Below are 55,557 nucleotides of genomic sequence, written 5' to 3'. Positions count from 1 at the left end.
CGGGCTGGCCCTGGGCGTCGCGCAGCTCGCCGCCGTCCAGCCCGCGCAGGTCAAGCAGGTCCTGGGACGCCAGCCCCTCCGGCGTGATGGCGTGGTTTGCGTCCGCGGTGGCGGCGATGGCCTCGAAGCGCAGCTGCACGCCGCGGTGGGTGCCCAGCCGGTCGTAGAACATGTGCTCGGCGTGGATGGTGACCTCCGCCTCCGCCACGGAGCTCTCCGGCACGACGATGCCCTGGGTGCCGTCCACGCCGTTGATGCAGTCCACCATCCGCGCGTCCACGGGGAAGCCCATGCGGAAGGTGTAGACGCCCAGGGTGGGGTCGCGGTTCTGCGCGCGGCCCTCCACGAAGTAGCTGAAGCCCCGCTCGCGCATCATCGCCAGGTCGTCCGCGGACACGGACGTGCCCGCCACGGTGCGGGCCTCCGGAGGGCTCACGCGGAAGGCCACGCCGTAGCGCCCCGCCTCCAGGCCCGTCAGGCCGGTGAGGGGCACGTCCCCCTTCTGCACGTCCACCAGCAGGTGCTCCGTCGTGGCATGCACGTCGCCGGCCGCGGAGGTGAGGGTGAAGTCGCCCAGGGACACCAGGTATTTGGTGAACTGCACGGACCAGCCGTCCTGGAAGAGGTGATCCGCGTAGCCGCGCTGCGTGCCGTCCCCGCCGCTCAGCGACACGCGCACGTCGCCCCTCGCCACGGCGTCGCCGCAGCCGGAGGCCATGAGCGCCAACGCGCCTGGCAGCAGGCCCCGGGTCCACTTGCTTTGTTGGTTCATGCATCAGGTTGGTATTTGTAACTATGTTGCAAGTCAAGTCTGGGTTGCGATATCCACGGACGGCCGTTGGAGAGGCCGCCCGCGCCGGGTGGGCCCCGGAGGCCGAGGTCGTTGCCCGTGTTCATCCCGACGCTGGTGCTCTGGTTGTTGAGCGCGTCGCCCGAAGCGCCCGTGACGCCGCCCGTTCCCGTGGAGGCACCGCCGCCCGTGATGCCGGCGGACGTCCCGCCGTTGACGGAGGCCGTGCGGGTGCTGCTGCGCCTGACCATCGACAGTGGGGGAGAGGTGTCCCGGGTGGAGGTCCAGGAGTCCGGGGGCGCCGCGTTCGACCGGGCCGCGATGGCGGCGGCCCTGCGCTGGCGCTTCCATCCCGCGCGCCAGGGAGAGGAGCCGCTGGAGGTGCGCGTGGACGTGCCGGTGACGTTCGAGCCGGTGGCGGAGGCCATGCCGCTCGCGGAGGAGCGCCCTCCGTCCGTGCCTCCGGCGCCCACGGGCTCGGAGCCGCCAGGGCTCGCGGAGACGGAGCTGCCCACGGCACCCGCGAAGCCGGAGCCGCCCGCGTTCTCCACCACGGTGCGTGGGCGGTCCGCCGCTCCGCCTCCGGTCGCCGTGGGGGACTTCCACATCACGGTGGGGCAGCTGGCGGACGTGCCTCGCAACTCGGCCACGGACCTGATGCTGCTGGCGCCGGGAGTGATGCTCGCCAACCACGGCGGGGAAGGGCACGCGGAGACCGTCTATCTGCGTGGCTTCGACGCGGGCGAGGGCAAGGACGTGGAGATGCGCCTGGACGGGGTGCCCCTCAACGAGGTCTCCAACGCCCACGGTCACGGCTACGCGGACACGTACTTCATCATCCCGGAGCTGGTGCAGTCCCTGCGCGTGACGGAGGGGCCGTATGATCCATCCCAGGGCGACTTCGGCGTGGCGGGCACCGTGGAGTACCAGCTGGGGCTGGAGCGGCGGGGCGTCACCGCGTCCGCCAGCTACGGCGGCTTCGCGTCTCGCCGGCTGTCCCTGGTGTGGGGCCCGCCCGAGTCCACCGCCGCCACCTTCGTCGGCGTGCTGCTGCGCCAGGGGCACGGCTTCGGCCCCAACCGCGCATACGCGAACGCGGGCCTGATGGCCCAGACGGAGCTGCACCTGGGCCCGGAGACGAAGCTGCGCTTGTTCGGCGCGAGCTACGGCGCGCGTTACTCGTCCGCGGGCGTGGTGCGGGAGACGGACGTCGTGGACGCCCGGCTGCCGTGCGGGCCGGACGCGGACTCGCAGTTCTTCTGTCTCTACGACCCGAACCAGGGCGGCGCGAGCCAACGCCACATGGCCTCCGTGGAGCTGACGTCCCGGCTGGAGCGCGGAGGCCGCTTCGTGCAGCAGGCCTTCGCCATCGCCCGGCAGATGCGCAGCCGCGAGAACTTCACCGGCTTCCTCCAGGACACGCCGCCCATCGGCGAAGCCCAGCGCGGCGACAACACGGAGCAGTCCTATCAGGGCACCACCGTGGGCCTGCGCGGCCGCTACACGCCGGGCCTCACCGGGTGGGGCCAGCCGCAGCCGGTGGAGCTGGGCTACGTGGCCCGCTACGACAACGTGCACACCCGCGCGCGGCGACTGCGCGACAAGGGCGGCGCGCCCTACGCCACCGTGTTCGACAACCAGGTGCGCGTGACGAACCTGGGCGCGTACCTGTCCCTGCGCGGCGCGCCGCTGGAGTGGCTCACGCTGCGGGGCGGCGTGCGCGTGGACACGTTCCTGTTCGGCGTGGAGGACCTGAACCGGCCGGCCGAGGACCGGCAGGGGGCTCGCATCCCGGAGGAGTCCGTGGAGGCCTATGGCTTCTTCGCCAGCCCTCGCGCCAGCGCGGAGGTGCGCCTGACGCCGCGCCTCACCTGGCTGACCAGCGCGGGCCTGGGGGCGCGCTCCAGCGACGCGGCCGGCCTGTCCGACGCGGAGTTCGCGCCCTACGCGCGGGTGACGTCCGGGGAGACGGGCCTGGGCTGGCGGTGGGGTGACGGTCCGTCCTCGCTGGAGCTGCGGAGCGCCGTGTTCGCCACGCGCGTGTCGCAGGACCTGGTGTTCAGCGAGACGACGGGGCGCAACCAGCCCATGGGCCCGTCGCAGCGGCTGGGCGCGTTCGGCAGCGCGCGCTTCCAGTGGGAGCAGCACCTGGACGTGCAGGCGAGCCTCGCGTGGGCCCGCGCGACGCAGCCGTTGCCCGGGGCCTCGCCGTGGAAGCTGTGGGACGGCGCGGTGCTGCCGTACATCCCGCAGGTGCTGGGGCGCGTGGACGCGTCGTGGCGGGGCTCGGCCACTGTGGCCCGGCAGCCGGTGGGGTGGAGCGTGGCGCTGGGGCACAGCGCCATCGGGCCCAAGCCCCTGCCGTTGGATCGCTACAGCGAGTCCATCTTCCTCTTCGACGTGGCGGCCCGCGCGCGCTGGCGCGCCGTGGAGCTCGGCCTGTCCGTGGAGAACCTGCTGGACGCGCGCTGGCGCGAGTCCGAGTTCAACTACGTGTCCAACTTCCGCGGCCCCGACGCGCCCGCGTCCCTGCTGGCCACGCGCCACTTCTCCGCCGGTGCCCCCCGCACCGTGCGCGGCACCCTCACCGTGTACCTGGACCTCCAGGAGGACCCGCCATGAAGCGCTGCTCCCGTCGTGCCTTCACGTGGATGTTGGGCGGAGCGCTCGCGGCGGGCTGTGGCCTGTCCGGCACCGGTGGCCGGAGCATCACCTTCCGCATGGGGCTGCGCACGGCGCTGGCGTCCGGTGAGACCACCGTCGGTGAGTTCACCACCGACACCGGCTGGCGCGTGACGCTCACCACCGCGCGCCTGGTGCTCGGGCCCATCTATCTGTTCGAGAAGGCCTCGCCCCTCCAGCCCCAGGCCCTGCTGCGCCGCCTGGGAGACGTGCTGCTGCCCACCGCGCACGCGCACGAAGGGGACTTCTTCTCCGGAGGCCGCGTGCTGGGCGAGTGGGACCGCGAGGTGGTCTTCGACCTGCTCGCGGACGCGGGACAGGCGCGCGTGTTGGGGCGCTCCCCTGGCGTCGCGGGCATGGCGCGGTCGCTGTCGCTGCTGCTCCAGCCGCCGTCGAGCGCCCTGGGCGCGGAGGCGGACGTGATGCAGGGGCGCTCCCTGTTCCTGGAGGGCGTCGCGACCCAGGCCGCGGTGCGCGTGCCCTTCCGCGTCGCGATGGACTTCCCGCCGCCCGTGGAGCTCCAGCGCGTGGACTTCGTGCCCATCGAGGTGGACCTGGACGACGAGGGCCTCTTCGTCCTGGAACCCCAGCCGCACCGTTGGTTCACCGGCGCGCGCTTCGACCGGCTGACGGTGCCCGCGGATGGGACGCCGGTGGACGTGGGGACGGACGCTCAGGTGTATCGGGCGCTGAGCGTCAACGTGCGCCGCTTCGACGCGTTCACGGGCGCGTGGGAGCCCGCGGCGTGATTCACACCTGCGTCCAGAACGGCGCCAGCACCAGGTCCGCCTTGCCGAAGGGGTCGGCGCGCACGCGGTCCTCGCTCACGAAGGTGTTCAGCAGCACCCAGCGCCCGTGGTCCTGGCGGAGCACCTCCACCACGCGGTGCACGGGGTTGATGATCCAGGCGTTGCGGATGCCCGCGCGGGCGTAGCGTGGCAGCTTGAGGGTCAGGTCCAGCTTCGCGGTGGCGGGCGTCAGCACCTCGCAGATCCAATCCGGCACGCGGTCGATGAACGAGCCATCGGGCAGGGTCGGCGGCCGTCCGCTCATCCACCCCGCCAGGTCCGGGACGAGCACGTCCTCGCCCAACAGCAGCCGGGGCTCGGAGGTCCACCACCAGCCCTCCGGCGCGCGTCCCATGAGCGGGGTCATGCCCTGCTTGCGCGCGATGGGCGGCGACGAGACGTAGAGGACGCCATCCAGTGCTTCGCCCACCAGGTAGTGGGGCAACGTCTGCACTTCCTCGTAGGGGGCGAGCGTCCTTCGGGTAGCGGCGTGGCGCATGCGGGAGGCCTCCGGATCCGAGAGATACCGTCACCGTAGCGGTCAGCCCTTCACGCGGCATTGGACCGGCGGGGCGGCCCACCTTGTCCTGGTGGACGCACGCCCTCCCCGCGGGCCGTGTGGGATTGCTATTCGCGCTCCAGCACGAACTGGATGTGCTCCGAGCCCACGGGGCCGAACTGGAGCAGATGAATCTGATCCCCCGGCTCCGACGTGAACGTCAGCGTGTGCGTGATGCCGGCGCAGATGAACCGCACGGGCGCGAGCACCGACGCCACGTCCGTCCCCGCCGTGTCGTTGGTGACCTTCGTGGGGACCTCCTGGTTCAGGTAGAGCGTGACGTGCTCGGCGTTCTCCGGGTCGGAGATGAAGCCCGTGTAGCCGCCGAAGCCCGTCTCACCCGGGCGCAGGGTGACGTCGTAGCGCGCGTGGCCGGTGTGCGTGTCGGGCGGGAAGTCGAAGGGCGTGCGGCCCGCGGTGACCGCCTCCGGCGTGTTGACGAGCGTGTGCGTGCACGCGTGCTCCAGCTCCGGGTCGCGCTCGCCGGTGGTGAAGTCCAGCGCGGTGTCTCCGTCCAGCCCCACGGTGGCCGCTGACAGCGCGAGTCCGGCCGCGTCCCTCAGCGCGTCCAGCGCCAGGGCGTGGTGCGTGGAGACCTCCAGCGGCCGGGTGCTCTCCTCGGTGCGCGGCACGGTGACGGTGAGCGTGCGCGCGTCCGCGGACCAGGTGCCGGTGAGGACGCGGGCGGGTGCGGTGGTGTCCGTGCGGTCGTGCAGCGTGACCTGGGCAATGGATGGATCCATGGGCTCGCTGAAGGTGAGCGTCAGCACCTTGCGGAAGGCGATGCCCGGCGTCTGTCCGGACGCGTCCAGGTACATCTCCAGCGGGTAGACGTCCGTCTCGCCCTCGGCGGGGCGGGAGGTGGTGACGGTGGCGGTGGACGCGGTCGTGCCCGCGTCGGTGCCCGCATCCGTCGACGTGCCCGCGTCGGTGCCCGCGTCCGTCGAGGTGCCCGCGTCCGGCGTGACGATGGAGTCGTCGTCATCGCAGCCGGTCAGTGTGAGGGCGGCGCAGGTGGCGAACAGGAAGGTGGCGGAGGAGAGACGCATCGGGGGAGTCCTTCGTGCGGTGGTGCGGGCCCGCGGCGGAGGCGGTGAGCCGCGTTGGGAGAAGCCGTGAAGCGGGCGCGTCATCGAGCGCCCTCCGGGAAGGGCCCGCGCCGGAGCGCCGTTCCGAGGTGAGGTGCTCCGGCGCGGGAGCGGACCTTGTCAGGCCCGCGTCAGGGGACGGCGGTCAGCACTGCGACCCGTCGCAGTTGTCGTCGATGCCGTTGCCACAGATTTCAGCGGCGCCCGGGTTGATGCTCGCCGCCGTGTCGTTGCAGTCGAAGCGCTGCGTCGTGTAGCCGGAGGGCTGCGTGCACGCGGTGAGGACGGACACGGAGTTGTTGCCGTACCCGTCACCGTCCGCGTCCTGGTAGTAGCGCGTGCGCGTGTCGTTGAGGAACTCCGGCACCACGGTGAGCGCGTTGCCGGACGCCGGCCCCGCCGCGAGGATGTACGTCGTTCCCGCCGTCAGGTCGTAGACGGACACGTGCGTGAGCGAGCACCCCGAGGACGACACGCTGTGCGTCAGCGCGGCGGGCACCGTGGCGCTGGTGGCGCCGTTGACGACGGTGAAGGCCACGTTCTGCGTCCGGTAGAACGCGTACGAGCCGGTGGTGGCCGGCACGTACGTCACGGAGCCCTCGGCGCCGGCCGGCAGCGCCAGGTCATAGGCCCTGTGCTTCGTGCTGATGGCGGGCGCGCTGGTGACGCGCGTGGCGCTCGCCGTGACGGACACGTGGTCCGTGGGGTTGCCGGCGTGGGCGCACGCGTGCGTGGTGATGCCCGCGCCCAGCGACGTGCAACCGGCCTCCAACTCCTGCGAGTCCTGCGCCTCGAAGGAGGCCTCCGGCGCCTCCTCCATCGGTCCGCAGGCCGTCAGGCCGAGCGACAACAACGCGCCCAGCGCGATGCGCTTCATCTTCAACATGGGTGTTTCCTTTCGGGATGCCGGACGCGGCGGGGTGCCAGGCGGCCAGGAAGCCGCCGGTGCGTCCGGTGACTCACTCATGCCGTAAACGCAACTTGGTTGCAATAATGGCCGGTGCGATTCAGGCCGTCACTGGAGGTGCTCGATGACGAGCCCGAGACTCGTGAGCGGGGTGGGGCCGAAGGTGACGGTGTACTGGACCTTGTCCGTCAGCTCGTAGCCGACCATGTGCTTGAGGCCGTCGCAGAAGCCGCCCGTGGCCTGGGTGCCCAGGGGCTCCACGACGCGCTCGCCCTCCTTCACGGTGACGGCGACGCCGGGCGTGCTCAGGTAGAGGATGAAGTCCCCGCTCGCCCAGGCCTTGAAGCTGAAGGTGCCCACGGACTGGCCGTTCTCCGGGCGTAGCTGGACGGTGTAGTGCGTGTGGAAGTCATCCACGCGCGGCTGCCGCTCGGGCGACGCGGTGACGGTGGCGAAGGGGCCGTTCGTGACGTGCCAGCAGGCGTGCTCGCCGCCGTCCCCGAAGTCGAAGTCCGTGCGCGGCACGTAGTCCGGGTCCGCCACGCACGACAGGCCCTCTTCGCTGGCCACGTAGCCCCGGTGGCAGTGGCACCAGTCGCCCTCAGGCTCGCGGTGGATGTGGCCGTTGGGGGCGCATGGGTCGCCCTGCTCGTGGGGCGTGCCGGGCGGTGCGTCGTCGCCGCCGCAGGCGGTCAGGACCGCGAGGCCGCCGGCCAGGAGGAGGGCTGGAAACGGGGTACGCATGGGGCTGCCTCATCTGGATTCTTGATGTAGATGCAACTGGGATACAGAAGTTTTTGGATGTTGGGAAGGCCCGTGGACCTTGGAGGCGTCCACGGGCCTTCACTCACGCGGGCCTACTCCTCGTGGTGGTCGTGGCCCGTCTCCTCGATGAGGAGCATGAACGTGGCGGGCTGGGGCACGATGGCCGCGAAGTCCACGCGGTAGTCCACGCCGCCCTCCAGGTCGGCCGTGACGGCGGTGCGCAGGTTGCCGCAGACCTCCTGCGGGACGTGGTAGCGGCACTCGAGGCCGACCTCTTCATTCGTGGCCGCGTTGAAGACGCGGACGGCGCGGTAGCCGGAGGTGAGGAAGGCGTACTCGGTGGACTCTTCCGGGGTGAAGATGACGGAGCCCGCGTAGGCCAGCGTCCACTGCTGGTAGCTGATGGCCGGCAGGGTGACGTTGTACGCGGTGTGCCCCAGGCTCACGTCCACGAAGGACGGGCCACCATAGGGCGCGGCGGTGACGGACTCGAAGGGACCGTATTCGGCGTGGATGCAGGCGTGCTCGGCCACCTCCGCCAGCTCCTCCGTGTCCTCACAGACGGCGAGCAGCTCCGACTCCTGGGTGACGGGGGACTGGGTCTCCGGGGTGGGGGCTTCTTCGGTACCGCAGCCGGCGAGCAGGACGACGGCGCCAGCGGCGAGCAGGGCATTCTTCAACATGGGGGACTCCTTGGGTGGGTGCGGCGGGTGAAGGCGGGGGCCCGCAATAGATGCCACCTGGAGTCATATGCAATCAAGTTACATTTATTGGGCGGTGGCCGGGGAGTGTCGTGCCGGGCGGGCTGTCACCTCGATTCCACGCAGGAGGGCTGTTCCTGGGGCGCGGTCATGCCGAAGATGGGGCGCTTTTTGTCCCGCAGGGCTGGAGGTGCCGTGAAATGAGAGGGTCGTCCTTCTTGTCGCGCGTCCTGGTGTTGACCGTGCTGGTGCTCCCCGCGTTGGCGCAGGCGGGCTCGTATCTCCGGGTGGTGAGCTGGAACCTCCGCCATGAGGGCTGGGCGGCCGAGCAGACCTACCTGGATGACGCGAAGCAGCTGTGGAGCCAGTTCGGTGCGAACAGCAACTCGAACAATGGCTGTGACCTGGTGTTCCTCCAGGAGGTGATGGACGCGTCCGCTGCGACGGCCATCGCGACGAACCTGACGCAGGTGTCCGGGGTGACGTGGAAGGCGGTGGTGACGCCGCTCATCGGCCGGTCGTCCTACAAGGAGCACTACGCGGTGCTGTACCGGACGGACACGGTGTCGCTCCTGTCCTCCACGGTGTGGACGGACACGGGGGACCTGTTCGAGCGCGAACCGCAGGTGGTGAAGGTGCGCCACGTGCCCACGGGCGCGGACTACACGTTCCTCAACTGGCACGCGGTGTGGGGCACGGCGACGGACCGCACGCTGGAGGCGCAGGCCATCGACGGCGTGTTCGCGTCCGTGCAGTCCGCCAGCACCACGGACCAGGACGTCATCCTCGTGGGCGACCACAACATGGCCTGCACCCACGCGTCCTGGAGCCAGCTGAAGGGCCTGTCGCCCGCGGTGACGTGCAAGCTGGACGTGGCCACCACGATGAACACGTCCGGGGGCTACGCCAACCCGTACGACCACTTCTGGATGCAGGACAGCTACGTGACGGAGTTCTCCAGCACCGGCCGCGACTACATCGCGAACCCGCTGGACTACGTCACCCGGCTGTCGGACCACGCGCCGGTGTGGCTGTCCCTGTACTCCAACAGCGACACGGACTGATGCGCTTGAAGCGGGTCCTGGGCGGGATGCTGGTGGCGGTGCTCGTGGGCGTGGGCTTGTGGATGCTGCTGCGTCCCGAGCCCGCGCCACCTCTGGCGCCGTCATCACCTCCCATGTCCGTGCGGGTCGAGGACGCCGGTGTGCCGGAGGTGGCTCCGCCGATGGAGGCCGCGGCGGACGCGGGCCTGTGGTTGACGGCGACGCTGGAGGGCTCGCGTCCGTTCGAGGGCGCGGCGCGCGTGGGCGCGGCGTTCATCACCGAAGGGGACGAGGGGTGGTGGGAGGAGGAGAAGCGGCGGAAGACGCTCAGCATCGTGGGGCCTTCGAGCCTGGAGGACCTGGCCAACGTGCGCGAGTGGATGAAGGCGCCGGCCACCGCTTCGTCGCAGGGCGGTGTGGTGGGGCCTGTCGCCGTGCCGCCCGCGCCGCGCTACCAGGTGGTCGCGTTCGAACCGGACGGGACCTTCTGGTGGGCGGACTTCGCGCCGGGCGCGTTGCCGGAGACGGGCACGTTGGACGCGGGCGTGCTGCGAGCGAACCGGCCCACGGGCGTGAGCATCCGGCTGGACGGTGCGCGGAACCTGGAGGGGACGTTCTCCGTGCGCATCGAACGCGACGTGGATCCGCGAGATGCCGAGCGGGCCAGCGCCCTTCAGCCCGTGCTGGCGCTGGTGAATCCGGACCTGGGATGGGCGCTCGTGAATGGCTCGCCGGTGCCGCTGCGCCCGGACGCGGACACGCGCCTGGCGCCGCTGCCTCCGGACCGCGCGGTGAGGCTGTGGTTGCGCGCGCCCTCGGGACGGGAGGGGGGCCCGGTCGAGGTGCGCCTGCGTGAAGGCACCGTGACCCCGGTGACGCTGGACGTGGCGCGGCTGTTCCCCGAAGGCGTGGGCCGCTCCGTCACCCTGCGTGGACGGGTCCTGCTGGGGAACACGTCCCGGCCCGGTGGGCGGATGGTGAGCTGGCAAGGTGGAGAGGAGCCGGTGGACAGGGAGGGACACTTCACGCTTCCCGACGTGCCGGGCTGGAGGCCGACGCGCTTCAACGTCTATCGGGGAAGGAAGGAGGGAGGCCGTCCGGAGGCGCCTTCAATGTGGGACTTCGACTTCACGCCGACGGAGGAGATGCAGGGCGTGGTGGACGTCGAGTGGCGCGTGCCGTTGTACCGGTGGTTGGTCGTTCGGATGGATGGCTTCACGCGGGCGCAGCTGAACGAGCGCGCGGTGCCGCCCTATCCGGTGTACCTGCTGGAGCGCCGCGACGCGCAGGGCCTGTGGAGCGCGGTGCCTTCGCGGGAGTTCGTTCCGGAGGAGGACGGCATGGCGGTGTCCCTGTTGGAGCCCGGGACCTACCGCGTCCAGGTCGCGTCAGCGCCCTATGCCTCACGGCCCAGCAGCGTGGCGCAGCTGGGCGCGGACGACACGAGCGTGGACGTGCGGCTGTCTCCAGCGCCTCCCGGCGGCCCCACCTGTGAGGTTCACGTCACCCATCAAGGACGTCCCGTGGCGGGCGCCCTGGTGATGGTGGGCGGGCAGTACCGCTCGATGCCGCCCATGCGCGGAGAGACGGACAGCGCGGGGCACTGGCGGTTGGGTGCCGTGACCTCGGATGCGCTGCCGATGTTCGTGCAGGGCGCTGGGAACGAATGGGAGGGCGACGGCGCGGAGGCGTGCCGCCGCTCGGGCGTCGTGGAGGTGCGGCTGTAGTTCAGGCGGCCGACGCCCTTAGAAGCTCGTCGGGGACGCTGGCCAGCTCGGCGTTCTCCTCGGCGACTTCCTCCGCGGTGCGGGCCTGGACGGTCAGGGCCTGCACCCACAGCTCCAGGACATCCATCAGCGCGCTGCGCGTCTCTCCCTGGAGCGGGGCCAGCCGCCGCGCCATGCGCTCCTGCACCTGCGCATCCAGCTGATCCGCGAGCGCGCGGCCCGCGTCGGTGAGGCGCACGCGCACGCGCCGGCGATCATTCCGCACCGAGCGCTCCCGCCTCACGAGGCCGCCATCCTCCAGCCGGTCCACCAGGCGGCTCAGGCGCGGCATGGCGAGTCCCCCCAGGCGCGCGGCGAGCACGCCCACGGGCAGCAGGCTCTCCGAGCGCAGCCACCAGAGCGCCTGGAGCTCCCGAGGCTCCCAGTGGGGATGGCTCAGGGCGTCCAGGGGACTCTCCAGCGCGCCGCAGCGGGCCGCGTCCACGAGGAGATTCCGCCACCGCGCGACCTGCACGCGCACCTCCGCCGAGAGCTCCGTCATGCACCCCTCCCTGCCGTGAGCAAGCGCCGCGTCCGGCCTCGCGTGCGACGCCTCCGGCATCCCGCGGCCTCAGGGGCCGCGAAGACATCAACGGAAATACGTGACGGACATATCGAACTGGTTACTGACCGGATTTTCTCGGGGCGCTCTACTCCGCGCCCGCCGCCTTGCGCCGCGCGGTCCGCGCCTTCGCGTGCGCCTTGTCGAAGCCTTCGTAGAAGCGCACGGCCTGCTCACCCACCATCTGGATGTGCTGGTTGTTGAGGTACGCGGTGATGGGCGCGGCGACCAGCGGCATCGCGCGGCCCAGCGTCGTCATGCCGCCCTTCGCGAGCAGCAGCGCCGCCAGCTTCCCCAGCACCTTCGGCCCGGAGCGGTGCAGCGGCCCCAGCCCGTTGGCGTAGCCGAACAGGTCCAGCAGCTCTCCGCGCGCCCGGTCCGTCTTGAGGTTCGCCTTGTAGAGCGTGGCCACGTCCGTGAGCAGCACGAGCTGCAGGTACGCCATGAACGTCAGGTCCGCCGGCAGCGAGATGAGCCCGAACACGCCGCTCACGCCGCCCACCATGCCCGCGAGGCTCTTCTTCTCATCCACCAGCCGCTGCGCCAGCTCCTTGGTGGTCGCGGTCGGGTAGCGCTTCTCCAGCGCCGCCACGCGCACGCGCGCCCGGCCAATCTCCCCCTGGATGAGGTCCGACAGGCGCAGCGACCCCAGCTTCTTCAGCTCCGCGGGGGTCAGCTTCTTCATGAAGCCCAGCCGCTCCGTCACGCTGTCGTAGAAGGCCATGTCCTCCTCCTTGGCCGCGATGCGCGCGGCCGGTCGTCTCTAGTAACCCCGCTCCGCCAGGTACAGGTCCACCAACGCGCCCTCTTCGTACCAGCCGTGTCGCATCTCGGACTTGAACCACCGTGAATCCGGACGCGCCGAGCGCACCTCCAGCTTCACCCGGTTGGGCCCCGTGTCGATGACCGCCGCGCGCGCCTTGCACGCCGCGCCCGGCTCCTCGCCGAAGCCGCCCTCCAGGCACACCTCGTCCCCCACCGACAGGCGCCGGGCGTACTCCTGGGCCAGGTAGAGGGCGTCGTCACAGCCGCCGCGCACGGAGGACTTCCCCAGCGCCGCGCAGCGGTCCTGGGCGGGCGCGCGGATGACGGGCACGTTGGAGATGAACGCGTCCTCCTCGTTGGGGTCGCGCTGATACGGGCCCACCTGCTTGCACCCCGCCACCGCCACCAGGACCGTCAGGCCCGCCCACGTCCACTTCATCGCGTCATCGCCTCCGGGACGCGCGTCGCCGCGCCCCCCGCGCCTGCTGTTGAAGGGCGGGAAGCATGGCAGACAGGGCCAGGTGCGGCAAAAGGTGCCGGACGGACCTGCGCGGGCGTCTCTACGCGATACGGCGCGCGGGCCCGGGGATTTCCTCGGTGACGCCGGGCACCGCCCGGTTCTTTCCGTCCACGAAGACGACCGTGGGCTTCCAGTTGGCGGCCTCCGCCTCCTCCACTTCCGCGAAGGTGGCCAGGATGACCAGGTCGCCGGGCTGGTTCAGGTGCGCGGCGGCGCCGTTGATGCAGATGACCCCGCTGCCGGACTCGCCCTCCAGGGCGTACGTCTCCAGCCGGGTGCCGCGCGTGACGTTCCACACCGCGACCTTCTCGAAGGGGAGGATGTCCGCCGCCTTGAGCAGGTCCTTGTCGATGGTCACCGAACCCTCGTAGTCGAGGTCGGCCTGGGTCACCGTCGCGCGGTGGATCTTGGACTTGAAGAGGATGCGGCGCATGGGGGGCCCTCGGGAAGCGGCGCAACCGTAACGGCTCCCCTGCCCGGGGACAACATCCCCGGTGTCCCATGCACCGCCTGCTTCCCTGCACGCCCTGCTGTTTACTTCGTGAAATTCACCATCTGGCTGAGGTTCAGGGGCACGGACTGCGCGTCCGACGTCAGGTTGCCCGTCAGGCTCACCTGCGCGTTGCCGCCCGAGCGCAGCGCCATGGCCGCGGAGGCGGCGCTCGCGAAGTTGATGGTGAGCGGCAGCGTCACCTGCTTCGTCCCGCTGCCATCCAGCATGCCCAGGTTGCCCGTGGACAGGTTGCCCACGTTGGCGCCCGCCACCTTGAGCGCGCCGGTGATGCCCGCCACCGGCAGGGGGAAGGCGTTGCGGTTGGTGATGGCCAGGGGGAACTCCACAGTGGCCCCGCTCAAGGTGACGTTGGTGATGCGCGGGGCCTGGAACTGCACCTGGGGAATCTTGGGGACGGGGAACGTGCCCTCCTTCTCCAGGGGGAACTTCAGCACGCCCAGCGGCGTCTGGATGCCCAGCGTCCCCTGTGCCCTGAAGGCCGCCGCGTCCTTGTTCAGGAACGTGGTCACCACCGGCGCGACGTCCGCGAACTTCACGTTGGCGGGGAAGACAATCTGGCTCTTGCCGTTCGACTTGAGGTTCAAGCCCTCCTTCGGCTTGCCGGCCACCAGCTGCTTGCCCTCCACGAAGAAGGCGTAGTCCACCGACGCCAGCTTCAGGCCCAGGCTGTTGGGGTTGTCCAGCTCGTACACCAGGTCCACCGTGGCGTCGGACAGGGAGGCGTTCGCCAGCCGGGCCGTCTTGAACTTCAGCGTGGGCTTCTTGAAGGCCCCGTTGAGCAGGCTCTGCAGCGCTGCGCAGCCGGAGAGGGTGGTGAGCGACAGGGCGAAGAGGACCAGGAACGCGCGTTTCTTCATGGGCATGGGCGTAGCAGAGGACGCCCCGCGTTCGCGCGGATTCAATCGCCGCGCGTGTCGGGGCTTCGACGGGTGCACCTTCGGCACTCCAATGGTATGCGCCAGGGGGACTCCCCCGTGCTGGAGGTTGGCCCGCCGTGACAGGTGGCATCTTGTCTCACCCCCTCGCCGCGCTGGCGGTGCTGGCGGCGCTGTCACTCACCGGCTGCTCCCGGTCCTCCAACGCGGAGACGGCCTCCGCGCGGCGGATGGACCTGAAGCCGTGCCGGCTGGACGGGGTGGCCGCGCAGACCCTCTGCGGCACGCTGGAGGTCTTCGAGGACCGGGCGGCGGCGAAGGGGCGCAAGCTTCCCCTGCGCGTGGTGGTGGTGCCCGCGCTCGCGTCGCAGCCGAAGGAGGACCCGCTGTTCTTCCTCGCGGGGGGCCCCGGCCAGGCGGCGTCCCGCACGCGCATCCTGCCCGCGCTGGATCGCATCCGGCGTCAGCGCGACATCGTGTTCGTGGACCAGCGCGGCACGGGGGACTCGCACCCGCTGGACTGCGACGCGTTGAACCCCTCGCGCACGTCGCTGGCGGAGCGCTTCGAGGACCGCGAGGACGCGGACGTGATTCCCCAGTGCCGCAAGGGCTGGGACGCGGACGAGCGGCTCTACACCACGTCCATCGCCATGGACGACCTGGACGACGTGCGCGCGGCGCTGGGCTACCGGCAGGTGAACCTGTGGGGCATCTCCTACGGGACGCGCGCGGCGCTGGTGTACATGCGCCAGCACCCGGACCGCGTGCGCACCGCCATCCTGGATGGCGTGGCCCCCATGGGGCAGTACCTGCCGCTGTACGCCGCGCGCGACGGCCAGCGCGCCCTGGACCTGCTGCTGGACGCCTGCGCGAAGGACGGCGTCTGCGCGAAGGCGTATCCGGACCTGCGCGCCCGCACGGAAGCGCTGCTCGCGAAGCTGGAGGCCACCCCCGCGAAGGTGCACCTGGCGCACCCGCGCACGGGCGTGCCGGAGGACTTCACGCTCACCCGGCGCGTGTTCCTGTCGGAGCTGTTCTCGCTGCTCTACAGCCCGGACGTCGCGTCGCTGGTGCCGCTGATGCTGGACCGCGCCGCGAAGGATGACTGGACGCCCTTCGTCGCGCTGTCGCTGGGGCTCACCGACGAGGTGGCGCGCACCACCAGCCGGGGCATGTTCCTGGCGGTGGTGTGCGCGGAGGACGCGCCCTTCTTCACGGAGGAGGACGCCGAGCGTGAGGCGAAGGGCACCTGGTTCGGCCCGCGCATGGCGCTGGACATCAAGCGCGCGTGCGCGAAGTGGCCCCAGGCGAACGTGCCCCCAAGCTTCCGCGAGCCCGTGAAGTCGGACATCCCCACCCTGCTGCTGTCCGGCGAATTGGACCCCGTGACGCCGCCGCCCTGGGGCGAGGAGGCGAAGCGGACGCTCACGCGCAGCCTGCACGTGGTGGTGCCGGGGCTGGGGCACAACACGGTGGGCGCGGACTGCGCGCGCACGCTGATGGCGGACGTGCTCACGCGCGGCGGCGTGGAGGGCCTGACGCCCGACTGCGGCGCGGGCCTCAAGCGGCCGCCCTTCTTCACCTCCTTCGCCGGCCCTGTCCCGTAGGACTCCAAGCGCCCATGATTGAAGCCAGGAACCTGCACAAGCGCTTCGGCTCCGTGACGGCCGTGCATGACGTGACCTTCACCGCGGAGGACGGCGTCATCACGGGCCTGCTGGGCCCCAACGGCGCGGGCAAGACGACCACGATGCGCATGCTCTACACGCTGGTGCGCCCGGACGGCGGCACCGCCACCGTGGACGGCGTGGACGTGGCGAAGCAGCCGGAGGTGGCCCGGCGCGCGCTGGGCGTGCTGCCGGACGCGCGCGGCCTCTACCCGCGCCTCACCGCGCGCGAGCACGCGCGGTACTTCGGCGAGCTGCACGGCCTGTCCGGCGCCGCGCTGGACGCGCGCGTGGAGGAGCTGGTGGAGCTCTTGGACATGAAGGACATCGCGGACCGGCGCACGGAGGGCTTCAGCCAGGGCGAGCGCGTGAAGGTGGCGCTGGCGCGCGCGCTGGTGCACGGGCCCCGCAACGTGCTCCTGGACGAGCCCACCAACGGCCTGGACGTGATGGCCACGCGCTCCGTGCGCACGCTGTTGCGCAAGCTGAAGGCGCAGGGCTGCTGCGTGGTGTTCTCCAGCCACGTGATGCAGGAGGTGGCCGCGCTGTGTGACCGCATCGTGGTGGTGGCGCGAGGGCGGGTGGTGGCGGACGGTACGGCGGATGCGCTGCGCGCGAGCACCGGCAAGGACAGCCTGGAGGAAGCCTTCGTGAGCGTGATTGGCAGCGAGCAGGGGTTGCGCGAATGAAGGGCCTCGTCGGGACGGTGCTGCGCAAGGAGGTGCTGGACCACCTGCGGGACAAGCGCACGCTGGGCACCGCGGTGATGTGGCCGCTCTTGGGCCCGCTGGTGTTCCTGGTGATGTTCAACGTGATGGCCTCCTGGTACCGGCAGGACCGGCCGCTGGAGATGCCGGTGGTGGGCCGCGAGCACGCGCCCAGCCTGATGGCCTTCCTGGAGCGCTACGGCGCGAAGCTGTCGGAGGCGCCGCGGGACTACGAGGCGCTGGTGCAGGCCGGGAAGCTGGACCTGGTGCTGGTGGTGCCGGACGGCTACTCGAAGGACTTCGCGGACGGGCACACCGCCGCGGTGCGGCTGGTGGTGGACAGCTCGCGCAACAAGGCCCGTCAGGCCGTGCAGCGCGCGCAGCGGATGCTGGCGGTGTACTCGCAGCAGACCGGCAGTCAGCGCCTGTTCGCGCGCGGCGTGTCGCCGGAGCTGGCGGTGCCCGTGCGCGTGGACGAACTGGACCTGTCCACCCCCGAGCGCACCGCGGCGACGGTGCTCACCACCATCCCGCTGTTCCTGGTGATGGCGGCGTTCGCGGGCGGCATGCAGCTGGCCAGCGACACCATGGCGGGCGAGCGCGAGCGCGGCTCGCTGGAGCCCCTGCTGCTCAACCCGGCCCCTCGCGGCGCGGTGGTGGCGGGCAAGTGGCTGGCCACCTGCGCCATGGCGGGCACGGGCGTGCTCTTGTGTCTGGTGGGGTACTTCCTGGTGGTGAAGCGCGTGCCGCTGGAGGACCTGGGCGTGCGCGCCCGCTTCGACACGCCGGCCGCGCTGGGCATGCTGGCCGCGGTGCTGCCGCTGGTGCTGGCCGCGTCCGCCGTGCAGATGTGGGTGTCCACCTATGCACGTTCGTTCAAGGAGGCGCAGACGTACCTGTCGCTCCTGATGGTGCTGCCCACGCTGCCCGGGATGATGCTGGCCCTGTCCCCCATCCAGACGCAGACGTGGATGTTCGCGGTGCCGGTGCTGGGGCAGGAGCTGCTCGCGGGCGAGGTGATGCGCGGCGAGACGCTGGGGCCGGTGCCCTTCGTGCTCGCGTTCGTGTCCTGCGTGGTGGTGTCGCTGGTGGCGCTGCGCTTCACCACGCGTCTGTTGACCCAGGAGCGCATCATCTTCGGCAGGAGCTAGCGGGCAGGCACGCGCGGCTCGCGGCCCGGGCCCCGAGTGTTTTCGGGGCACAACTTGGCCAGTGTGTTCACGTGACAGGGGCGGCGAAGTGCCGTCCAATGTTTCGCGATGACGCTTGAGCGTGAACGAGAAGCCCTGCTGCCCTTCGCCCCGGACTCGGTGGCCTCCACGGCAGGGGAACCGCGGTTCGGCACGTACCAGGGAGAGCTGCCGGAGGTGGACCTGCCCCGGCTGTTGGGCAAGTGGGCGCCGGGGCGCGCGACGCGGCTGCTCAAGCGCAAGCGCTGGCACTACACCTTCGTCGCCACGCAGGAGGTGGCGGCCCTCTTCGCGGTGGTGGACCTGGGCTACACGGCCAACGCCTTCGCGGTGGCGGTGGACCTGCAAGAGAAGAAGCCGCTCTGTGACGTGAGCTTCCTGGGCGTGCCCGGGCCGCTCGCGGAGGTGAGCGACAAGCCGGGCGCGGGGCTCGTGGCGGCCTTCCGCACGCTGGGCGGGCGCATGTCCGTGAAGCGCGGCGAGTCCGACGAGCGCTACCAGGTGGAGGTGGACGTCAGCCGCATGCGCACGCAGTCGCTCCAGACGTTCCAGTGGAACGGCGACCTGCTGGTCGCGGGCGGCCCGCCGGCCCTCACCGTCATCGCGCCGGTGCAGGGCGACGGGCTGGTCAACGTCACCCAGAAGCGCAGCGGCCTGTTGGCCTTCGGGAGCCTGGAGGCGGGGGGCCGGCGCTTCCGGCTGGACGGCGGCGTGGGCGGCATGGACTACACGCAGGGCTACCTGGCGCGGCACACCGCCTGGCGCTGGGCCTTCGCGGCCGGGCGGCTGCCGGACGGCACGCCCGTGGGCCTCAACCTGGTGGAGGGCTTCAACGAGGGCGCCACCGAGGCCAACGAGAACGCCGTCTGGCTGGGCGACCGGCTCTTCCCGGTGGGCCGCGCGCGCTTCGAGTACGACGCGAAGGAGCTCCTGGACCCGTGGCGCCTGACGACGGCGGACGGCGCGGTGGACCTGCGCTTCAAGCCCATCTACGTGCACCGCGAGGAGCGCAACCTGCGGCTGGTGGTGAGCCACTTCGCCCAGCCCGTGGGCTTCTTCGAGGGCACCCTGCGCGTGGGCGGCCAGGAGCTGAAGCTGTCCAACGTCCCTGGCGTCACCGAGGACCAGGACATGCTCTGGTAACAGCCGGGCGTGCGGGCGGGAGCGCGGTGTAGGCTTTCGCGCCCCTGTTTCATCTGAGGAGGACTCGCGCCATGTCCTGCCCGCACTGTGGTCAGCCGCTCCCTGAAGGCCACGCGTCGCGGACGTGTCCCCACTGTGGCGGGGACGTGAACGCGCCCGGGTCGCCGGTGATGAACGAGGTGGCGGACCAGGCGCGGCGCGCGGCGGACTCGGCGGGCCGCGCGGTGCAGGACGTGCTGGACGACCCGAGGCTGCGCGAGCGGCTGCCCGGGGGCTCGCTGCCGCTGCTCGGGGCCGGACTGGTGGCGGCGGCGGCGGTGGTGCCGGTGCTGCCCTTCGTTGGCGGCGGGCTGGGGCTGCCCTGGGCGGTGTTGATGCTGGTGGGCGCCGGCATGCTGGGCGCGCGCGAGTGGGTGGCCGCGGGCCGGAAGCTGCCGGACGCGCTGGTGCCGGCGGTGAAGTGGGCCGCGCATCCGGCGTTCCTGCCGATGTTCACCGCGCTCACGGTGACGCAGGCGTTCCTGTCGCTGGGGCTGGGCGTGGCGCCCCTGTTGTGGGTGCTGGCGGCGGTGGTGCTGGGCTTCGTGCAGTGGCGGGCGTTCCAGGCGTCGCCGCTGGCGGAGCCGTCGCTCACGCGGAGGCCGGCGGACGTGCGGCTGAAGCGGTGGGTGTTCGCGGGCGTGGCGGCGTGCGCGGTGGGGCTGCTCCTGCCGTGGAGCTCGGCGTGGTCGCTGGTGCCCACGGCCCACCTGCAGCGTGAGCGCACCATCACCATCGACGACAACTTCGCCTGGGACATCGAGGACCAGCACACGTGGAAGTTCAACACGCTGGTGCTCCCGGCGGGGCAGGGCGCGGGGACGGGGCGCGGCCGGCTGGGCGCGACGGGCGTGGTGCTGGGGCTGCTGGCGCTGGGCGTGCTGGGGTCGGTGCGGCGCGCGCGGGAGGCGCTGCCCTCGGCGGTGCCCGCGGTGCTCGCGGGGCTCATCACCGTCTGGGGGCTGACGGGCCTGTCGTCGAAGCCGGGGCCGTGGCTGTTCCTCCTGGGCATCCTCGCGGTGGACGTGGCCGTCGCGCGCGAGTGGCTGGGGCCCCGGAGCGCGGTGCCCCCCACGGAGCCGCCCGCGTCAGCGTGACGCGCGGCCCTGCACGATGGCGCGGAAGGAGCGGCTCCTCAGCTCCTCCAGCGTGAGGCCGGTGGCGCGGGCCTCCTCTTCCGTGAGGGCGCCGCTGGCCAGGCCCCGCAGGAAGAAGTTGAGCAGGCCCTGGCCGGTGGCGGCGTCGTCGAACACGTCGCCCAGCAGGGTGGCCTGGGCGGCCTTGTCCACGAAGGCCTTGAGGCGCTGGGACGCCGGCTCCAGGCCCTCCAGGAAGAAGGCGTAGACGGCGGCGTAGCGCACGGGGAGCTGGGCGGGGTGCAGGTCCCAGCCCTGGTAGTAGCCGCGCTCCAGCGAGTGGCGCGTGTGCCGGTACGCCACCTGCCACGCGCGGTGCACGGCGTCGGTGTTCTCGCGCCGTTGCGTGGGGAGCAGCGGGGTGTCGCCCTGCTTGCGGTGGGGGCCCACGGGCATGACGTTGGTGGCGCCGTCGGACAGGTGCACGCCGCTGCCTGCGAGGAGCACCTGCACGATGTCTCGCAGGGAGTCACAGGCGGGGTGGAGCATGTGCTGCATGTGCGCGCTGACATCCAGGGCGGCGGTGTAGTCGTAGACGCCCAGGTGCACGTGGGAGCAGCGGCCCTCGCCCGCCTCCACGAGCGAGCGCAGGTGCGGCCTGCCGCGCGCGTCGAAGAGGGCCTGGGGCGTCTCCACCATCAGCTCCAGGGTGAGCGCGCCTGGGGGCAGGTTGTGGGCGGACTCCAGCTCCGACAGCAGCGTCGCCAGGGCGGTCACCTGTTCGGGCACGGTGACCTTGGGCAGGGTGACGACGAAGGACGGAGGCAACCTGCCACCGGATTGCTCTAGCAGCGCGGTGACGAAGAGGTCCAGGGTGCGCGAGGCGCGGGCGTAGAGCTCCTCCGTGAAGGACTTCACGCGGATGCCGATGAACGGCGGGAGCGAGCCCAGTTCCAGGCCGCGAGCCACCTCCGTGGCGGCGGCGACGGCGTGGGCGTCCTCTTCGGCATCGGGGCGGTGGCCGTAGCCGTCCTCGAAGTCGATGCGGAAGTCCTCCACGGGCTCACGCTGGAGCTTGTCCACGACGCGGTCATGGACGCGCTGGGCGAAGCCGCCGCGCTGGGGCAGGCCCAGCCCGTGGGCGAGCTGGGAGCCATCGGCGGCGTAGTCGCGCAGCGCCGCGAGCGCCAGGTCCCCCATCTTCCGCGCGGTGCCAGCGCGGAAGAGGTGGGCGCCGCCGTACACGGTGTGCACGGGCTGGCGCCGGGAGGACTCGCCCGGGTAGGCGTGGGTGAACGCCACGTTGGCGCGGCGCAGGGCTTCACGGGAGGCGGCGGAGGCTTCGGGCGTGAGCGTGGTCTTCATGGGTTCCCAGGGCCGCCATCGGGAGGAAGGCTCTGCTCCATTGGAGGCGCTGACATCATGGCGTGAGTGCCGCCGTCCGGGACATGGGAGAAACGAGGAGGCGGGCCCCCCGGCTGGAGGCCCGGAGGTGGAGGCGTACCGGGGGCGGCATCCTCGCCCGCATCGTCCGGGGAGGACCCACTGTTTGGAACCTGCTCCGGCTCTCCATCGATGAGGCGCCGCAGGAGCCGGCCGTCGTCACTGAAGGCGTATCGCGCTCCGGAGTGCAGGGCGGGAACCTGCCGCCCACAGGCGGCGGGGTCCTCTTCGATCCGGATGAAGATGACCCCTGACTCACGGAGGATCCTGTAGCGATGTGACTCGGGCCGGTCCCAGCACGGCGTTGACGGCGTCGGGGGCGGAAGGAAGTCCGCGACCGCCAGGGAGAGCGCGCGCAGAACGGAACCGTCCAACGCATACGTTCTTCCAGGGCCCCCCACGGCCTCCCCAGGGCTGGCGAAGAAGGAGGGAAAGACGAGCGAAGGCTCGGACTCAGCCAGCGCGGGTCGATGGGGCTTCATGCAACCACCGAGCATCAATCCGGACACGATGAAGAGCGTGGGCGTGCGCATGATGGGCAGGCTGCCAGCAACGCATCGGAATAGGTCGGATAGGGGCCGTGGCGGGGAGGGGACCCGCGATGCTTTCCAGGCGCTCACCGGGAGGCGGTTGAGCGACGCCCGGCGGAGGCCTGGAGGCGGAGCCCCCGAGCCCCCAGGCCATGCAGAACAGAAGTGACCTCCACATCGTCCCTCCCGGCGGGCCCTCACCTCACGGCCGGCGCTTCAGCCACGCGGCCACCTCCGGGGCCACGCGCTCGCGCAGGGCCACGTCCTGCGTCAGCCGCTCCAGGGTCTGCGCCGTGGCCTGCTGGGCCTCTGGAATGGGGTTCGCCTGGAGCAGGGCCTTCATCTGCTCCAGCTGCTCGCGCGTGCGCAGGAGGCCCAGGCCTTCCACCACGCGGCGCAGCAGCATGGGCGCCGCGCCCGTGCGCGCCACCAGGTCCTTCCAGTTCTTCTGCAAATGCGCCCACCACGCATCGCGCCCGGTGCGGTTGCCCAACAGGCCCGTCGCGAAGCTCGCCACGTCCTGCGTCTTCACCGTCTCCGTGAACAGCAGGCCCTGGGCGCGCTCCGCCAGCGTCGCGTCCTCGAAGGCTGTGAGCGCCATCAGGTAGCGCCGCTGCGTCGCCGGGTCCGGCTCCTTGGGCATCCGCTGCGACAAATCATCGAACAGCGCCGAGTCGCCCGCGCGCGCCACCATGCCCACCGCCGTGTCCAGCAGGTTCGCGTCCAGCGCGGACTTGTCCCCCTGGAGCATCCGCTGCACCAGCGGACGCGCCTCCGCCAGCACCTGCGGACTGCGCGCCAGGCCACCCACCGCGCGCACCAGCGCCGCGCGGCGCAGCCGCACCCGGTCCGGCTCTCCCTGCGCCGCCTGCCAGCCCAGCTTCTTCAGGCCGCCGCCCAACAGCTGCTCCACCCATCGGCGGAAGCGCTCCTGGTCCTCGCCCTCCGTCAGCCGGTTCTCGATGTACCCGAGCCGCCCGACGAGCTCGTCCAGCACCGCCTCGTCCTCCTCGTCCTTGAAGCGCGCCGCCAGGTCCAGCAGGTCCGCCACCGGCGCCTGCGCCGCGCGCACCAGCGCGAACATGTCCGCCAGCAGCGAGATGCGCTCCGACGGCGCCAGCGTCCCCAGGTTCGCCGCCAGCGCGTCCAGCGCTGGCTTCTCGTACGCCACCCGGTAGAAGCCCGTGGAGCCGCCGTTGGCGCACAGCCACTTCACGTCGCCCGAGCCGCCCTCCAGCGTCACCGTCGTCTCCGCGTCGCGGAAGAGCACGCGCTGCTCCCGCACGCCGCCCGCGTCCTCGAAGCGCAGCACCATGGGCACCGGCCACGTCTCCGGGCTCCTCGCCTCCGGCTCCGAATAGTAGCGACGCTGCGACAGCGTCACCTTCCGCCCCTCCACCTTCACCGACACCAGCGGGAAGCCGCTCTGGCCAATCCACTTCGTCGCCAGCTCGTTCACCGGCTGCTTCGCCGCTTCACCCAGCGCGTTCCACAGGTCTTCCTTCACCGCGTTCGCGCGCGCGTGCTTGCGCATGTACAGCCGGATGCCTTCGCGGAAGGGTCCCTCTCCCAGGAACCCTTCAATCATCCGCAGCACCGCGCCGCCCTTCTCGTACGTAATCGCGTCGAAGCTCTCACCGGCCTCGCCCGCGTTGCGCACCTCCCCGTGGATGGGGTGCGTGGACTTGAGCGCGTCCAGCGCCAGCGCGCTCGCCCGGTGCGCGTCGAAGTCCAGCCACATGCGCCAGTCCGGCCGCCACTGGTCGACAATCTTGAAAGCCATCCACGTCGCGAACGCCTCGTTGAGCCAGAGGTCGTCCCACCACACCATCGTCACCCAGTTGCCGAACCACTGGTGCGCCAGCTCGTGCGTCACCACCTCCGCCACGCGCTTCTGCACGGACAAGGGCGCGGTGGCAGGGTCCAACAGCAGCGCCACCTCCCGGTAGGTGATGAGGCCGGCGTTCTCCATCGCGCCCGCCTCGAAGTCCGGGATGCCCACCTGGTCCACCTTGCCAAAGGCATACGGCAACCCGAAGTAGTCCTGTAGCCGGGGGAGCACTTGCAGCGCCGCGTCCTGGCCGAACTTCGCCAGGTGCGCCTTCTCCGGCAGCGCCCACGTGCGCACCGGGATGCCTTGCGCCTTCTCCTCCGGCGTGCCCACCAGCGGGCCCACCACCAGCGCGATGAGGTACGAGCTGAGCAGCTCCGTCTCCTCGAACGTCACCTTGCGCAGGGCCCCGTCCTTCTCGTCCTTCACCACGCGGCCGTTGCCCAGCACCGTGTGGCCCTCCGGCACGCGCACCGTGAGCGCCCAGCGCGCCTTGAAGGCCGGCTCGTCGAAGCAGGGGAACAGCCGCCGGGCGTCCGCGGCCTCGAACTGCGTCGCGGCCACCTGGCCCGCCGCGTACAGGCCGCGCAGGCCGTCGCTGAAGTGCCCCGTCCAGAGCACGTCCAGCGTGGCGCTGCCCGCGGGCAGGGGCGCATCGAACGTGAGCACCACCGTCTCGCTCACCGGGGCCACGCGCTTGGACGCGGGCTTGCGCACGTCGTTGCCGGTGCGGAGCGTGACCTCGCCCAGCTCCAGGGCGTTGGCGTGGAGGATGATCTCCGTGGTGGGCTGGGACAGCTCCAGCTCCACGCGCTGCTCACCCGTGAAGGTGCGCCCCTCCAGGTCCAGGGTCACCGTCGCCTGGTAGCGGCGCGGCCGGAGGGTGGTGGGCAGGCGGAAGTTCTTGTCGTCGGTGGGATGCGCCATAGGGGCGGCAATCTAGCGCCGGCCGCGCCTTGTGCTCGTGCTCCATTTCCCAGTGTCCGCCGCTTCACGGCGCTCCGACCCCGCTGGCGGGGGCACCCGCTGCCCGAAGAGGCTCGACTCGCGCTGGAAGAAGCCCTCCGTGTGGAGCAGGGCCTCACGCACCGCCTCCACCCCGGGCCGCGGCGTCGCGGACGTCCGCAGGGGCACCTCCGTGACGGCGTCGCTCCGCCGGGAGATGCGCTGCTCGGCGGGCGACAGGCGCTGGTCGTAGGCGAAACGCACCAGGGTTCAGTCCAATCCCTGAGGTCCTGTCGCGCCGTACATCCACCTCCACCGGGCGACACCTCCGTTGGCCGGCGGGCAGGAAGGTGCCTCGGTGAATGGCTTTGGAGCGGGGGCCTCGCACAGACTGCCGGGCCATGGGCTCTCGTCTCGTCCACGTCCTCCTCGTCTCCGTGGTCACCGTGCTGGGCCTGCTCGTCCCGTGGACGCAGGTGGAGGACTGGGCCCGCCTGCTGGAGACATTGCTGGGCTCGGCGGCCATCTGGCGGCTGTCCGCGGTGGAGCAGGGCGTGGTGCACCGGCTCGCGGAGCTGGCGGTCTTCGCGGTCGCGGGGGCGGTGCTGGGGAACGCGCAATCGTTCGCGCTGCGCCGCGCGGGGCTCCAGGTGCCTGGCTGGGCGGGGCACACGGCGATGGCGGTGGCGGTGGGGCTGGTGGGTTCGCAGGCCCTGGCCGTGGCGCTGGGGCTTTCGCCCGGGACGGCGTTCATCGGGATGGGGTTGGCGGTGGGTCTCACGCAGGGGTGGCTCCTGCGCCGTGAGGTGCATGGCGCCGCCGTGTGGGTGGCGGCGTGCGCGGTGGGCTACGGCATGGCCGGGCCGGCGGCGGACTGGAAGGACCACGCCTGGAGGGCGGCGGTGGACGTGGGCGCGACCTGGCGCCTGTCCTCCATTGTCATCACGGCGCAGGCCATGACGTGGGGGGCGCTCGCGCTGTGCACGGCCATTGGCGGTGCGTTCATCCTGTCGAGCCTGCGCACGCAGGTATTGCCCGCGCCCGGTTCGCGGATGCCCGGCGCCGTGGGGCAGTTCGCGGTGCTGGGGCTGGCGCTGCCGCTGATGGTCTCGCTGGAGGCCCGGGAGATGCGCCCGCCGCCCACGGAGTTCCCGGCCCCCAACCCTCCCAGACTGATTCAGCCCAGGCCCGCGCGGACCTGGGGAACCGAACGGCCTGACGCGCTCGTTGACGTCTTCAGCCCCGGTTGCGTGAGCAAGGGCTGCGGGCCGGCGCAGACCTTGGGTGGAGAGCCGCCGCCTCCGTCCACGCGGGTCATCACCGGCCCCGAGCCCCGTCCGGCGCCCGTCCTCCATGACGAGCACCTGCGCACGCTGTTCCGCGAGGAACGGAAGCGGACGCCAGCGCCCGGTCGCCGGTGGAACAACCCCGCGTCGGGTGACGCGCAGCTCCCCGCGGGCGCGGCCGGACGTGGCGAGCCGGCCGGCTCGAACCCCGTCGTGCCCTGAGGGATTCAGGGCGCGCGGTTGCCGTGGGTGGGAACTTCCTTGCCCAGCTCGTGCCGAAGGGTGAGCGCGCTTCGTCGTGAGGTGGACATGCGCAACGCCGCGGAGGCCGGGCACGGCGGTTGCTCTGCCGCGTGCGCATGGGACGAGGCGTGTGGGTGGGCGCGTTGGTGAGCGCGCTGGTGTGGGGCGGGGCGGCTCAGGCATCGAACAAGGCCACGGCGACGAAGAAGGCCCGGCCGGAAGTCCAGCTGGCGGACCGGGCGCTGTGGCGGGCGAGGTCCTGGGTGGGGATGACGACGCTGGCGAAGATGAGCTCGGCGGTGAGCGATGACTGTTCGGGCATGACGCGGCTGGCGTTCCAGCAGCGGCGGTTGGACCTGCTGCCCGACGACGTGCTGCCGGAGGAGAACGGCGTCACGGCCATCCACCGCAAGGCGCGCGCGCTGGGGATGCTCACGGAGACGCCGAGGCCGGGCGCGCTGGTGTTCTTCAAGAACACGTTCGACCGCAACCGCGACGGCCTCATCAACGACGGCCTCACGCACATTGGCATCGTGGAGCGGGTGGGGGCGGACGGCACGGTGACGTTCGTGCACAAGTCCGGCGGGCTGGTGAAGCGCTCGCGCTTCAACCTCGCGCAGCCGGAGGCGCGCAAGGACGCGAAGGGGCACGTCCTCAACGACTGGCTGCGCCGCAAGGGGAAGAAGACGCGCGGCTACCTGGCGGGGGAGCTGGTGGCGGGCTTCGCGTCCGTGGACGAGCGCTGGCGCTCGCCCGAGCCGCCGCGTCTGGCGTCCGCGAAGCTCACCGTGAAGGGTGACGCCCGGACGGCACGGCGCTAGACACGGCCGGCAGATGTCCACCGTCGAAGGTCCATCCGAGTCCCCGAGCCCCGAACCCGCCGGGTCCATCCCGCCGGCACCGCCGGAGGTGCAGCCCGCGCCGCCGCGAAGGAGGCGGTGGGCGCGCTGGGTGGCAGTGGGCCTGTTGGTGCTGGGCGTGGGGACCGCGGCGCTCACGTTCGCCGGGCTGCCGGACGCGGACTCCCTGGCGAAGGAGAACCCGAAGACGACGGCGCTCATCGAGCAGCGGGCGGCCGAGGCGCGCGAGGCCGGGCGCAAGCCGCGCCGGAGGCAGCAGTGGGTGCCGTTGTCCGCGGTGTCCAAGCCCGCGGTGGACGCGGTGCTCATCTCCGAGGACGCGAGCTTCTACCTGCACGACGGCGTGGACACGGTGGAGCTGGCGCGCGCGGTGGGGCAGGCGGTGGAGAAGGGGGAGCTGGGGCGGGGCGCATCCACGCTCACGCAGCAGCTGGCGAAGAACCTCTGGCTGTCCACCGACCGCAGCCTGGTGCGCAAGCTGAAGGAGCTGGTGCTGGCGCACCGGTTGGAAGAAGCGCTGACGAAGCAGCGCATCCTGACGCTGTACCTCAACGTGGTGGAGTGGGGGAACGGCGTGTATGGGATTGAGGCGGGGGCGCGGGAGCACTTCGGCGTGTCCGCGTCCCAGCTCTCCGTGGCGCAGGGCGCGGTGCTCGCCGCGATGCTGCCGTCCCCGCGCAAGCGCTCGCCGTCCAGCGGTTCCCGAGCGCTGTGGAAGCACGCGCACCACGTGGTGGACGCGCTGAAGCTCTACAAGCGCATCAGCGCGGCGCAGGCGGAAGAAGCGCACGCGGAGGTGGACCGGCTGCTCGGACGCGCTCCCGCGGATGGTGGAGGGGACGACGCGGAGGACGACGGTTCCTGAGCGGTACTGCAAGCCGGGCCCCTCCATGGGAGGGCCGCCCCATGGGGGCCCGGCTCCGGCCCTGATATCCCCGTCAAGGACGTCCCCCTGTAGTGCGTGGGAGCGGCCGGATTGGATCTCCCGACCGCGCACCTCCTCACGGCCCGTCCCTCCAGGAGGTGCCCTGGCTCCTCGGGCGGCTTTGGCTGGCGGGGTTGCCCGGTGGGACGTAGTTTGAACCCAAACACCATGGCCGACCCCCACCAGGACCCCGCAGGCGACCCGCGCGAACGGGTGCTGGCGCTGCTCAAGCAGCACGGCTGGAACGCGACGTCCTTCCAGGTGCTGCAGCCGGGCTTCGAGTACTGGTTCGCGCCGGAAGGGGACGGGTGCATCGCCTACGTGGACACGGGCGGCGCGTGGGTGGCGGGAGGTGGCCCCATCGCCGCGCATGAGCGCGTGCACGACGTGGTGGAGGCCTTCCATCAGGCGGCCCGGAGCGCGGGCAAGCGCGTGAGCTTCTTCGCCACGGAGTCGCGCTTCTCCCGGCTCGTCCCGTTCGAGGAGCTGCCCATCGGCGAGCAGCCGGTGTGGGACCCGACGAAATGGGAGGCGGTGGTGAAGGGCAGCCGCAGCCTGCGCGAACAGCTCCGCCGCGCGCGCTCCCACGGCGTGCGCGTGCGCGAGGTGCCCGCGGAGGTGATGGAGACGGAAGGCCACCCGCTGCGAGCGGCGGTGGAGGTGCTGGCCGAGCACTGGCTCGCGTCGCGCCGCATGGCGACGATGGGCTTCCTGGTGGGGCTGGCCCCCGGAGCCTTCGCCCGCGAGCGCCGCGCCTTCGTGGCGGAGGTGGAGGGCCGCGTGGTGGGCTTCCTGTCGGTGACGCCCGTGTACGCGCGCGACGGCTGGTTCCTCCAGGACCTGCTGCGCGAACCCACCGCGCCCAACGGCACGGCGGAGACGCTGGTGGACGCCGCGATGCGCGCCGCCGCGCTGAACGGGCGCAGGTACGTGACGCTGGGCCTGGCGCCGCTCGCGGGGCCCGTGCGGCCGTGGCTGCGGTTCGCGCGCAGCGCCGGGCGCCCGCTGTTCGACTTCGAGGGCCTGCGCTCCTTCAAGGCGAAGTTCCGCCCTGACGCGTGGGTGACGCTCTATCTGTCCCACCCGAAGGACGAACCCGCGCCGTGGGCCATCTACGACGCGCTCCGGGCCTTCGCGCGGGGGAGCCTGGTGAAGTTCGGGCTCGTCACGCTGCTGCGCCGGCCGCGACTCTTCGTGCGTGCGCTGACGGCGCTGCTGGTGCCGTGGACGGTGCTGCTCGCGCTGCCCATGAGCGCGCACTGGTTCCCGTCGCCATGGGTGCAGCACGGCTGGGTGGTGTTCGACGTGGGGCTCATCGTGGGACTGCTGCTGCTCCTGCGCCGCTGGCGAGACGGCCTGGCCACGCTGCTGGGGCGGCTCACCACCGCGGATGCCTGTCTGACCTTGGTGCAGGCGCTCGCCTTCAACGCCGCCCGGGCGCGAGGGCCCTGGGACTGGAGCATCATCGTCGCGTCGGTGCTCGCTCCGGCGACGGCGTCCGCCATGCTGCTGCGCTCACGCGACCTGCGCGTCCCCGAGCCTTGATGTCCCTCCAACGACTGAGCCATAGCTCCTTTTGTTGTCGCGATGGTGACAGTTGCAGAAAACCAAATACGCACAGGAGTCTCTCTGTGGCCTTCGTCTGTCGACGTTGAAATTACGTTCTAGAGATAAGCAATAGCTCTGTGTTTGTATTCTTTTCTAGCGATAGTCAAAGCATGCGCTTTGGGGAATTGTAAGTCGGGGCGTGGCTTGGCGGGGCCAATCACCATGTCATCAGCCTCACTTTTGTCGCCATCGCGATGTGCATTCTGTCTCTTGCTGGTTAGTTTGATTATTGTTACGCTTAAGCAAAGCTCTTGGGCCAGTTGACGGACATAGGCTGAATCGGAGACCATTGTGGAGAGTGTCGCCGGAGGCGTTGGCGAGTAGAAGCCATGGAGGGTGTTGGTGGTCGGTGTGGCTCTTGGTGGGCTATGTAGGTGGTGCTTGATGAAGACTGATTCGCAGTCGAAAGACCCAAGCACTGAGCTTGGCTCAAGTGTGAAGCAATCGTCTGTTCCATCTGGTGTGACGATGGAGCTTGCTGAGGCTTTGTCTAGAAGCATCCCACCCGAGGCTGTGTCTTCTGGAGAAATTCCGCCAGATAAAGCGAGTCCTCCTGCATTGGTTCTTGCGGCACTGCTTGAGCGGCAGCGTGCACAACTGCGCGCTGCGGAACGTGCTCGGCATGAGTTGGAGTCTGCCTACTATGGCATTGAGAATAGGCGACGCAGGAAGCGCAATGGGGTGGTCGGGGATGGGGTTGATTTGTTTAAGGGGCTTTGGTTTGCGATATTGTTGATCTTGTTGGGTGTTTTTTTGTTTCATGGTGGTGCGTCGGGAGAGATATTTAAAGCTTTCTCCTCTGAAGTGATGCGAAGTGCGCTCCTGGGAGTTATTGCCGGGGCTGGTGTCCATTTGACTGGGCAAGTGCTATTTCGTTTTGTTCAGGGTGTGGTTGAAAAGCGTTCTCGAAATTGACCCCTGTGAGCGGACAGCCTAGTGGCGATACCACTCGAGTGGGCGACTTGAAGTCGTTTTTGCCCGCCCCAGATATGTCGTTGTTGGGAATGTCTGGGATGCTGGGCGGAACCCTTGGAGTGGCTGCCTATTTCGTGCTTGCTCCTGGATTGGGGCTGCCACTGGGTTGGCAGGCTTTTGCCGTGGCGTTTGGTGTAGGGGGCGGTTATGCGACTACTTTGAGAAACCATTTGGTCTATGGTCGAGAGGAGTCGCTGCGAGAGTCTGTTCGAGATTTGGTTGCGCAGGAACCATCAAGGAACGACGGCGAAAGTGAGTCAGATTTCTTGTGGCGGTACAGCAAGTGGACGGGAGATGTTGCTCGGTTTGCAGAAAAGTATAGCTCTAGAAAACAGCGAGTGCTCCGACTTGTTAGGGAGGAGCAGGATCGATTGAGTCGTGCGTTTGCGGATTTCTCGCGAGTGGTTCAAGAGACTGCAAAACTGAGCGCTGAGGCCGAGAAAGCTCAGGCTGATTCTGTTAAGTCGCGAGCTGAAGCCGCTTTGGCTCGAGTCAAGGCGCTGGAAACCCTTGAGAAGCTTCAGCCGGATGTCGGGGGGCGCGAGCTTGCTGCGGCGATTTCCAAGGAAAAGCATCTTGCCAAAATGGAGGCAGGGTATGCAGATCGCGGCCTTGGTGAGTTGGAAAAGGGCGGGTAGGTGGTGAGTGGTTTGGTAGGCTGAGTTTGCTTGTTGTGATAGGTTTTTGTCTGTGTGGGCTTGGCTTGCTTCTGTCTCCCGGCCAACCCTCGCGAGCAGACTCCCGGTGCGCGCGGAAGTCACACGGCTACGGTGCGCGGCCGCATCCATGGCCTCCTCCCTCGCCAATCCCTCCCTGACGCTGGGGCTGTCGCTCGTCGCCGGAATCCTCGCGCAGCTCGTGGCCCGGCACCTGAGCGTGCCCGGCATCGTCGTGCTGCTGTCCGCGGGCGTGTTGCTCGGCCCGGAGGCCCTGGGCCTCATCCAGCCCGCGTCCCTGGGGCCCGCGCTCCAGGCCGTGGTGGGCTTCTCCGTGTCCGTCATCCTCTTCGAGGGCGCCATGAGCCTGGACGTGCGCAAGCTGCGCCGCGAGGCCCGCTCCATCCAGCGGCTGGTCACCCTGGGCGCCGCCATCACCGCCGTGGGCGGCACCCTGGCCGCCCGCGCCCTGATGGGCTGGGACTGGAAGGTGTCCGCCCTGTTCGGCACCCTGGTCATGGTGACCGGCCCCACCGTCATCACGCCCCTCTTGCGCCGCGTGCGCGTCACCCACCGCGTCGCCACCGTGCTGGAGGCCGAGGGCATCTTCGTGGACGCCGTGGGCGCCATCATCGCCGTGGTCGCGCTGGACATGGCGCTGCACGCGGAGGAGGGGCCGTGGCTGCTGGTGAGCGCGCTGGGCTCGCGCTGGGGCGTGGGGCTCGCCGTGGGCGGCATCACGGGGCTCCTCATCACCGTGGGCCTGCGCAAGGCCTCGTGGGTGCCGGAGGACATGACCAACGTCTTCGCCCTGGCCCTGGTGCTGGGGGCCTTCCAGGTGAGCAACGCGCTCGCGCCGGAGAGCGGCGTGCTGGCCGCCATCGCCGCGGGGCTCGTCGTGGGCAACGGCAAGGTGCCCGCCCGCCGGGAGGTGCTCGCCTTCAAGGAACAGCTCACCCTGATGCTGCTGGGCATGCTCTTCATCCTGCTGGCCGCGGACATGCGGCTGTCCCAGGTGACGGCGCTGGGCTGGCGCGGCCTCCTCACCGTGCTCGTCCTGATGCTCATTGTGCGGCCCGTGGCCGTCGCCGCTTCCACCGCCGGCTCTGGCCTGTCCCGCAACGAGAAGGCCTTCATCGCGTGGCTGGGCCCGCGAGGCATCGTCGCCGCCGCCGTGGCCTCGCTGTTCGCCACGCGCCTGGGGGACCAGGGCGTGCAGGAGGGCCAGTCCCTGCGCGCGCTGGTGTTCCTGGTCATCGGCGTGACGGTGGTGGTGCAGGGCCTGTCCGGCGGCCTGGTGGCGGGGCTCCTGGGGGTGCGCCGCGTGGTGCCTCGGGGCTATGTCCTCCTGGGCGCCAACGCGCTCGCGCGGCAGGTGGCGCACGCACTCCAGGCGCGCGACCAGGTCGTGCTCCTCGTGGACTCCAGCGACGCCACGCTCAAGCGCGCGCAGCAGGAGGGCTTCCGCGTCCTCTTCGGCAACGGGCTGGAGGAGCGCACGCTCCTGCGCGCGGAGCCCGAAGGGCGCCAGGGCTTCGTGGGCCTCACCCACAACGAGGGCGTCAACCTCCTCTTCGCCGAGCGCGTGCGCGCACTCCAGCGCACCGCCCGCAGCTACACCGCCCTGCACCGGGGCCACGTGGGTGTATCCACGGACACCGTGAGCGCCACCGGCGGCCACGTCCTCTTTGGCGCGGAGCGCGACCTGGACGTCTGGGTGGCGCGCTGTGAACAGGGCGCCGTGTCCCGCGAGTCCTGGCGCCTGGAGGCCCCGCAGGTGGAGACCCTCGTGCCTCCCGCCAGCGGCAACCTGGAGGAGGCGCTGGTCCCGCTCGTGCTGGAGCGCGAGGCCGGCGCCGTCCTCTTCGACGAGTCCACCATCCCCGTAGCGGGCGACCGCGTGGACTTCCTTGTCGCGCACGGACGGAAAGATGAAGCCCACGCGTGGCTTTCCGCCCACGGCTGGCGGCCCGCGATGTCTGACGTTCCAATGCCAGACACTTCCCCCTCCCCGGCGACCTAGCAACCGTTGAACGGTTCTCTCGGGTTGCGTGAAATGCGCGGACCGGCTTCGGACCCGGGCGGATGTCCCGCGGCGGCTCCAGAGAACGGGTAGGAGGCGTTCATGCGGCTGCCCTCGGGCGTCGTCACGATGCTCGCCGTGGTGCTCAACTCCGGCGTGGGACTGGCGGCATCTCCCCCTTCACAAACAGCGAATGCGACACCGCCGCGGCTGCCGCCGGGCGTCTCCGCGACGCTGTGGCGGCTCGCGGTGCCCAAGGGCTCCGAGCCCACGCCGGAGCGGGTGGCGCTGGGCGAGAAGCTCTTCCGGGAAAAGCGCCTCTCCGTGGACAACACCGTGGCCTGCATGACGTGCCACGAGCCGGAGCTGGGCTTCACCGACGGCAAGCCGCTGTCCGAGGGCGTCAAGCAGCAGAAGGTGACGCGCAACAGCCCCACCATCCTCAACGCCCTCTTCAACGCCACCCAGTTCTGGGACGGCCGCTCGGCCACGCTGGAGGACCAGGCGAAGCTGCCCATCCTCAACCCGCGTGAGATGGGCATGCCGGACCCGGACACCGTCATGAAGAAGGTGCGCGGCATCCCCGAGTACGTCACCGACTTCCAGAAGGTCTTCGGCCGCGAGCCCAACTTCGACGACCTGGCCGTCGCCATCGCCGCGTTCGAGCGGATGCAGTTCTCCGGCGACGCGCGCTTCGACAAGTTCATCATGGGCGACGCCAAGGCGCTCACCGCGTCGGAGAAGAACGGCTGGGCGCTCTTCAACGGCAAGGCGCGCTGCAACGCCTGCCACGCGGGCAACGCCGTCTCTCCGCTGTTCAGCGACCAGAAGTTCCACAACATCGGCGTCGCCGCGCACAAGCAGGACTTCGTCACCCTGGCGCGCAAGGGCGTGCAGGTGGTCCGCACCGGCGACGAGAAGCAGATCGACGAGCTGGCGCTCAACTCGGAGTTCTCCGAGCTGGGCCGCTTCCTCGTGACCAAGCAGGAGAACGACGTGGGCTCGTTCAAGACGCCCATCCTGCGCAACGTGGGCATCACCGGCCCGTACATGCATGACGGGTCGCTCACCACGCTGTGGGACGTGATGGACCACTACAACAAGGGCGGCGTGGCCAATCCCTACCTTGACGGGGGGATGCAGCGGCTGGGGCTCACGGAGCCGGAAATCGACGACCTGGTGGCGTTCCTCTTCACCCTCACGGACACGAAGTTCGACAAGCTCAACAAGGAGCAGCTGGCGAAGCAGCGCGCCCGGAAGAACACCCGTCCGGAGCGGGACACCGCCATCGCCATGGGCAAGAAGGGCAACCTGGGCGACCTGGCTCCGAACCCGGACCTGAAGGTGAAGAACCCGGCGGACCTGGGCATCTACGGCGACGTCACCCCGGTGACGGCCACCAAGCAGCGGTAACCGAGGCGCGCCATGGCAAACAAGTTCCAGAGCATCGAGACGAAGCACTACGCCGAGCGCGACGCCTTCTTCGAGGGCCTGCGCAAGCTGGACCGCCGCGCCTTCATGCGCGTCGCCGGCATCTCCGCCGGCATCGTCGCGGGCATGGGCAAGCTCACGCCCAACAGCTTCCAGCTGGTCAACGTGGCGGAGGCGCAGGGAGAGAAGCCCAAGTTCTCCTTCGCGTACATCTCCGACACGCACCTGTATGAGAACAAGCTCAACGACCGCTTCGTGCGCGCCATCCTCAAGGCCGTGGACGACGTGAACGCGCTGGACCCCCAGCCGGACTTCGTCCTCTTTGGCGGGGACCTGGCGCAGCTGGGCCAGGCCGGCGAGCTCAAGCTGGGCGCCCAAATCCTCAAGTCCGTGAAGGCCCCCATCAAGATGATGGTGGGCGAGCACGACTGGTTCCTGGACATGGGCGAGCTGTGGCGCGACCTGTTCGGCGCGCCCAACTACTCCTTCGACCACAAGGGCGTGCACTTCGTGGTGCTCAACTCCATCCTGGAGAAGGACTTCTGGACGGAGCGGAAGCTCTCCCCCATGGAGCGCATGAAGATCGTCGCCGGCCTGGACAATGGCATCCAGTCCCGCTTCGAGGTCGGCGCCGAGCAGCGCCAGTGGCTCCAGAGCGACCTGGCCAAGGTGGCGAAGACGACGCCCGTCATCGTCTTCAGCCATTCGCCGCTCTACAAGTACTACAAGCCCTGGAACTTCTGGACCGACGACGCGGACGAGGTGCAGGCCATCCTCAAGCCGTACGAGAAGGTCACCGTCATCCACGGCCACACGCACCAGTTGCTCAGCAACCGCATCGGCAACATCTCCTTCCACGGGATGCTGTCCACCGCGTGGCCGTGGCCGTACGCGCCGGAAGGCCTGCCCTCGCTCACGGTGCCCATGAACCGCGCGGATCCGTTCAGCCAGTTCGACGGCTGCGGTGACGGCCGCATGGACGTGCTGGAGTCGGGGCTCGTGGACAAGCTCTACAACCTCTGGCAGCGCGACCCCATCACCGTGCGCGCCAGCTACCTGGGCTCCGGTGGCAAGCAGTCCGCGCCCCCCAAGCCCAAGCTGCCCACCTATTAGGACCGGAAGAGGAACCCCCTCCCATGAACCTGCGAATGAAGCTGCTCGTGGTCCCGTGCGCGGCCCTGTCCTTCGCCGGCGGCGTGGCGCTCGCCACGTCCCCGGAGTCGAAGCCTGAGCCGCTCCCCCAACATGTCCTGCCGGCGTCCAAGGACGGCAACCTGGTGCTGGGCCTGTGCGACGGTGAGACGTCCCTGGAAGTGGCCGGAGTGAAGGACGGCCAGAAGCTCACGCGTGCCCAGGCCATCACCGCCACCGCGCAGTTGATGGATGACTGGCGTAAGAAGAACCCGAACGCGAACTGGGACGACGTGCCCGGCCCGGTGCTGGCGCAGGCCTCGCCCCCGGCCACGAAGAAGTCCCCGGCGCCCGCGCCCCAGCCCAACCCCGGCGCGAAGCCCTCGGGCAACGACGTGCGCCAGGGCGGGATGGGCGCGGAGACGGGCGCGAAGGCGGTGCCCCAGCAGCAGAAGGCCCACCTCCAGACGGGCCACACCTACGGCGCGTACTCCGAACGCGACGAGCAGGTGTGGGCGGACTCCGTGCAGGCGGCCGTGAAGGACGGCCACCGCGTGTTCCACGACGCGGACGCGCTGGGCGGCACGGTGGGCGTGTCGTGCGACATGTGCCATCCGGACGCGGCCAACACCCACCCGGAGACCTACCCGAAGTACCAGGTGCAGCTGGGCCGCGTGGCGCTGCTGCGCGACATGATCAACTGGTGCATCGAGAACCCGGTGCGCGGCAAGCCGCTGGCGGACGGCGACCCGAAGATGCGCGCGATGGAGGCGTACATCTACGCGCAGCGCAAGGGCGTGAAGCTGGAGTACGGCAAGCACTGACGCCAGGGCTGGCCTCGGGCCCCGGGGCGCCTCGTGCGCTCAGGGGCCCAGGTACAGGCCCTGGGCCGTGTAGGCCGCCAGGCTGTAGGTGAGCGGCAGCGGCGTCAGGTGTCGCCGGTGGATGACGCCCTTCGTGGGGCCGAGTACATCCCGGCGGCGCAGGTACAACCCCAGCGCCGGGGACACCACTCCCGACACAAGCCATGCGTTCAGAGGGGAAAGCCTCCAGCGTCCGTCACATCCGGCCGAGGAAGAAGCGGACGAGCAGGAACAGCGCCATCGCGTAGGCGTACCCCAGCAGGACGCGACCGGCGATGCGCTGCGGCGTCGGCTTGCGTGGCCCGGCCTCCGGAGGCGGCGCGCGGCGCTGGTCGCGCATCACGAGGAAGCGCCCCAGGCCGAGCGCGACGATGACGGAAATGATCACGAGGTCGAAGGCGCCCATGGCGCGGGAGCTTCGGCCAACGGCCTGACGGGATTCAAGGCAAGTGGCGCACTGCATGAGCCGGTCCAACAGGTTTCCGCTGGCCCGATAGGGGGCTCCCCCGGCTGCGGTTGCCCCGAACCTGTCGGACAGTCGGACAGGTTCCTGCGGATGGGACGGAGCAGAGGCCCCGGCCAGCCACGACCTTCAAACCTGTCCGACAGTCGGACAGGTTTCTGCGGATGGGACGGAGCAGGGGCCCGGCCAGCCAAGACCTTCAAACCTGTCCGACAGTCGGACAGGTTTCCTCGGCTCGGAGGCGGAGGTCTCGGTCGCGGCGGCCCAAAGAAGCTGTCCGACTGTCCGACAGGTTTCCGCGCTCGGATTGCGCGGCAGCTCCCAGCCCGGCGTCCCACACTTGTCGGACAGTCGGACAGGTTTCCGCGGCTCGGATGGCGGAGGTCTCAGTCGCGGCGGCCCAGAGCGGTCCGACAGTCGGACAGGTTTCCGCTGGTCGGATGGAGTGCCGCCCCCGGCAGGGGGAAACCCAAGCTGTCCGACAGTGGAACAGGTTCTCACGGCTCGGATGGCGGAGGCCCCGGCCAGCCATGGGCGCCAAAGCTGTCCGACAGTCGGACAGGTTTCCGCGGCTCGGATGGAATGGAGGCCCCGGCCAGCCATGGGGGCCAAAGCGGTCCGACTGTCCGACAGGTTTTGGCAGCGCGCCGCCGCTGGGGGGCTCGGCAGGGTTCTTACGTTCTCATCCGTGGGGACGGCCTTCAGGCCCGAGGGCCCGGTGCGATGATGGAGGCGGGTGGCCCTCTTGAGGTCGATGGCGCTCGTTGCGCGGCGAGGCTTCTGGCCTTGGCCTGACGGGATTCAGGGCCCGGGGTCTTGCCTTCCACCCGCCGGGTCCCGGTTGAATGCGGGCCATGTCCCTCGCCCCTGTCACGGACCCCAGCGGTTTGCTGGAGCGCGCGCCGCGTCTGGCGGAGCTCCTGCCGGATGCCGCGCTGTCGGAGGCGCTCGCGCGGGGGGATGCGTGGGCGGTGCACGCGGTGCTCTCACGCCGGCTGGAGCACGAGCCGCCCGGGCCCACGCGGGAGCTGCTGGCGGCGCTGGTGGAAGACCGCGGCGCCTTCGTCATCGCGGCCCGCTCGCCGTCCGCGTCCTCCGTGCTGGGGACGGGTGTCCGGTGGAAGGGCTCGCCTCCGCGTGGCGCCGCCCCGAACGCACCCTTCGTCGCCGAGCGCACCGTGACGGTGCTGGGCGTTCCGGTGTGGCCCCTGGATGGCTACCTCGTGCGCGCGGACGGCAAGGCGCCGCTCCAGGTCATCGGACAGGTTCCGCCCTCGCGCGGCAGGTCTCGCCGCCGCGCGGTGGCCCTGGCCGGGATGGCGCTGGGACTCTGCGGCCTGGCGGGGCTGGGTGCGGTGTGGCTGGAGGCTCGCAGCATGCGCGCCGTGACGGTCGTCAATGGCCTGTCGCGCCCCGTGGACGTGCGCATCGGCGGCGAGCACTGGGTGGTGGCACCCGGGACGCAGGAGCAGGGGCGCGTGAAGCTGGGAGACGACCTGCTCCGCGCGGTGACGACCTGGCCCGGCCACGAGCCCGTCATCGAGGACGTGTGGCTGCCGACCGACGGCGAGCGGATCCTCTACAACGTGAAGGGCGCGGCGATGCTGGAGGCGGTCCCGGATGAGGGGGCCACCTCCTCGGGACCACGCTCCAGGTCCCTGCCGGAGAGCGCCATGGTGCTCCAGCCGGGCGAGCGGCTCTCCGTCCAGGCCGCGAACTGGGAGGCCGCCGCGCGCGCCTTCGCGGAAGGAGGACGCTGGGAGTCCGCGGGCCGCGTGGCGTCCTCCGTCGCACAGGTGGAGCCAGGGAATGCCCTGGCGCGGGAGATGGCCGCGCGCGCCCTGCTCATCCTGGACTCGCAGGCGCCGGTGAACCTGCCGGACGCCCTGCGCTGGCGCAACACGCGCGGCTACGCGGCGATGCTGATGCACACCTGGCAGGAGGATCCGGGCGCGCAGGCGCTGGCGCTGTCACTGCTGCGCCTCATTGGAGACGGAGACGCGGCCCGCGCCCGCTACACGGAGCACGCGCAGCAGCATCCGGACTCACCGCTGGCCGCCCTCTACCTCCAGCGCGCGAGCCCACCGTCCCTGGGCACCGCGGAGGCCGTCGCCGCATACCAGGAGCTGGCGAAGCGCTTCCCGGACTCGCCCGACGGGGTCCGTGCCTGGCTGGATGCGCGCTGGCGCTTCGAGCTGGGGGACTCGCGGCCCTGGAGTGACAGCGAGCGCCAGGACTTCGTCACCGAGACGGCGAGACTGCTGAAGGCACTCGAGGAGAAGCACCCGCCGGACACCCTGGAGGCGCTGGAGCTGGACGTGCGCATCCTCCTGCGCGCGCAGCTGCGCGACGCCGCCACCACGCGGGTGCGCCGCTACGCCGAGGACGCGCGCCGCCGGACGTGGGACTTCCTGGTGCTGGCCGGACGCACGGCCGAGGCCGCCGGGCCCGAGCACACGTCCTATGTGCTGCGCGACTGGATTCCCCCCGCCCTGGCCCGGCAGCCGGAGCGGATGGCGCTGTTGGAGCTGCTCACCGGCCAGCGCTCGCCCAGGGAGGCGGAGCTCGCGGCCATGACGTCACCCGTGGACCGCGCCGTGCTGCGCCTCACCCGGGACGTGCTGCAGGACCCGAAGCGCGCGTTGACGCAGGCCGTGAGAGAGCCCGAGGCCGTGCTGTCCCGCCTGGACCCGGAGGTCGCCGCGCTGCTCGCGCTGGAGCTCACGCGCGTGGGGGATGCGCGCGCGAAGAACCTCTTCAACGCGTCGCTGCCGGTGATGCTCGCGCGCGAACCGCTGCGCAACCACGTCCTGTCCGCCTCGCGCGCCTCCGGGCCGGAGCTCATCCGTCTGGCCCCGGGCCTGCGCGCCGCCGCCACCCTGGTCCACGCCCGGCGCGACTCGCAGGAGGGCTACCCCATCTTCGTCGAGCGCCTGGAGGGCCTCGCCCGCGTGGACGCGCTGGGAGGCCTCGCGGTCCGCGCCGCCGGCCCCTGGATGCGGCGCGCGTTCGACGCCTGCATGGACACGAAGGTGGAGCGCCCAACCCCGCCGGGGATGCTCCTGAGGGGCGCCGTCGTGGAGGAGCAGGCCCGCCAGGAGGACGACCGGGACGGCCGCCGCCCCCACTGCGAGGCGCGCATCGTCAGGCCTACGGGGCTGCCGCTGCCCCGGGCCGCCACCACGACACCGGCCGGAAACGCGAACGGCGCCGACCCCTGAAAGAGGTCCGGCGCCGTCACGGTGCGGCAGGGGAGGGGAACCTCAGCCCGGCTGGCAGACCTGGCGGAGGATGTCCAAGGACTCCAGCGCCTTGCCCGCGCCAATCACCACGGCGGACAGCGGGTCCTCCGCGAGGAACACCGGCAGGCCCGTCTCCTCACGCAGCAGCGTGTCCAGGTTCTTGAGCAGCGCGCCGCCACCGGCCAGCACGATGCCCCTGTCCGCGATGTCACCGGCCAGCTCCGGCGGCGTGCGCTCCAGCGTCAGCTTCACCGCTTCGACGATGCCGTTGACGGGCTCCGCGAGCGCGTCGCGCACCTCGTCGCTGGACACCGTCAGCGTGCGCGGCACGCCAGCCACCAGGTCGCGACCCTTGATCTCCATGGTCATGACCTCGTCCGTCGGGTACGCCGTGCCGATGCCCATCTTGATGAGCTCCGCCGTGCGCTCACCGATGAGCAGGTTGTACTTGCGCTTGACGTACTGGATGATCGCCTCGTCCAGCTTGTCGCCGCCAATGCGCACGGACTTGGCGAACACGATGCCCGCGAGGCTGATGACCGCGACGTCGGACGTGCCACCGCCGATGTCCACGATCATGTTGCCGCTGGGCTCCGTCACCGGCAGGCCCGCGCCAATCGCCGCGGCCATGGGCTGCTCGATGAGGTAGACCTCGCGCGCGCCCGCGTTGGCGGCCGCCTCACGCACCGCACGGCGCTCCACCTCCGTGATGCCGGACGGGATGCCGATGATGATGCGCGGGTTCACCAGCGTCTTGCGGTTGTGCGCGCTCTGGATGAAGTAGCGCAGCATCGCGGCGGTGATTTCGAAGTCGGCGATGACGCCGTCCTTCATGGGCCGGATGGCCACGATGTTGCCCGGCGTCCTGCCGAGCATCTCCTTGGCCTCCTTGCCCACGGCGAGCACCTTCTTGCCGCCGCGCGAGTCCTGCTGCACCGCCACGACGGAGGGCTCGTTGGACACGATGCCCTGGCCGCGGATGTAGATGAGCGTGTTCGCCGTACCCAGGTCGATGGCGAGGTCGCGCGAAAACAGGGTGTGGAGCCAGTCGAACATACGGGGGCGGAAACTTTCGGAAGGGCCGGGAAACTCCCCGCCCTTCAGACGGAGTGCGTTGTCGAAACTACTACGCGCCGCAATACGGAGGAAGAAAAGCCGGAACCCCTCGCAGGGTGCCGCTCGCTGGACAACCAACCGCACCCGCCCGTCTGTTCCCTTGTCCCCATTCGGAGCGCGCTTTTCTCGTGGGACCGCAGGCCGCATCCTCCCCCGGGCAGCGGCCGGGCGGACGTCCGGGCTTTCAGCGCTTCAGGGCGTACTTCCCGATGGCGTAGAGGGCGCGCACGCCGTCCTTCCAGCCAATCTTCTTGCCCTCCTCGTAGGTGCGCCCGTGGTAGCTGATGGGCACCTCGAAGACGCGCCAGTTGCCGCGCGCCACCTTGGCGGTGATTTCGGGCTCGAAGCCGAACCGGTCCTCCTCCACGTGCACGGAGCGGAGCACCTCCGCGCGGAAGGCCTTGTAGCAGGTCTCCATGTCCGTGAGGTTCAGCCCGCTCGTCATGTTGGAGAGCATGGTGAGCAGGTTGTTGAGGACGGTGTGCCAGTAGTACAGCACCCGGCGCGGCGACCCGATGAAGCGGCTGCCGAAGACGACGTCCGCGTCGCCGTCCAGGATGGGCTGGATGACCCGGGGGATGTCCCGGGGGTCGTATTCCAGGTCCGCGTCCTGCACGAGGATGATGTCCCCCGTGGCCTCCGCGAAGCCCCGGCGCAGCGCGGCCCCCTTGCCCTGGTTGTTCTCCTGGAAGAGCACGCGGATTTCGTTCCGGTTCCGCGGCGTGCCCCCCAGGATGTCCAGGCCCTGTTCGGACAGCTGGCGCAGGAACTCGCGGCTGCCGTCCTTCGAGCAGTCGTCCACCAGGACGAGCTCCTTGGGGAAGTCCACGGCGATGCAGCGCCGGAGGATTTCCGCCAGGGTGGGAATCTCGTTGTAGACGGGGATGACGAGCGAGACGAGCATGGCGGCCCCGCCCTATCGCATTTCCCCCTCCAGGGCGACTCCTTGCTCACAAAATTCAGGGCCGGGACGCGCTCCGGAGCGCGTCCAGCAGGGACTCCAGGTCCGCGTCCCCGGTGAGCGGGTGGATGAGCGTGGTGCGCAGGTACACGCCCCGGGGCAGCCGCGTCTGCACCAGGTAGAAACCCCCACGGGAGACCAGCGCTTCACGCAGGCGGACCTGGAGCGCGTCCCAGCCCTCCGGCGGCACGTGCGCGGGGGTGTGGCGGAAGCAGACGATGTTGCAGTCGGGCTCCAGGGCCAGCTCGAAGTCCGGGGCGGCGGTGAGCATCCCCGCGAAGCGCCGGGCCTGGTCGTAGGAGGCGGTAACGGCCTCCTCGAAGACGCGCGTGCCCAGCACGGACAGGCACGCGTAGACCTTGAGCGGCATCATCTCCTTGGTGCACTCCAGCGTGCGCAGGCCCACGTCGCTGTAGGGGCGCGCGTCGTCGCCGTCGCCGTGGAAGAGGTAGTGGGCCTCCTGGGAGAAGGCGTCGAAGGAGCGCGCGCCGTCGCGGAAGAGCACGGCCGTCACCAGCGCGGGCATGAGCAGCCCCTTGTGCGCGTCCCACACCACGGAGTCCGCCCGCTCGATGCCCTTCACCTGCGCGCGGTACTTCGGGCTCAGGGACGCCGCGGCCCCGTGCGCGCCGTCCACGTGGAACCACAGGCCGTGCCTTTGCGCGAAGTCCGCCACGGGCTCCAGCGGGTCGAACGCGCCGGTGGCGGTGGAGCCCGCGCTGGCCACCACGGCGATGGCCTTTCTCCCCGCGCGGGTGGCCCGGGCGAGCGCGTCCTCCAGGGCGTCCGGCCGCACGCGGAAGTGGTCGTCCACGTCCACCGGGGTGAGGCCGCCCTCGCCCCAGCCCATGATGCGGACCGCGCGGGCCAGGCAGTAGTGGGCGGAGCGCGGCACGAGCACCGTCAGGGGCGGCCCCGCGTGCGCGCCGCCGTTCCACGCGTCGTAGCCGGCCTTCGCCTGACGGGCGGCGAGCAGGGCGGTGAGGTTGCCCGCGCTGCCGCCAGAGGTGAGCACGCCCCGGGAACTGGAGGGCAGGCCCAGCTTCGTCGCCATCCACGCGAGCACGTGGTGCTCCATCGCGGTGGCGACGGGCCCCATCTCGTACACGGCCATGCCGTTGTTGAGCAGCGACGATACCGCGTCGCACAGCGCGGCCAGCGGCACGGGCGCCGTCACCTGGTGGCCCACGTAGCGCGGGTGGTGCAGGTGGTGCGAATCCTTCAGCACGCGCGCCATCAGCGCCGCGAAGGCCTGGGAGCCTTCCGGCGCCGGCTCCTCCGGGAAGGCCGTGGCGAAGCGCTCCTGGTTCACCGCTGGCGGGGCCCAGGGCAGCACCGGCATCGCGCCCCCGGCGAGCGCGGCCTTCAGGTAGTCCGCGAGCTGATCCATCAGGGCGTGAGCGGTGGCCCGGAAGGCCTCCGGTTCATAGGCGGCGCGCAGCGGCGGGAAGACGGGGGTCGTCATGGCGGGGGCACGCTAACGGGAGCGCGTCCTCCAGGCGCGGGAAACCCGGAGCGCGAGGGACCGGACGGCCGGCGGACCCCTCCCGCTCCCGGGGCGGCCGGGCGGGCAGGGGCCCGGAGAAGGGGCGGGCGGCTCACGGCGCCCACGGGCCGTCCCCACCTTTCCGGCGCACAGGAGGAGAGGACCGATGGCTTTCGACGACACGCCGTCCGAACGGCGCTCCATCATCAGCGGGATGCGCGTCCGCTCGGCGGACGGGGCGCTCCTGGGGTACGTGGCCCTCATCGGCCAGGGGCATCTCTATGTCCGGCGCTCACCCTTCGTTCGCCATCGCGAATGGAAGGAGGCCCCGCTGTCCGCCGTGGGCCGGGTGCTCCAGGGCGCTGTCATCCTGAAGGAGGGCACCGGCCCGCTGTCTCACGCGGATCCCGCGTTTCACGGAGAAATCCCGACACAGACCCTGCCCCTGGTGCTGGGGCCCGGGTTGTCGCACGCGTGAGGCCGTCCGGCGGTGGACACTGGGGGAGGGCGCGGACACCTGAAGTGTGATTGAACCCGGCGTCATGGCGACATCCCTCGAAGAGCTCTCCCAGCGGGTGTCCGCGGCGTTCGCGGACCGGGCGAAACTGAAGGACGCGGACACGGTGGCGGCGGTGCGCGAGACGCTCGCGCGGCTGGACACCGGTGAGCTGCGCGTCGCGGAGAAGGGCCCGGAAGGCTGGCGGGTCAACGCCTGGGTGAAGGAGGCCATCCTCCTGTTCTTCGCCGTGTCGGAGATGCGGGTGATGGAGGTGGGCCCCTTCGAGTTCTACGACAAGGTGCCCCTGAAGAAGGGCCTGGAGGCGGCGGGCGTGCGCGTGGTGCCGCCGGGCACCGTGCGCTACGGCGCCTTCGTGGAGAAGGGCGCGGTGGTGATGCCCGGGTACGTGAACATCGGCGCGCGGGTGGGCGCGGGCACCATGGTGGACACGTGGGCCACCGTGGGCTCGTGCGCGCAGGTGGGCCGCAACGTCCACCTGTCCGGCGGCGTGGGGCTGGGCGGCGTGCTCGAGCCGCCCACCGCGTCGCCGGTCATCATCGAGGACGGCGCCTTCCTGGGCAGCCGCTCCATCGTGGTGGAGGGCGTGGTGGTGGAGGAGGAGGCGGTGCTCGGCGCCAACGTGGTGCTGACCGCGTCCACGCAGATCATCGACGTCACCGGGCCCCAGGAGGTCATCCACAAGGGCCGCGTGCCGGCGCGCAGCGTGGTGATTCCGGGCATGCGGGAGAAGCAGTTCCCGGCCGGGAAGTACATGGTCCCGTGCGCGCTCATCATCGGGCAGCGCAAGGCGTCCACCGACCAGAAGACCAGCCTCAACGCCGCCCTGCGGGACTTCGCCGTCGCGGTGTGAGCCCGCGACAAATCCGGCGCGGGCGCGGGCGCGTATAGGGATTGTTACGCGACTTGTTACGTCCGCGCCGTTTCAGGAGAGCATGGAACACCTCGACGACATCCTCCCCGAGTGGCTGCTCGGGACCCTGGAGCCGGCCCGGCGCGCCGCCGCGGCCCGGCACCTGGAGGGCTGTGCGCGCTGCCGGGCGGAGCTGGCCCGGCTGACGCCCGCCGTGGATGCGTTGGGGGCGCTGGTGGAGCCGGTGTCACCTCCTGCCTCGGCGCTCACGCGCCTGATGGAGCAGATGGAGGGGCCCGGCCGCTTCGCCCGCCAGGCCGGGAAGGTCGCCGCGTTCCTGGACGTGGCGGAGGCGCGGGCCCGCGAGCTGCTGGAGTCCATGGCGGAGCCCGCCCACTGGATGCCCGGCCCGGTGGAGGGCGTGGAGCTGATGCCGGTGGAGACGGGCCCGGCGCGCGAGGGGATGATGGCCGCCGTCGTGCGCCTCCAGCCCGGCGCCCGCTACCCGCGCCACGCGCACCTGGGCCGCGAGTGGAACCTGGTGCTGGAGGGCGGCTTCCGCGAGGACTCCGGCCATGAGGTGTGGCCCGGGGAAGAGTTGGAGAAGGCGGACGGCTCGCTGCACGACTTCACCGCGCTGCAGGGCCCCGCGTGCATCTGCGTCACGGTGTTGGATGGCGTGACGTCCTTCGAGGACCTGGCCGACGGCGCCTGAGGGGACGATGTCCCGGGCCCGGGCGGGGAGTATGGTGCTCCGCGCATGGCCTCCATCGAACTCGCCACCCGACTCGCCCAGACGACGCTCGAGCTGTGTCGCATTGAAAGCCCCATTGGCCACGAGGGTCCCATCGCGGACCACGTGGAAGGCTGGGCGCTGAAGCACTTCCGCCGCGAGGAGGTCTTCCGCGTCGGGCACACGCTGCTGTTGGGCTCGCTGGAGGACCCCCGGCCCACGGTGGCGCTCATTGGCCACCTGGACACGGTGCCCATGCACCCCGGGGATGTGGGCCGCGCGCCGCGCATCGAAGGCGAGCGCGTGCACGGGCTGGGCGCGTCCGACATGAAGGGCGGCGTCGCGGTGATGATGGCGCTGGCGGAGGACCTCAAGCGCGACGCGCTGCCCGTCAACGTGGCCTTCCTCCTGTACGAGCGCGAGGAGGGCGCCTACGCGGAGAGCGGCCTCATCCCGCTGTACGAGCAGCGGCCGGACCTGTCCCGCGTGAAGTTCGGCATCGCCATGGAGCCCACGGACGGCGTGGTGCAGGTGGGCTGCGTCGGCAGCATGCAGGTGACCGTCCGCTTCACGGGGAGGAGCGCGCACTCCGCCCGGCCGTGGCAGGGGGAGAACGCCATCCACAAGGCGGGGCCGCTGCTCACGGAGCTCCTGGGCCGCGAGCGCGTGGAGGTGAACGTCGCGGGCTTCCCCTTCTACGAAGTCCTCAGCGCCACGCTGGCCAAGGGCGGCCGGGCGCGCAACGTGGTGCCGGAGGCGTTCGAGCTGAACCTCAACTACCGCTTCGCGCCGGGCAAGAGCGTGGCGCAGGCGAAGGAGGACGTGCTGGCGCTGGTGGCGGGCCGCGCGGAGGTGGAGTTCACGGACGCGTCGCCCAGCGGGCCGGTGGCCGCGGGCAACCCGCTGTTCCAGCAGCTGATGTCGCTCACGGGGCTGCCCGCCGCGTCGAAGCAGGCGTGGACGGACGTGGCGCGCTTCGGCGAGTGGGGCGTGGACGCGGTGAACTTCGGACCGGGTGAGACGGCGCAGGCGCACCAGCTCCATGAGAGCGCGCCCATCCCTCCGCTGGCCGTGGCGTACGAGAAGCTGGCCGCGTTCCTGAAGGGCTCGGCGTAGGCGGCCTGAAACACCGCCGAGCGCTCCGGAGCCGGATTTTCGGCTTCGCGCGTGAGCGCATTCGTCAGCTGGCGTGCATCCGCGCAGGGGGGCATGCGTGCGCTTCTGGCGGTTGCGCTTACCCTCCAGGGGTTGTCATCCCTGGAGGTTGTTGATGCACGCCGAGTCGAACATGCAGGACCCGAACGCGTCCCCGTCGTCCAACACGATGCTGCCGCCCGGTGAGGCCACGCCGTCGCGCCGCCGCTCCTCCGGTGCGCGCAAGAGCGCCCGCAAGGCGTCGTCCCGCCGCACGGGGGCCGCGAAGAAGGCGACCGCCAGGCGCACCACCGCGAAGAAGGCCGCGGGCAAGCGCACCGCGAAGAAGGCCGCGGGCAAGCGCGGCACTGCGAAGCGCGGGGCCGCGAAGAAGGCCACCGCCAGGCGTGGCGCTCGCAAGGCCCCGGCCCGCCGCGCCGCCGCCGGCCGCACCGCGCGCAAGACGCCTGCTCGTGGCAAGACGTCCGCGCGCAAGACGTCCGCTCGCAAGAGCTCCGCGCGCCGCTAGAAGGTCACGCGAGGGTCACGCGGGGAGGCGGATTCTCAATCCCTGATCCGGGTGGGTCATCCCCCATCCCCGCGAAGCCTTATCCAGTAGATTAACCCATATTTCCTGTTCAAGCTGTTGCTCGTGGTGCTGCTCATTGGTCGACAGTACAAGCCCCTGGGGATCAGCGAGGGGCGAGCATGTCCAAGGGGAAGCAGAAGCAACCGTTCCAGTTGCCGGAGTTCTACGTGCCGTGGCCGGCGCGCCTGAACCCGAACCTGGAGGCGGCCCGCGCGCACACCAAGGCGTGGTCGTACCAGATGGGCATCCTGGGGCCGCCGCGGGATGGCACGGACCGCGAGGTCTGGTCCGAGCGCCGCTTCGACGGCATGGACTACGCGCTGCTCTGTGCGTACACGCACCCGGAGGCGCCGGGCCCCGAGTTGGACCTCATCACGGACTGGTACGTCTGGGTCTTCTACTTCGACGACCACTTCCTGGAGGTCTTCAAGTACTCGCGCGACGTGAAGGGCGGCCAGGCCTACCTGGACCGGCTGCCGCTGTTCATGCCGCTGGACATGTCCCCGCCGCCGGAGCCCACCAACCCGGTGGAGCGCGCCCTCTGGGATTTGTGGCAGCGCACCGTGCCGTCCATGTCCATGGATTGGCGCAAGCGCTTCTTCGAGAACACCAAGCACCTGCTCGATGAGTCGATGTGGGAGATCGAAAACATCAGCGAGGCGCGCATCTCCAACCCCATCGAGTACATCGAGATGCGCCGCAAGGTGGGCGGCGCGCCCTGGTCTTCCGACCTGGTGGAGCACGCCGTCTCCGCGGAGATTCCGGACCGCGTGGTGCGCAGCCGGCCGATGCGCGTCTTCAAGGACACGTTCTCGGACGCGGTGCACCTGCGCAACGACCTGTTCTCCTACGAGCGCGAGCTGGAGGAGGGCGAGCTCTCCAACGGCGTGCTGGTGGTGGAGGAGTTCCTCGACTGTGACACCCAGCGCGCGGCGGACCTGGTCAACGACCTGCTGACGTCGCGGCTCCAGCAGTTCGAGACCACGTTCGCCACGGAGCTGCCGTGGCTGTTCGCGGAGTACGGGCTCAACCCGGTGGAGCAGGCGCAGGTGCTCACGTATCTGCGCGGCCTCCAGGACTGGCAGTCCGGCGGCCACGAGTGGCACATGCGCTCCAACCGCTACATGAACCAGCACTCGGAGGAGCGGCCGGCGCTGTCCATCCCCGTGCCCTCGGGCCTGGGCACCTCCGCGCTGCGGATTCCGCTGACGCCCGGCGGGCTGGGGCTGGGGCCTCGCTCCCGGTCGCTGAGCCACGTGCCCCGCCAGTACGTGGGCCCCACGAAGCTGCCGAAGTTCTACATGCCGTACAGCACGTACTTGAGCCCGCACCTGGACCGCGCGCGCAAGAACTCCAAGGACTGGGCGCGGCGGGTGGGCATGCTGGAGGTGGTGCCCGTGGTGGGGTTCTACGTCTGGGACGACCACAAGTTCGACGCGGCGGACGTGGCCCTCTGCGGCGCGTACATCCACCCGGACGCGACCCCGGAGCAGCTGGACCTGACGGCGTGCTGGCTCGTCTGGGGCACCTACGCGGACGACTACTTCCCCATGCTCTACGCGAACACGCGGGACATGGCGGGCGCGAAGCTGTTCACCGCGCGGCTGGGCCAGTTCATGCCGGATGACGTGGAGGCCGCCAACGCCGCGGTGCCCACCAACCCGGTGGAGCTGGGCCTGGTGGACCTGTGGAAGCGCACCGCGGGCCCGCTGTCGCCGCGCGGCCGCATGCTGTTCCGCAAGGCCATCCAGGACATGACGGACAGCTGGGTGTGGGAGCTGAACAACCAGCTCACCAACCGCGTGCCGGACCCCGTGGACTACGTGGAGATGCGCCGCAAGACGTTCGGCTCGGACCTCACCATGAGCCTGTCGCGCCTCTCCAAGGGCGACGCGGTGCCGGAGGCCGTCTTCAACACCCGCACGCTGCGCGGGCTGGAGAACTCCGCCGCGGACTACGCCTGCTTCGTCAACGACCTCTTCTCCTACCAGAAGGAGATCCAGTTCGAGGGCGAGCTCAACAACTGCGTGCTCGTGGTCCAGAAGTTCCTGGGCGTGGACAAGGACACGGCCGTGCTCGCGGTCAACGAACTGATGACCGCGCGCATGAAGCAGTTCGAGCACCTGGTGGCCAAGGAGCTGCCGGTGGTCGTCCGCACCTTCGACCTGGATGCGAAGGCGCAGGAGAAGCTGAACAAGTACGTGGAGCAGCTCCAGCAGTGGATGGCGGGCATCCCCCGGTGGCACGCGGAGGTGACCCGCTACACCGAGAAGGAGCTCATCCACGACGCGGCGCCGAAGCTCAAGGCCGGGAACGTCTCCGCCCTGGGCACCTCCGCGATGCGCGTCGCCGAGCTGTTCCGCGCCGGCAAGTCCTGAGTCCAACCGAAGTCCGAAGCCTTTTTGAATCCTTAACCTGGAGAGGGTGACCCCATGTCCAACGACCTGAAGAAGTTCGACGACAACAACCAGAGCCTTGGCACGCAGGCGGCGCGTCAGCTGGCGACGACGACCAAGTCCGAGCCGCAGATGCAGGGCATCTCCTCGCGGACGCTGCTCAAGCTGCTGCCGTGGGTGCAGGTGTCCGGCGGTACGTACCGCGTCAACCGCCGCATGACCTACGCGGTGGGCGACGGCCGCGTCACCTTCACCAGCACCGGCGCCAAGGTGCAGGTGATTCCCCAGGAACTGGGCGAGCTGCCCCTGCTGCGCGGCTACGAGGACGTGGAGGCGCTGACCGCGCTGGCCAACCGCTTCGTGCAGAAGGAGTACAAGGCCGGTGAGGTCATCACCGAGGCCGGCAAGGAAGCGGACTCCATCGTCCTCATCGCGCACGGCAAGGTGAACCGCGTCGGCACCGGCAAGTACGGCGAGCCGGTGGTGCTGGAGACGCTGGCGGACGGCGACCACTACAGCTACCAGGCGCTGCTGGAGTCGCAGGACTACTGGCAGTTCACGGCCAAGGCCGTGACGCCCGTCATCGCGCTCATCCTCCAGCAGTCCGCCTTCGAGGCGGTGGTGGCGCAGGTCCCGTCGCTGCAGAAGCACATCGACAACTTCAAGGCCCGCTCCAAGAAGAAGCAGGACACGTCCGGCCAGAAGGCCATCGAGCTGGCCGCCGGCCACCACGGCGAGCCCGTGCTCCCCGGCACCTTCGTGGACTACGAGACGCACCCGCGCGAGTACGAGCTGGCCATCGCGCAGACCGTCCTCCAGATCCACACGCGCGTCGCGGACCTCTTCAACGACCCCATGAACCAGACCCAGCAGCAGCTGCGTCTGACCGTGGAGGCGCTGAAGGAGCGCAAGGAGCACGAGCTCATCAACAACCGCGAGTTCGGCCTGCTGCACAACGCGGACCTGAAGCAGCGCATCCACACGCGCTCCGGCGCGCCGACGCCGGACGACATGGACGAGCTGCTGGCCACGGTGTGGAAGGAGCCGTCGTTCTTCCTGGCCCACCCGCGCGCCATCGCTGCGTTCGGGCAGGAGTGCAACAAGCGGGGCATCTACCCCACCAGCACCGACATGAACGGGACCATGGTGCCCGCGTGGCGCGGCATCCCCATCGTGTCCTGCAACAAGCTGCCCATCAGCGAGTCGCGCACCACGTCCATCATGCTGATGCGCGCGGGTGAGAAGAACCAGGGCGTCGTGGGCCTGCACCAGGCGGGCATCCCGGATGAGATCGAGCCCAGCCTCAACGTGCGGTTCATGGGCATCAACGAGAAGGCCATCATGAACTACCTGGTGACGGCGTACTTCTCCGCGGCGGTGCTGACGCCGGACGCGCTGGGCATCCTGGAGAGCGTGGAGCTGGGCCGCTCGTAGTTCTTCGTCCGCACGTAACGGGAAGGTTCTTCCATGACGACTTCACAGAAGGACGTAGCGGCGCACGAGGGCACCACCCTCAGCACGGCGGGTGCGCGCCAGCTCGCGACGACGACGAAGACGCAGCCGGTGATGCAGGGCATCTCGCCCCGCTACCTGCTGAGCATCCTGCCCTGGGTGCAGGTGTCCGGCGGCACGTACCGCGTGAACCGGCGGCTGACGTACACCGTGGGCGACGACCGGCTGAACTTCAGCAACATCGGCGCCAAGGTGGAGATCATCCCCCAGGAGCTGCTCAAGCTGCCGCTGATGCGGGGCTTCGAGGACGTGGATGACCTGCTCATCCGCACCCTGGCCGGCCGCTTCACCCAGCAGCAGTTCAAGCCGGGGGAGAACATCGTGGAGGCGGGCAGGTCCGCCGAGCACGTGTTCCTGCTGGCGCACGGCAAGGCGCAGAAGCTGAAGGCCGGCAAGTACGGCGACCCCGTCGTGCTGGACACGCTGGCGGACGGCGACCACTTCGGTGACCAGGCGGTGGTGGAGTCGAACGACGTGTGGCCCTTCACCGTCAAGGCCGTCACGGCCTGCACGGTGATGGCGCTGCCCCAGGACGTGTTCGAGTCCCTCATCAGCCAGTCCCCGGCGCTGAAGGCGCACGTGGAGCGCTACCGGGCGAACCTCAAGAAGCCCCAGGACAAGGCGGGGCAGGCCGCCATCGCGCTGGCCGCCGGCCACCACGGCGAGCCCGTGCTGCCCGGCACCTTCGTGGACTACGAGCTGAAGCCGCGCGAGTACGAGCTGAGCGTGGCGCAGACCATCCTGCGCGTGCACACCCGCGTGTCGGACATCTTCAACGACCCGATGAACCAGACCGCGGAGCAGCTGCGGCTGACCATCGAGGCGCTGAAGGAGCGCAAGGAGTGGGAGCTCATCAACAACCCGGAGTTCGGCCTGCTGCACAACGCCGACCTCAAGCAGCGCATCAACACCCGCTCGGGTCCGCCGACGCCGGACGACATGGATGAGCTGGTGTCGCGCCGCCGCAAGACGCGCTACTTCCTGGCCCACCCGCGCGCCATCGCGGCGTTCGGCCGGGAGTGCAACAAGCGTGGCCTGTACCCGACGGTCGTGGACGTGGGCGGAGCGAAGTTCCAGGCGTGGCGCGGGGTGCCCATCCTCCCGTGCGACAAGCTGCCCATCAGCCGGGAGAACACCACCTCCATCCTCGCCATGCGCATCGGTCAGGACGACCAGGGCGTGGTGGGCCTGCACAACGCGGGCATCCCCGACGAGGTGGAGCCGAGCCTCACCGTGAAGCGCATGGCCGTGAACGACCAGGCCATGACGAACTACCTGGTGAGCACCTACTACTCCGCCGCCGTGCTCGTCCCGGACGCGCTGGGCGTGCTGGAGAACGTGGCGCTCGGCGGCTGAGGCGCTCCGTTGCCGTGAGACATGGACGGGCCCGGTGCCTTCAGTGCGCCGGGCCCGTTGTCTTTAGCGGCACCGGGCGAAGTACCAGCGCAGCTGGAGCTGGCCCCGGAGCACCGGCCCGTCCTCCGTGTCCTGGCCGGGCGCCGTGGTGAGCGAGGCGATGGCGCTGGTGCAGCCGGGCAGCTTCACGTCGATGGCGGCGCCCGGGTGGAGGCGGTTGTCGGTGCCGTCGAAGGCCAGCTCCGCGCGGAAGTCCGCCACGGAGGTCTTCCGCTGCATGCCCAGCCCGGCGCGCAGCGCCCTGCTGTCCCGGAACAGGTCCAGCGCCTGCATCGTCGCGAGCGCGTCGAAGCGCCGGCCAAGCGCGGCCTGTCCGGTCAGCCAGAACGTGTGCTTCGTGTCGCGGAGCCCGTCGCCCGTGAGCACGCCGCCCTCCGTGCGGGCGGAGACGCCCCAGCCGCCGGAGATTTGGACGTCTCCGCTCCGGGAGCGCATCTGTCTTTCGGCCCGGTCGAAGAGGGCGGACAGGTCCACGCCCCGCTCGGACACGTCCTCGTCCGAGTCCGCGGGCGGCGGGATGCCGTGGCGCTCCAGTTCCTCCGCCACCCGTTCGGGCAGGTCGGAGTTGAGCACGGGGTCGTGCGGGTCATGCACCGTCGTCCGGAGCCCGAGCCCCACGCGCCATGCGCCCGTTCCATCCAGGTCCGGCAGCACGGCCGCGGACACCGTCGTCTTCGTCAGCACCCGCATCAGCCGGCCCGCCAACGAGTTCGAGCGGTAGCGGGACAGGCTCCGGACGCCACCGCCGAAGAGGAAGTACGGCGCGACATCCAGGCTGAGCCCTGGCCGGAGCCCATCCGGTGCCGCCGACGCCAGCACCGTGGTCATCACCGGCTTGGGCGCCGCGCCGAGCAGCACGCGCAGGGGCGCCTCCTCCATGGCGACCAGGGCCGGTGACTCCGGCACGTCCATGTCGAGCACGTAGCGGTAGAGGTTGATGGTGTCGCTGTCCCGCGCGCTCGCCGCGCCCGGGGCGAGCAGGGCGCCCATCAGCGACAGGCTGGCGAGCCTCCTCACGCGAGTTCCAGCCCGCGGAGATAGTCATTGGCGAAGGCCGCGCGCAGCTCCGGCGTGGGAAGCAGGGCCTGCCTGGCACCGAGCCAGGAGTCCACGCGTGCCGTGCCGTACAGGCTTCGCACCGCCGGGCCATCCAGTTCGTGGAACTTGCCCCAGTGGTACGTGTGCGGGATGGAGGATTGGGCGAGCTGCTGCCAGACGCGGCGGTTGTAGGACTTCGTGCGGGTGGACGACGCACCGTCGATGTCCAGGACGCACGTCATGGGCGCGTGCTGGGTGAACGCCAGCGTGGCCCGGGAGGGCAGGGTGTAGCGCAGCCCGAACAGCCCGGGGAACGCGTGGGCGCGATTGATGGCGAGGGCCAGCTCCACCGTCTCGCGCACCCGGCCGAGCGGCACGCCCACCGCGCTGCCCCAGGCCTTGCCCCGGGTGGTCGTGTCGGTGAACAGCTCGCCGTGCGTCCCGCAGACGTTTTCGTATTCCGGGTAGAAGCGATCCATCAGCCGCGCCAGCAGCGGGATGGTCAGCTCCGAGACCATGTCCGTCAGCACGCCGACGATTTCGAGCGCGCTGTCCCCCTGCGTCAGCTTGCTGCCGGGGCTGGGCGGGCTCGAGCCTTCCGGACACCGCGCATGCTTGTACATCACCGTGACGAAGACGCCCCGCTCCATGTCGTTGGGGTTGATGACCGCCGTGAAGTGATAGGGCTTGAGCCCCGGCGGGCCCGGCAGCGTGATGCCGGAGAAGTCCAACTGGTCGAACGCGCGCCAGAGCCCTTCATCGAGCGGCATCCGCCGGCGGTACGCCTGGAGGTAGTAGAGGTCCACCACCTCCAGCAGGACGCCGTGCACCAGCCCGAAGCCGCCCAGGCCCACCAGGGCGGCGTTGAAGAGGGCGTCGTCCCGGACGAGCTCCGCGCCCAGCTTCTGGGGAATCTCGTCGTGGATGACCGGCGCGCTGGCTCGCTCCAGCCAGACGTGGCGGTCCGGTGAGACGATGACGTGCAGGCCCACCACGAAGTCCTGCAGGGCGCCGCACTCCAGATTCGAGCCATGCGTGCCCGTCCCGATGGCCCCGGCGATGGTCTGCCCATTGCTGGCGCCCGAGGTGGTCAGCGACTTACCAATGCTCTTCAGGAAGTGGTTCAGCTCCGCGACGGAGACACCACACTGCGCGAAGAGGAGGTCCTCGCGTCTGCCTGGATAGGCGGGATGGGGGCGGGGGG

The 55,557-nt window shown here is 70.5% G+C and carries 49 protein-coding genes (1 of these 49 only partly in view); 28 read left to right on the top strand and 21 right to left on the bottom strand.

What is annotated here, in order from left to right; translation table 11 throughout:
* Nucleotides 1-772 carry the 5' portion of a hypothetical protein gene (locus D7W82_RS09985; RefSeq protein WP_120618118.1) on the bottom strand. The gene continues 116 nt to the left of window position 1, outside the view, so the window shows 772 of its 888 coding nt (coding positions 1-772); the start codon lies at nt 770-772; its stop codon lies beyond the left edge, outside the window.
* 117 nt (nt 773-889) lie between these two features.
* Between D7W82_RS09985 and D7W82_RS09980 the strand changes: the two genes are divergently transcribed.
* Together D7W82_RS09980 and D7W82_RS09975 are read left to right on the top strand one after the other, a co-directional pair.
* Nucleotides 890-3,412: a TonB-dependent receptor domain-containing protein gene (locus D7W82_RS09980; RefSeq protein ID WP_120618122.1), complete on the top strand. Its 2,523-nt coding sequence runs from the start codon at nt 890-892 to the stop codon at nt 3,410-3,412.
* Nucleotides 3,409-4,221, top strand: coding sequence for a hypothetical protein (locus tag D7W82_RS09975; protein ID WP_120618117.1), 813 nt, complete (start codon nt 3,409-3,411; stop codon nt 4,219-4,221). The genes D7W82_RS09980 and D7W82_RS09975 overlap by 4 nt, the downstream gene beginning before the upstream one ends.
* A gap of 1 nt (nt 4,222) precedes the next feature.
* Here the strand turns inward: D7W82_RS09975 and D7W82_RS09970 are convergent, their stop codons facing one another.
* The 5 genes from D7W82_RS09970 to D7W82_RS09950 form a co-directional block, all read right to left on the bottom strand.
* Nucleotides 4,223-4,759, bottom strand: a complete 537-nt coding sequence (locus D7W82_RS09970; protein ID WP_120618116.1) for a Uma2 family endonuclease — start codon at nt 4,757-4,759, stop codon at nt 4,223-4,225.
* Between the two features lie 128 nt (nt 4,760-4,887).
* Nucleotides 4,888-5,868, bottom strand: a complete 981-nt coding sequence (locus tag D7W82_RS09965; protein WP_120618115.1) for an Ig-like domain-containing protein — start codon at nt 5,866-5,868, stop codon at nt 4,888-4,890.
* Nucleotides 5,869-6,052: 184 nt separating this feature from the next.
* Nucleotides 6,053-6,793, bottom strand: a complete 741-nt coding sequence (locus tag D7W82_RS09960; protein ID WP_120618114.1) for a putative metal-binding motif-containing protein — start codon at nt 6,791-6,793, stop codon at nt 6,053-6,055.
* 129 nt (nt 6,794-6,922) lie between these two features.
* Nucleotides 6,923-7,558, bottom strand: a complete 636-nt coding sequence (locus D7W82_RS09955) for a hypothetical protein (protein ID WP_120618113.1) — start codon at nt 7,556-7,558, stop codon at nt 6,923-6,925.
* A 113-nt stretch (nt 7,559-7,671) separates the two neighbouring features.
* Nucleotides 7,672-8,262 (bottom strand): hypothetical protein, encoded by a 591-nt coding sequence (locus D7W82_RS09950; RefSeq protein WP_120618112.1) that lies wholly within the window; start codon nt 8,260-8,262, stop codon nt 7,672-7,674.
* Nucleotides 8,263-8,480: 218 nt separating this feature from the next.
* Here D7W82_RS09950 and D7W82_RS09945 point away from each other — a divergent pair, with 218 nt between their 5' ends.
* Both D7W82_RS09945 and D7W82_RS09940 read left to right on the top strand, forming a co-directional pair.
* The gene (locus D7W82_RS09945; RefSeq protein WP_120618111.1) at nt 8,481-9,344 is read left to right on the top strand and encodes a deoxyribonuclease I; all 864 of its coding nucleotides are present in this window, start codon (nt 8,481-8,483) and stop codon (nt 9,342-9,344) included.
* Nucleotides 9,344-11,050, top strand: coding sequence for a carboxypeptidase regulatory-like domain-containing protein (locus D7W82_RS09940; protein ID WP_147439283.1), 1,707 nt, complete (start codon nt 9,344-9,346; stop codon nt 11,048-11,050). Before D7W82_RS09945 ends, D7W82_RS09940 begins: the two co-directional genes overlap by 1 nt.
* Nucleotide 11,051: 1 nt before the next feature.
* Here the strand turns inward: D7W82_RS09940 and D7W82_RS09935 are convergent, their stop codons facing one another.
* The 5 genes from D7W82_RS09935 to D7W82_RS09915 form a co-directional block, all read right to left on the bottom strand.
* Nucleotides 11,052-11,591, bottom strand: a complete 540-nt coding sequence (locus D7W82_RS09935) for a MarR family transcriptional regulator (RefSeq protein ID WP_120618109.1) — start codon at nt 11,589-11,591, stop codon at nt 11,052-11,054.
* 148 nt (nt 11,592-11,739) lie between these two features.
* Nucleotides 11,740-12,375, bottom strand: coding sequence for an EcsC family protein (locus D7W82_RS09930; protein ID WP_120618108.1), 636 nt, complete (start codon nt 12,373-12,375; stop codon nt 11,740-11,742).
* Between the two features lie 39 nt (nt 12,376-12,414).
* Entirely contained in the window at nt 12,415-12,855 is a 441-nt protein-coding gene (locus D7W82_RS09925; protein ID WP_120598122.1) for a hypothetical protein, read from the bottom strand.
* A 121-nt stretch (nt 12,856-12,976) separates the two neighbouring features.
* Complete coding sequence (gene panD, locus D7W82_RS09920) at nt 12,977-13,369, bottom strand: aspartate 1-decarboxylase (protein ID WP_014400194.1); 393 nt, start codon at nt 13,367-13,369, stop codon at nt 12,977-12,979.
* A gap of 101 nt (nt 13,370-13,470) precedes the next feature.
* Complete coding sequence (locus D7W82_RS09915) at nt 13,471-14,313, bottom strand: LEA type 2 family protein (RefSeq protein WP_120618107.1); 843 nt, start codon at nt 14,311-14,313, stop codon at nt 13,471-13,473.
* A 131-nt stretch (nt 14,314-14,444) separates the two neighbouring features.
* Between D7W82_RS09915 and D7W82_RS09910 the strand changes: the two genes are divergently transcribed.
* From D7W82_RS09910 to D7W82_RS40480, 5 genes are all read left to right on the top strand, one after another.
* On the top strand, nt 14,445-15,932 hold the full coding sequence (locus D7W82_RS09910; protein ID WP_120618106.1) for an alpha/beta hydrolase: 1,488 nt from the start codon (nt 14,445-14,447) through the stop codon (nt 15,930-15,932).
* A 14-nt stretch (nt 15,933-15,946) separates the two neighbouring features.
* Complete coding sequence (locus tag D7W82_RS09905; protein WP_120578489.1) at nt 15,947-16,681, top strand: ATP-binding cassette domain-containing protein; 735 nt, start codon at nt 15,947-15,949, stop codon at nt 16,679-16,681.
* On the top strand, nt 16,678-17,850 hold the full coding sequence (locus D7W82_RS09900) for an ABC transporter permease (RefSeq protein WP_120618105.1): 1,173 nt from the start codon (nt 16,678-16,680) through the stop codon (nt 17,848-17,850). Before D7W82_RS09905 ends, D7W82_RS09900 begins: the two co-directional genes overlap by 4 nt.
* A 108-nt stretch (nt 17,851-17,958) precedes the next feature.
* Nucleotides 17,959-19,032: a DUF2804 domain-containing protein gene (locus tag D7W82_RS09895; protein ID WP_120618104.1), complete on the top strand. Its 1,074-nt coding sequence runs from the start codon at nt 17,959-17,961 to the stop codon at nt 19,030-19,032.
* A gap of 146 nt (nt 19,033-19,178) precedes the next feature.
* Entirely contained in the window at nt 19,179-20,168 is a 990-nt protein-coding gene (locus D7W82_RS40480; protein WP_158617626.1) for a hypothetical protein, read from the top strand.
* Here the strand turns inward: D7W82_RS40480 and D7W82_RS09885 are convergent.
* The 3 genes from D7W82_RS09885 to D7W82_RS09870 all read right to left on the bottom strand — a co-directional run bounded on the left by D7W82_RS09885 (nt 20,160) and on the right by D7W82_RS09870 (nt 25,160).
* Nucleotides 20,160-21,512: a phosphoenolpyruvate kinase gene (locus D7W82_RS09885; protein WP_120618102.1), complete on the bottom strand. Its 1,353-nt coding sequence runs from the start codon at nt 21,510-21,512 to the stop codon at nt 20,160-20,162. The two genes, D7W82_RS40480 and D7W82_RS09885, sit on opposite strands and share 9 nt — an antisense overlap.
* 810 nt (nt 21,513-22,322) lie before the next feature.
* On the bottom strand, nt 22,323-24,878 hold the full coding sequence (locus tag D7W82_RS09875) for a M1 family metallopeptidase (RefSeq protein WP_120618100.1): 2,556 nt from the start codon (nt 24,876-24,878) through the stop codon (nt 22,323-22,325).
* Nucleotides 24,879-24,890: 12 nt separating this feature from the next.
* Nucleotides 24,891-25,160: a hypothetical protein gene (locus D7W82_RS09870; protein ID WP_120618099.1), complete on the bottom strand. Its 270-nt coding sequence runs from the start codon at nt 25,158-25,160 to the stop codon at nt 24,891-24,893.
* A gap of 137 nt (nt 25,161-25,297) precedes the next feature.
* Between D7W82_RS09870 and D7W82_RS09865 the strand changes: the two genes are divergently transcribed.
* The 10 genes from D7W82_RS09865 to D7W82_RS41445 all read left to right on the top strand — a co-directional run bounded on the left by D7W82_RS09865 (nt 25,298) and on the right by D7W82_RS41445 (nt 36,858).
* Nucleotides 25,298-26,404, top strand: a complete 1,107-nt coding sequence (locus D7W82_RS09865) for a hypothetical protein (RefSeq protein ID WP_120618098.1) — start codon at nt 25,298-25,300, stop codon at nt 26,402-26,404.
* 131 nt (nt 26,405-26,535) lie between these two features.
* A complete protein-coding gene (locus tag D7W82_RS09860) occupies nt 26,536-27,246 on the top strand; it encodes a CHAP domain-containing protein (protein WP_147439282.1) in 711 nt (236 codons plus the stop codon).
* A gap of 13 nt (nt 27,247-27,259) precedes the next feature.
* Nucleotides 27,260-28,150: a biosynthetic peptidoglycan transglycosylase gene (locus D7W82_RS09855; protein WP_120618096.1), complete on the top strand. Its 891-nt coding sequence runs from the start codon at nt 27,260-27,262 to the stop codon at nt 28,148-28,150.
* A 228-nt stretch (nt 28,151-28,378) separates the two neighbouring features.
* Nucleotides 28,379-29,755 carry a bifunctional lysylphosphatidylglycerol flippase/synthetase MprF gene (locus D7W82_RS09850; protein ID WP_199727718.1) on the top strand — a complete coding sequence of 459 codons (1,377 nt, stop codon included), beginning with the start codon at nt 28,379-28,381 and terminating at the stop codon, nt 29,753-29,755.
* A 447-nt stretch (nt 29,756-30,202) separates the two neighbouring features.
* Nucleotides 30,203-30,733: a hypothetical protein gene (locus D7W82_RS40020; protein WP_147439281.1), complete on the top strand. Its 531-nt coding sequence runs from the start codon at nt 30,203-30,205 to the stop codon at nt 30,731-30,733.
* A gap of 38 nt (nt 30,734-30,771) precedes the next feature.
* Nucleotides 30,772-31,431, top strand: coding sequence for a hypothetical protein (locus D7W82_RS40015; RefSeq protein WP_147439280.1), 660 nt, complete (start codon nt 30,772-30,774; stop codon nt 31,429-31,431).
* Between the two features lie 148 nt (nt 31,432-31,579).
* Nucleotides 31,580-33,472: a sodium:proton antiporter gene (locus D7W82_RS09845; RefSeq protein WP_120618094.1), complete on the top strand. Its 1,893-nt coding sequence runs from the start codon at nt 31,580-31,582 to the stop codon at nt 33,470-33,472.
* Between the two features lie 102 nt (nt 33,473-33,574).
* Nucleotides 33,575-34,885 carry a cytochrome-c peroxidase gene (locus D7W82_RS09840; protein ID WP_120618093.1) on the top strand — a complete coding sequence of 437 codons (1,311 nt, stop codon included), beginning with the start codon at nt 33,575-33,577 and terminating at the stop codon, nt 34,883-34,885.
* Between the two features lie 12 nt (nt 34,886-34,897).
* Nucleotides 34,898-36,016: a metallophosphoesterase gene (locus tag D7W82_RS09835; protein WP_120618092.1), complete on the top strand. Its 1,119-nt coding sequence runs from the start codon at nt 34,898-34,900 to the stop codon at nt 36,014-36,016.
* 23 nt (nt 36,017-36,039) lie between these two features.
* The gene (locus D7W82_RS41445; protein ID WP_233587400.1) at nt 36,040-36,858 is read left to right on the top strand and encodes a c-type cytochrome; all 819 of its coding nucleotides are present in this window, start codon (nt 36,040-36,042) and stop codon (nt 36,856-36,858) included.
* A 39-nt stretch (nt 36,859-36,897) separates the two neighbouring features.
* Here D7W82_RS41445 and D7W82_RS40475 read toward each other — a convergent pair whose 3' ends face one another.
* Together D7W82_RS40475 and D7W82_RS09825 are read right to left on the bottom strand one after the other, a co-directional pair.
* Nucleotides 36,898-37,044 carry a hypothetical protein gene (locus D7W82_RS40475; RefSeq protein ID WP_158617625.1) on the bottom strand — a complete coding sequence of 49 codons (147 nt, stop codon included), beginning with the start codon at nt 37,042-37,044 and terminating at the stop codon, nt 36,898-36,900.
* A 49-nt stretch (nt 37,045-37,093) separates the two neighbouring features.
* The gene (locus D7W82_RS09825; protein ID WP_120561013.1) at nt 37,094-37,303 is read right to left on the bottom strand and encodes a hypothetical protein; all 210 of its coding nucleotides are present in this window, start codon (nt 37,301-37,303) and stop codon (nt 37,094-37,096) included.
* 911 nt (nt 37,304-38,214) lie between these two features.
* On the opposite strand from D7W82_RS09825, the gene D7W82_RS09820 reads away from it, so the two are divergent.
* The gene (locus D7W82_RS09820; RefSeq protein WP_120618091.1) at nt 38,215-40,581 is read left to right on the top strand and encodes a hypothetical protein; all 2,367 of its coding nucleotides are present in this window, start codon (nt 38,215-38,217) and stop codon (nt 40,579-40,581) included.
* Nucleotides 40,582-40,623: 42 nt separating this feature from the next.
* Here the strand turns inward: D7W82_RS09820 and D7W82_RS09815 are convergent, their stop codons facing one another.
* The 3 genes from D7W82_RS09815 to D7W82_RS09805 form a co-directional block, all read right to left on the bottom strand.
* Complete coding sequence (locus tag D7W82_RS09815) at nt 40,624-41,658, bottom strand: rod shape-determining protein (RefSeq protein WP_014400170.1); 1,035 nt, start codon at nt 41,656-41,658, stop codon at nt 40,624-40,626.
* Between the two features lie 244 nt (nt 41,659-41,902).
* The gene (locus D7W82_RS09810) at nt 41,903-42,622 is read right to left on the bottom strand and encodes a glycosyltransferase family 2 protein (RefSeq protein WP_120618090.1); all 720 of its coding nucleotides are present in this window, start codon (nt 42,620-42,622) and stop codon (nt 41,903-41,905) included.
* Nucleotides 42,623-42,677: 55 nt separating this feature from the next.
* Entirely contained in the window at nt 42,678-44,144 is a 1,467-nt protein-coding gene (locus D7W82_RS09805; protein WP_120618089.1) for an aminotransferase class I/II-fold pyridoxal phosphate-dependent enzyme, read from the bottom strand.
* A gap of 187 nt (nt 44,145-44,331) precedes the next feature.
* On the opposite strand from D7W82_RS09805, the gene D7W82_RS09800 reads away from it, so the two are divergent.
* The 8 genes from D7W82_RS09800 (at nt 44,332) to D7W82_RS09765 (ending at nt 53,255) form a co-directional block, all read left to right on the top strand.
* Nucleotides 44,332-44,643, top strand: a complete 312-nt coding sequence (locus D7W82_RS09800) for a hypothetical protein (RefSeq protein WP_120618088.1) — start codon at nt 44,332-44,334, stop codon at nt 44,641-44,643.
* A 64-nt stretch (nt 44,644-44,707) separates the two neighbouring features.
* Nucleotides 44,708-45,535 carry a 2,3,4,5-tetrahydropyridine-2,6-dicarboxylate N-succinyltransferase gene (locus tag D7W82_RS09795; protein WP_120618087.1) on the top strand — a complete coding sequence of 276 codons (828 nt, stop codon included), beginning with the start codon at nt 44,708-44,710 and terminating at the stop codon, nt 45,533-45,535.
* Nucleotides 45,536-45,617: 82 nt separating this feature from the next.
* On the top strand, nt 45,618-46,250 hold the full coding sequence (locus tag D7W82_RS09790) for a cupin domain-containing protein (RefSeq protein WP_120618086.1): 633 nt from the start codon (nt 45,618-45,620) through the stop codon (nt 46,248-46,250).
* A gap of 45 nt (nt 46,251-46,295) precedes the next feature.
* Nucleotides 46,296-47,384: a succinyl-diaminopimelate desuccinylase gene (gene dapE, locus D7W82_RS09785; RefSeq protein WP_120618085.1), complete on the top strand. Its 1,089-nt coding sequence runs from the start codon at nt 46,296-46,298 to the stop codon at nt 47,382-47,384.
* A gap of 154 nt (nt 47,385-47,538) precedes the next feature.
* Nucleotides 47,539-47,931, top strand: coding sequence for a hypothetical protein (locus tag D7W82_RS09780; RefSeq protein ID WP_120618084.1), 393 nt, complete (start codon nt 47,539-47,541; stop codon nt 47,929-47,931).
* A gap of 179 nt (nt 47,932-48,110) precedes the next feature.
* A complete protein-coding gene (locus D7W82_RS09775) occupies nt 48,111-50,369 on the top strand; it encodes a family 2 encapsulin nanocompartment cargo protein terpene cyclase (RefSeq protein ID WP_120618083.1) in 2,259 nt (752 codons plus the stop codon).
* A 54-nt stretch (nt 50,370-50,423) separates the two neighbouring features.
* Entirely contained in the window at nt 50,424-51,821 is a 1,398-nt protein-coding gene (locus tag D7W82_RS09770) for a family 2B encapsulin nanocompartment shell protein (RefSeq protein WP_120618082.1), read from the top strand.
* A gap of 33 nt (nt 51,822-51,854) precedes the next feature.
* Entirely contained in the window at nt 51,855-53,255 is a 1,401-nt protein-coding gene (locus D7W82_RS09765) for a family 2B encapsulin nanocompartment shell protein (RefSeq protein ID WP_120618081.1), read from the top strand.
* Between the two features lie 63 nt (nt 53,256-53,318).
* On the opposite strand, the gene D7W82_RS09760 is transcribed toward D7W82_RS09765, so the two are convergent.
* On the bottom strand, nt 53,319-54,332 hold the full coding sequence (locus tag D7W82_RS09760) for a hypothetical protein (RefSeq protein WP_147439279.1): 1,014 nt from the start codon (nt 54,330-54,332) through the stop codon (nt 53,319-53,321).
* A partial coding sequence (locus D7W82_RS09755) for an FAD-binding protein (RefSeq protein ID WP_120618079.1) occupies nt 54,329-55,557 on the bottom strand: 1,229 nt, incomplete at its 5' end. The genes D7W82_RS09755 and D7W82_RS09760, both read right to left, overlap by 4 nt.

Source organism: Corallococcus sp. CA049B, from assembly GCF_003611685.1.
Taxonomy (GTDB): Bacteria; Myxococcota; Myxococcia; order Myxococcales; family Myxococcaceae; genus Corallococcus; species Corallococcus coralloides.
Note: the sequence above shows the minus strand (reverse complement) of the source record. Positions and strands in the feature narration are given on the sequence as shown.

What these genes read in the sequence shown, in the direction of transcription:
- D7W82_RS40020 (WP_147439281.1), top strand. Translation starts at nt 30,203, where the DNA reads ATGAAGACTGATTCGCAGTCGAAAGACCCAAGCACTGAGCTTGGCTCA.
- D7W82_RS09960 (WP_120618114.1), bottom strand. Translation starts at nt 6,793, where the DNA reads ATGTTGAAGATGAAGCGCATCGCGCTGGGCGCGTTGTTGTCGCTCGGC.
- D7W82_RS09770 (WP_120618082.1), top strand. Translation starts at nt 50,424, where the DNA reads ATGTCCAACGACCTGAAGAAGTTCGACGACAACAACCAGAGCCTTGGC.
- D7W82_RS09885 (WP_120618102.1), bottom strand. Translation starts at nt 21,512, where the DNA reads ATGAAGACCACGCTCACGCCCGAAGCCTCCGCCGCCTCCCGTGAAGCC.
- D7W82_RS09915 (WP_120618107.1), bottom strand. Translation starts at nt 14,313, where the DNA reads ATGCCCATGAAGAAACGCGCGTTCCTGGTCCTCTTCGCCCTGTCGCTC.
- D7W82_RS09950 (WP_120618112.1), bottom strand. Translation starts at nt 8,262, where the DNA reads ATGTTGAAGAATGCCCTGCTCGCCGCTGGCGCCGTCGTCCTGCTCGCC.
- D7W82_RS09835 (WP_120618092.1), top strand. Translation starts at nt 34,898, where the DNA reads ATGGCAAACAAGTTCCAGAGCATCGAGACGAAGCACTACGCCGAGCGC.
- D7W82_RS09945 (WP_120618111.1), top strand. Translation starts at nt 8,481, where the DNA reads ATGAGAGGGTCGTCCTTCTTGTCGCGCGTCCTGGTGTTGACCGTGCTG.
- D7W82_RS09875 (WP_120618100.1), bottom strand. Translation starts at nt 24,878, where the DNA reads ATGGCGCATCCCACCGACGACAAGAACTTCCGCCTGCCCACCACCCTC.
- D7W82_RS09970 (WP_120618116.1), bottom strand. Translation starts at nt 4,759, where the DNA reads ATGCGCCACGCCGCTACCCGAAGGACGCTCGCCCCCTACGAGGAAGTG.
- D7W82_RS09940 (WP_147439283.1), top strand. Translation starts at nt 9,344, where the DNA reads ATGCGCTTGAAGCGGGTCCTGGGCGGGATGCTGGTGGCGGTGCTCGTG.
- D7W82_RS09800 (WP_120618088.1), top strand. Translation starts at nt 44,332, where the DNA reads ATGGCTTTCGACGACACGCCGTCCGAACGGCGCTCCATCATCAGCGGG.
- D7W82_RS09935 (WP_120618109.1), bottom strand. Translation starts at nt 11,591, where the DNA reads ATGACGGAGCTCTCGGCGGAGGTGCGCGTGCAGGTCGCGCGGTGGCGG.
- D7W82_RS09810 (WP_120618090.1), bottom strand. Translation starts at nt 42,622, where the DNA reads ATGCTCGTCTCGCTCGTCATCCCCGTCTACAACGAGATTCCCACCCTG.
- D7W82_RS09820 (WP_120618091.1), top strand. Translation starts at nt 38,215, where the DNA reads ATGTCCCTCGCCCCTGTCACGGACCCCAGCGGTTTGCTGGAGCGCGCG.
- D7W82_RS09795 (WP_120618087.1), top strand. Translation starts at nt 44,708, where the DNA reads ATGGCGACATCCCTCGAAGAGCTCTCCCAGCGGGTGTCCGCGGCGTTC.
- D7W82_RS09975 (WP_120618117.1), top strand. Translation starts at nt 3,409, where the DNA reads ATGAAGCGCTGCTCCCGTCGTGCCTTCACGTGGATGTTGGGCGGAGCG.
- dapE (WP_120618085.1), top strand. Translation starts at nt 46,296, where the DNA reads ATGGCCTCCATCGAACTCGCCACCCGACTCGCCCAGACGACGCTCGAG.
- D7W82_RS09865 (WP_120618098.1), top strand. Translation starts at nt 25,298, where the DNA reads ATGGGCTCTCGTCTCGTCCACGTCCTCCTCGTCTCCGTGGTCACCGTG.
- D7W82_RS09765 (WP_120618081.1), top strand. Translation starts at nt 51,855, where the DNA reads ATGACGACTTCACAGAAGGACGTAGCGGCGCACGAGGGCACCACCCTC.
- D7W82_RS09925 (WP_120598122.1), bottom strand. Translation starts at nt 12,855, where the DNA reads ATGAAGTGGACGTGGGCGGGCCTGACGGTCCTGGTGGCGGTGGCGGGG.
- D7W82_RS09850 (WP_199727718.1), top strand. Translation starts at nt 28,379, where the DNA reads ATGGCCGACCCCCACCAGGACCCCGCAGGCGACCCGCGCGAACGGGTG.
- D7W82_RS09845 (WP_120618094.1), top strand. Translation starts at nt 31,580, where the DNA reads ATGGCCTCCTCCCTCGCCAATCCCTCCCTGACGCTGGGGCTGTCGCTC.
- D7W82_RS09900 (WP_120618105.1), top strand. Translation starts at nt 16,678, where the DNA reads ATGAAGGGCCTCGTCGGGACGGTGCTGCGCAAGGAGGTGCTGGACCAC.
- D7W82_RS09955 (WP_120618113.1), bottom strand. Translation starts at nt 7,558, where the DNA reads ATGCGTACCCCGTTTCCAGCCCTCCTCCTGGCCGGCGGCCTCGCGGTC.
- D7W82_RS09930 (WP_120618108.1), bottom strand. Translation starts at nt 12,375, where the DNA reads ATGGCCTTCTACGACAGCGTGACGGAGCGGCTGGGCTTCATGAAGAAG.
- D7W82_RS41445 (WP_233587400.1), top strand. Translation starts at nt 36,040, where the DNA reads ATGAACCTGCGAATGAAGCTGCTCGTGGTCCCGTGCGCGGCCCTGTCC.
- D7W82_RS09905 (WP_120578489.1), top strand. Translation starts at nt 15,947, where the DNA reads ATGATTGAAGCCAGGAACCTGCACAAGCGCTTCGGCTCCGTGACGGCC.
- D7W82_RS09855 (WP_120618096.1), top strand. Translation starts at nt 27,260, where the DNA reads ATGTCCACCGTCGAAGGTCCATCCGAGTCCCCGAGCCCCGAACCCGCC.
- panD (WP_014400194.1), bottom strand. Translation starts at nt 13,369, where the DNA reads ATGCGCCGCATCCTCTTCAAGTCCAAGATCCACCGCGCGACGGTGACC.
- D7W82_RS09775 (WP_120618083.1), top strand. Translation starts at nt 48,111, where the DNA reads ATGTCCAAGGGGAAGCAGAAGCAACCGTTCCAGTTGCCGGAGTTCTAC.
- D7W82_RS09805 (WP_120618089.1), bottom strand. Translation starts at nt 44,144, where the DNA reads ATGACGACCCCCGTCTTCCCGCCGCTGCGCGCCGCCTATGAACCGGAG.
- D7W82_RS09840 (WP_120618093.1), top strand. Translation starts at nt 33,575, where the DNA reads ATGCGGCTGCCCTCGGGCGTCGTCACGATGCTCGCCGTGGTGCTCAAC.
- D7W82_RS09965 (WP_120618115.1), bottom strand. Translation starts at nt 5,868, where the DNA reads ATGCGTCTCTCCTCCGCCACCTTCCTGTTCGCCACCTGCGCCGCCCTC.
- D7W82_RS09825 (WP_120561013.1), bottom strand. Translation starts at nt 37,303, where the DNA reads ATGGGCGCCTTCGACCTCGTGATCATTTCCGTCATCGTCGCGCTCGGC.
- D7W82_RS09790 (WP_120618086.1), top strand. Translation starts at nt 45,618, where the DNA reads ATGGAACACCTCGACGACATCCTCCCCGAGTGGCTGCTCGGGACCCTG.
- D7W82_RS09895 (WP_120618104.1), top strand. Translation starts at nt 17,959, where the DNA reads ATGACGCTTGAGCGTGAACGAGAAGCCCTGCTGCCCTTCGCCCCGGAC.
- D7W82_RS09780 (WP_120618084.1), top strand. Translation starts at nt 47,539, where the DNA reads ATGCACGCCGAGTCGAACATGCAGGACCCGAACGCGTCCCCGTCGTCC.
- D7W82_RS09815 (WP_014400170.1), bottom strand. Translation starts at nt 41,658, where the DNA reads ATGTTCGACTGGCTCCACACCCTGTTTTCGCGCGACCTCGCCATCGAC.